This is a genomic window from Paenibacillus macerans (genome assembly GCF_050565405.1).
Taxonomy (GTDB): Bacteria; Bacillota; Bacilli; order Paenibacillales; family Paenibacillaceae; genus Fontibacillus; species Fontibacillus macerans_B.
This window is the reverse complement of the sequence record NZ_JBNYYG010000033.1, coordinates 1-57,671: the sequence shown is the minus strand read 5'-3', so window position 1 is coordinate 57,671 and position 57,671 is coordinate 1. Positions and strand designations below refer to the sequence as shown.

Genomic DNA, 57,671 nt, shown 5'->3' with positions numbered 1-57,671 from the left:
GCGCATGCTCTTCCTTCAGTTTCTGCGCCTTATCTCCCTGACGGTCGACCAAAGCGATTACCTTGCAGCGGCCTGGGAACCCGGCATACGCCGCCAGATGCACGCCCGCGATCGAACCGGTGCCGACGATAGCTACCTTTATCATGTACTCCACTCCTCAGGTTTCCGGTTTATTTAATCAAATCGGTTGGATTCAGACCGGTAATTTTCTTGAACAAGGTACTGAAATACGGCACATTTTTGTAACCGACCCGCTCTGCGACCTCATAGACGAGCATGTTGCGTTCAAGCAGCAGCTCGCGCGCTTTTTCGATGCGTACCCGGGTTAAATAGTTGTTGAACGTTTCCCCGGTAATATTTTTGAAAATGATCGACAAGTGGTTGCGGGAAATGTAAATCTTCTCCGAAAGTTCCGCCAAAGTGACCTCCTCGGCATAATGCTCATGGATGTATTGCGTCATGAAATCGACCACTTGCCGGTGTTTACTGTTCCCGCGCCATTGGCGGCTGCTGCAAATGAGGGAGATTTTGGCGGACAGCCACGCGGACAGCTGCTCCGGTCCGGTTAGGCCAACCAATTCTTTCGTCACCTGCTCGCCGGGCACGAGATCTTCCAGCAGCACGCCGGCTTCGTACAGGCAATAGGTGAATACGCCCCACAGCTCGCAGGCCAACACCTGGATATATTCCGGCGTCATCGCCTTATGCAGCTCCAGCCGGCTCATATAATCGGCGACCAGCTTATTGGCTTCTTCCTCCTGCGAAGCTTTGATCGCCGCGGCCAGCTCGACGTAGAATTTGACCGAAAACAGGCTCGCCGTCCCCCGTTTCTCGCCGTCTTCCTCCTTAAACGCATACAGAGCATAAACCGGGTCCATTCGGCCGGATCTCAAATCCATCGCGCGGAAAGCTTCTTCAGTAGAGTCCGGAATGTCGGGCCAGTCCGGCTTGATGCCCCCGATCCCCACCCGGACGACCAGCTTAAGACAGCTCTTGATCGCGTCGATTAGTTTGATGCCCAGCTCCTTCAGCTTGCTCTTCAGCCGTTCGGCGCCGTCCTCCGGTCGCGGATGGACGATCAGCACCGCCCTCGTGCTGTGCAGCTCCGTATATTCGATGTTCCCGAACATTTTGCGGGCGACTTCGCAGGCGATATTGCTGATGGCAAACCGGAACAGGTTCCAATCCGACAAGGTGAATTCGCTGGCGCGCACATCGCGCACGAGATCGATCCCGATCGTCGCATGGCTGCATTCCGCCCAATACCGGTAAGGCTCGGGCAAACGCCCCGCTTCGCGGTAGGAAGGGTCGAGCGTGCCGACCACCGCCGAACGGACCCATTCCTTCTCGATGAACGGTTCATAGAGGCTGAGCTTCCGCTCCATTTCGCCTTGCTTGTGCCGCTTCGCCTCCTCCGTGGCCAACTCGTCGATCACCTTGGTCAAGATCGTTTTCAGCGTCGGCACGCTGATCGGCTTGGACACGTAGTCGCTGACGTTATACCGCAGCGCTTGCCGGGCGTGCTCAAAGTCCGAATATCCGCTGAAAATGATTACTTTCCCGTCATATCCTTCCTTGCGCAGTTGCTCGATCATATCGATGCCGTTCATCGACGGCATGTAAATATCCGTAATGACGATATCCGGTTCGGTCTGGCGGACCACGTTCAAACCGTCCTCCCCGTTTAAGGCCTCCCCGACCCATTCCGCTCCCAGCTGATTCCAGGGAATGGCACGCCTCATGCCCTGCAGCACTTGACGTTCATCATCGATAATGGCAATTTTCCACACCCTTATCTTCCTCCTTAAACATGATCTATGGATGACTTTCCCCGCTTATTCCGCGGCGGCTTCGGGGGAAAATGGATCGCTGAGCGGTGGAACCGGCGGCTCCGGCAACCGCGGCAGCGTGATGACCACGCGGGTCCCGCCTTCCTCCCGCTCGGCAAGCATAGCGCCGTAAGCGCCTTCAAAGTACCCGGCGATCCGCTCCTTGACGTTTCGGATGCCATAGCCGCCGGTATGCCGCTTCCGCTGTAAGTCCACCGCCTGCTTCAGGCCGATCCCGTCGTCGTCGATCGTAATTTGCAATTGATCCGGTTGCTCCTCCAGCGTAATCGCGATTTTCCCGCGATTGCGGGCATTAAACCCGTGGACGATGGCATTCTCGACGAACGGCTGCAACGTCAGCTTCGGAATGAACAGCTCTTGGACCGAAAACGGCGCATCGATGTGGTAGTCCAGCTCGCCCCCGCCGCCGGCTTGCCAGCGAAGCTGCTGAATCTCCAGATAACAACGGATATGTTCCAGCTCCTCGCCAATGCTGATAAAGCTGTCGCCGTTGGATAAGCCGATGCGGAACATCCGTCCCATCAATTCCAAAATGCGGCTGAGCTCATCCTGGCCGGCTTCGATCGCCATCCAGTTCAATTGATCGAGCATATTGTACAGAAAATGCGGGTTGATGTTGGCCTGCAGCGCTTCGATTTCCGCCTTGCGCTGCTGCTCGTAGCGTTGCTGCAGCGAGCGGTACAGCTCTTCGATCTGTTCCATTTGCTTGCGGTAGCCCGCGAACAAATAGCCGAATTCATTTTCATAGTCATCCGGCAAATCCACGGGGTTGCTTCCGCGGTCGTTCACGAAGTACATCCGCATCGCCGTAACGAGCTGCTTGATCGGCTTGGTGAACTGCCGGCTGATATACAGGGTCAATACAAGCACCAGCAAAACGGCAACGACCCCGATCACCCCGATCACCAGCGCCAGCCGGAAGCTGCCGTCGGTAATTTCGTTCCAGGAGGTGATTTCGACGAGCATCCAATGGGAATCGCGCAGCTTGGAATACACCAGCAGCGAATTGCCCAGCTCGCCCTCGCCGCGAATGTGCACGTAGCCGGACTGCTCGCTTTTCACGTCGATCCATTGCGACAGCTCGGCATGCTCCGGGACCCGGCCGGTTTTAACCGTCTGCTGCCCCAAAGTGTCGAACATCATCCGATTGGCCGAGGCGGAATGCCCGGCCAGCAGCTTCTCGATTTCTTTGGCTTTCACATGGATGACCAGCACGCCGAGATATTTGTCCTCCTCGACGATTTTCCTTGCAAAGCTGAGCACCGGTACGTTCCCTTGAAAGCTGGGGACTTCGTGCTCCCGCGACCAGGCGAAATCGTTTTTGTCGAGCGCCTCGACCCACTCCTGCTTCGCCAAATCGCCAAGCCCCCGGAACTGGATGTAGCTGTTGGCATCGCCCCGCAGCGGGCGTTCCATATATAGATCGATTCCCTGAATGATCGGGATCGAATAGGTCAAGTTGGCCAGCGCGTGTTCTACGCTGACGGACCTGCGGTGGCGGTCATATTCGTCCTGACGGTCCCGCAAAAACGTGATCAGCTCATTGTCGCGGGACGTAGATAGGGAGATCTGTTCGATCGTCACCAGCCGGGTGGAGATTTCGTTGTTCAATTCGTCCAGCAGCAGTTGCTGGTAGTGCGAACTTGTTTTCGCCAGCTCGCCCGATGAAATGCTGTAGCTTGCCCAGGCGATGCAGGCCAACACGACTACGATGAGTACGGCAAAGCTGCGGAAAAAGAGACTGTCGATGCGGAATTTCTTAAACGGATTGGTCATTTCTAGGCTGCACTCCCTTCAGGTCTAAGGAGAAAAAACGGTAAAAGCGCGAAAGATCTTCACGCTTTACCGTTATATAATTGGCTGTTCGCCGTCCTTAACCCTTTATTCCGGTCGTGGCAATCCCCTCAACGAAGTATTTCTGCAGGAACATGAAGATGACGGTAGCCGGGATGATGGACACGAGCGACATCGCCAGCAGTTGCCCCCATTCCTGGGCGGACTGGGAGTCGTTGATCATCCGCAGCGCCAGGCCGACCGTGTATTTGTCCACCGAGTTGAGATACAGCAGGTGGCCCAGGAAATCGTCCCAATTCCACAGGAAGCAGAAGATCATGATGGTGACGATCGCCGGCTTCATCAGCGGCATCACGACGCGCAGGTAGATGCCGAACCATGAGCAGCCGTCGATTTTGGCCGACTCGTCCAGCTCCTTCGGAATGCCGCGCACGAACTGGATCAGCAGGAAGACGAAGAAGGTTCCTCCCGCGCCGCTAGCCAGCATGTGCGGAGCGATGAACGGCCAATACGTATTCACCCAGCCCAGCTTATGGAACAAGGCGTATTGCGGAATGATCAGCACCTGCCCCGGCATCATCAGCGTCAGCATGAACAGGGAAAACCAGAGATTTTTCAACGGGAAATTCAGTCTCCCGAACCCGAAGGCCACCAGGGTGCTGGATACCAGCGTTGCCGCCAGGACGGCCAGTTCAAGGCCGAAGGTATTAAGGTAAAAGTCGGTGAATGAATGGCCCGGCACCGAATTCCAGCCTTTGACGAAGTTGCTCCACTGCGGTACTGAAGGGAAAATATTCGGCGAGGCCAGCTCGCTGTTCGTTTTCAGCGAGGCCCCGACCCACCAGAGCACCGGATAGACCATCACCAGGCTGAACAAGATCATGAAGGCATGCCGGATCAGCGGCTTCCATTTGAAGGTCATTTGCCTTTTCTCCCTTCCGTTTCCGTTTCGTAGAACACCCAGTACTTCGAGGTACCGGCGATGATCAGCGTGGCTACGACGATCATGACCAGCATAATCCAGGCCAGCGCCGAGGAGTAACCGAGCTGATAACGGCTGAATGCCCTTTCATACAAGTACATCGCGTATACGAAGGTCGAGTTCATCGGTCCCCCGTTCGTAATGACAAACGCCGAGGTAAACATCTGGAAGGCGTTGATCACGCCCATGACCAGGTTGAAGTACAGGATCGGCGACAGCATCGGAAGGGTGATGCTGAAGAACTGGCGGAATTTGCTCGCGCCGTCTACCGCCGAAGCTTCGTACAAATCGTTCGGAACCTGCTTCAAGCCGGCCAGGAAAATAACCATCGACGAACCGAACTGCCACACCGTCAGCAGGACCAGCGTGCTTAGCGCGGTGTCCGGGCTCGTGATCCAGCCTTTGCCCTCGAAGCCGAATACGGCAATGATCTTGTTGAAGATGCCGTCCACACCGAAAATGTTGCGCCACAGCAGCGACACGGCGATGCTGCCCCCGATCAGCGACGGGAAATAAATCGCCGTCCGGTACAGGCCGATCCCGCGGATCGCTTTGTTTAGCACCATAGCGACGAGCAAAGCCGCAATCAGTTTCAGAGGCACCGAAGCCAGAACGTACAAGAACGTGACCTTGATGGAAGTGACGAATTTGGAATCCGCCGTAAAGATCAGTTCATAGTTCTTGGTACCAACCCAACTGATCGGCTCCATCAGCGTGTAGTCCGTAAACGAGTAGTACAGCGATAATAATAGCGGGTACGCGGTCAGCCCGATAAAACCGAGCAGCCACGGCGAAATAAATAAATAGCCGGCCACCGGCGCGTTCCATCTTTTCAGGAATGCCCGGCGTTTCTTTAGCCTGGGTGCCTCTTTCACGGCTAAGGCTGTGGAACTTTTCATGCTTGCTCACCTCTGCAGTTTCTGTTCATCTCATAAATTAAGTATAGAGCGAGCCTCCGGGCGGTTGTAGAAGAGGAATCCTCGATTTCTTTTAAAATATCACGGAAAAGCGCGGGCCTCCTTCATGGGCACTTCAGCCGCCGGGTCGGTAGGCATAGCAGCGGGACTTGCCCAACCGCCACGAAAGTTCGCGTTAGCGGCGGTATAAGCTGTGCTCCTCAACATCAGCGGAACGCATAATGCTCTAACGGACCCAGATGACGCTATCGGCTATTTCCCGCGCTAACGGACCGAGAAGACCTTATTCTGCGAAAAACGTTGCTTTGAAGGTCGTTTGCGCATCAATAACGTCTCTGGAGTCCGTTAAAATGCAGGTCAACTACATTATGCGGCCAATAAGGGCACTAGAGTCCGCTAGCCTTGCTCTGGGTAGGTTACCGGCCCTAATAAAAGAGGAGAAGGACCTTCTTGGCTCCCGCTCCTCCGCTAATGAAAAAGAATTTAATAAATCCGTCTCCCCTGCTTGTCGGGAATGCCGCTTTTCCGATAAAAATACGTGTTAATCTGATCGCGCCATTCCTTGGCGTGTTCCGCTTGCTCCGCCAGCCGCTCGGCTACCTGGCGATGGAGCACTTCCTCCATCGTCCCGGTTAGGCTGTCCCAGCGCTCTCGCAGTCTGGCAGCCAGCTCCGCCCCCTCGAAATGCGTGTCATAAATATGCTGGATGACCGTTTTGCCGGAGTGCAGCACATGGGTGTATGGAACATGATGGAAGAACAGCAGCAGCTCGTCCGGGCAGGTCTCCGGCGATTCGTACAAACGGAAATTCGGCTCCGCGTATTGCGCCGTATAGCCCGTCCCCGTCGCTTTCGTCCGATCCACGCCGATGCCATGGCGGTCCGCGAAATGGTAAGTCCCCCACATCGAATACTCGTAGCCGTCGACGTTCGGACCGTAATGGTGATTCGGATTGACCATGAAGCCGATGCCCAGTGGCGCCGTATAGCTTTCATATATGCTCCAGGAATCGAGCAGCAACCCGCGAATCGGCCGGACCAGCCGGTCGTCCCCGCCAAAGACAAGGCGGATCCATTCATCGGCGATGGTCTCGGCGTTGAGCTCCGGATTCCAGGCAAGCCGTCCGTAGCCGTACAGGTTGGCCTGCGCCAGTAAATGCCCGGTCCAATTGGCGTCGTTCCCGATGTTCGAAACGGCGGCAAAGCCGCTATACCGGCTGCCGTGCAGCGATCCGTCGACGATCCGTTTCACCGGCGCTTCCTTCCCTTCGAGATGGGTGTCAAACTCCAGAACTTCCTTCCACTGCGGTACGAGATAGCAAACATGGCGCTGCTGGCCGGTATATTCCTGCGTCACCTGGAACTCGATCATCTGATTCGTGCCCGGCATGGCTCCAAGCAGCGGAGATACAGGCTCACGCACCTGGAAATCGATCGGGCCGTTTTTTACCTGCAAAATCACGTTGTCCTTAAAGCGGCCGTCGAGCGGAACGAAGTGATCGTAAGCGGCCCGCGCCCGGTCCGTCTTGCGGTCACGCCAATCCTGCTTGCAATTGTAGACGAAGCAGCGCCAAATCACGAGCCCGCCGTAAGGCTCCAGGGCGTCGGCCAGCATGTTGGCCCCGTCCGCATGGTCGCGCCCGTAAGTAAACGGGCCGGGGCGGTTCTCCGAATCCGCCTTGACCAGGAAACCGCCAAAATCCGGGATCGCCCGGTAAATGTCGGCCGTGCGTCTCCGCCACCAGTCGGCCACATCCTGATCCAGCGGATCAGCTGTGGTCAGGCCGTCAAGCTCCATCGGCGCAGCGAAATTGATGCTCAGGAACAGCTTGATCCCGTATGCCCGGAAGATATCGGCCACCTTGGCCACCTCCGGGAGGAACTCCTCCGTGACCAGCTTCGTTTCGATCCGGTGCACGTTTACGTTATTGACGGAAATCGCGTTGATCCCCGTGGACGCCAGCAGCCGCGCATAATCGCGAATGCGCTCCAAATCCCAGACAAAGCCGTCATTCTCGTAAAAAATCGAGTTCCCGGCGTATCCGCGTTCGATGCTCCCGTCGATATTGTCCCATTGGTTGAGCATCCGCAGCTGGTTAACCGGACGCTCCGCCACGTCCAAATCCTGCAAGGAGGCGCCGGTGCCGATCCGCCGCAGCAAATCGAAAACGCCGTACAAGACGCCTGCCGGTTCTTCCGCACCGATGGCAATCTGTCCCGCTCCCGGTGCGGATTTCAGCGCGTAACCCTCGGAGCCTAAGGCCATACCGGCCCCGTCCGGAAAGATTCCGTCGATCACGCGGCTGCTTCCGAACAAGCCAAGCGCGATTTGCGGTCCTTCTCCAGGCTGATCCGTGACGGAAACGGGTTGCCCCAGCATCCCCTCCAATCCCCGGGCAAGCTCGGCCGCCGCCGAATCCAGGATTTCATCCGCCCCTTCGACGAAGATGCGGCCGTACGCGGCGATCTCCTCCTTCTGCTTTCCCGATGCGATCTCGCGATAACGAAGCCAAGCCTCATATCCGCTGTCTGCGGCAAATACGGGTGTGTTGTTCACGATAACTCCTCCTGTCAAATCAATTGAAATAGCGGTTCGTCCGCGATGAAAAACACCGGAATGCCCGGGTAATCGGCTTGGAGCCTGTATGCCAGACGCTTCATTCCGGGAATTTCGCTCGGGCCGTGCCCCAGGACGATCAACGCTTGGTTTCGTCCTTGGTACGCGGCGTCCCGCACGTATTCCGGCGTCTCCCACTCCGGACCTTCGCCGGCGATGATCAAATCCGCGCCTTCATCTCCCAGCAGCGGGATCGCCAATTCTCCCCCGCCACGGTAACCCGCCAACACCCCGGCCTTGCGGCAAAGCATGGCGGGATCGCCGACGACGCGAACAAACGGCAGATCCAGTTTGCGCTTCCACAACGCGGCAATGTCCCCAAGCGTCATTGGCGGAATTTCCAGCAAAGCGGTTGCCGAACGATGATCAAGCACATAGGATTCCCAGCCCACGGCCTCGATCAAGCCGGCCGTAATTCCGTCGGGCCGCTCCCGATGAATGCCGTCGTGGCAGCGGTAAACCGCCAGGCCTAATTCCTCCAGCCGCCGCTTCTTCTGCAGCACGACCGGATCCCGGCCGATCGGATCCCCTTGATGATGGCGATGGCTATAGAACAACCCTTCATGCGCGATCAACAGATTGGCCCCTAGCGCCGCTGCCCGATCTATGACTTGATGCGAGGCCATGAAGGACACGGCGATGCCTTTCACTTCCGCCGAAAGATCGCCCGCCTCCAGCCGATCAACGGTATTGCAATCCGGCGCGGCTGCCTGCGGCGCCAACCGCTTGGTTACCTCTTCTATCAGCACAGCTATGAGTTCACCTCTTGTTTTGGGTAAAAACCAGCCCGGAACGCCTTGCTTGTTCCGGGCTGGCTGCACCGCCTTATTCGTATGCCATGGCAGCTTCTTTCAGCTGCTTGTAGGCTTCTTCCGGCGTAATTTTGTTAAAGCTCAGCTGATCATGCACCAGAGGAAAATCCTTGTCGATGTAGTTCGTCCAGCCTCCCGCGCCGGCCGTCCAGGTTTGGCCATCCGTTTCGGTGGCACGAAGCAGTTCCATCCCGATCTTGTCGACATCGCTCATGCCCGCTTCGAGCGCCGTTGCATTGTCTTTGTTGACCGGCAGGCCCCGCGACGTTTTCAAGATGGCCGCCGCTTCCGGATCGTTCACGAACCAGTTGATGAACGCTTCGGCTTCCGCCTTATGCTCGGAATTGTCGGATACGGACAAGTACATCGATGGCTTCAGCCAGCCGCCCGCTTCTTCCGCCCGCGGCATCGTCACGAGCGCATAAGCGCCTTTCTTGATGCTGTCCCAAGCGCTGTAGTTATTGGAGAAGCTGTAACGGAACAGGATTTTTCCGGCCACCATCAAGTCCATTTGCGGGTCGAATTCCTTGTCGGAGGAGTTCACGTCCGCCGGCGGTACCAAGCCGTCCTTTCGAAGCTCCTCGAAATGTTTCGCCCATTCCAGGAAAGAGGTTTCGTCGACGTTGAATTTGCCGTCCTCCGTAATCACCATGCCTTTCCCTTTGCTGTACTGGTATGCCGAATACATAAAGTAGTTCGCGGCATAATCCTTGGTGAAATATTGGCCGCTCGGCAGCTTGCCCTTCAGCTCTTTCGCCAAAGCGAAGAAATCGTCCCAGGTCCAGCCGTTTTCCGGGTTTTTGACGCCCAGCTTGTCTAGCGCCGCTTTGTCGTAAATCATCCCGAAGGCAACCGAACCGAGCGGTACCGCATATTGCGTTCCGTCAAGCTGGCCGCCGGCGAGCAGCTTCGGATCGATTTTCGAAACATCCACGCCATCCAGCGGCGCGAGCTGCTTGCGGCTTGCCCAGTCCGGTGCCCAGCCCGGATCGAGTTGAACGATGTCCGGCGCGTTCTTGGCCGCGGCCTGCGTGGACAATTTATCCAAATAGCCGTCCATCCCGGAATATTCCGGCTCGAACGTCACGTTCGGATGCTTTTGCGTATACAAATCAAGTGCGGCCAACGTCGCTTCATGCCGTTCCTGGGATCCCCACCACATAATCCGCAGCTTGACTTGCTCGTCTCCCGCTCCCGTCGTCGCGGCCCCTTCGGAGTTCGCTCCGGCAGGCTCCGCTCCGTTATTCGCGGCAGAATTGCCTCCTCCACCGCAGGCTGCCAGCGACCCGATCAGGGTAACTGCAACCAGCGCTGTCAGTAAACGCTTCCATTTGAACATTGATAACCCTCCCATTTGAATCGTGAGTATCTGATTTACAACTTAATAGTAGCGATTCCAAACGGAAGTGGGTATGAGAGCAATGCACGATTTGTTTTAAAATTACTCGGAAATCAATTGAACCACCTGTCACTGACTTCTCTCTTTAAGCGTCCCGTTAAACGCCTGCACCAAACCATACGGACCAGATCCGCGCAACAAACATCGATCGAGGTGAAATTTCCGCCAATTCCCGGAGCTTGCACCCGAATCCGGGAAATTGGCGGCAGCATGACCTTTTGTTTTTCCTACTCTAATTTCTTACGGGCAGAGCGGCCAACGATATTAAGGCTGATCGTTTAACCGCTGCTTGGCCAAGCGGATCATTTCCTTCACCATCGATCCGCCGATAGCCCCGCCGATTTTCCCGGCTTTCGCCGAGGTCAACTCGCCGTTGTCTCCCTCATTGAGCGGCACGCCCAACGATTTGGCGACCTCGAACTTCACGTCGTCCGGCCGCTGCGGATTGACGGCGTAGCCTTCCCGTTTCATGACTTCCGCTTTGAAACGGCTCAGGTCGGACTCGCGGCCCGGGGCTCCGGGCGATTCGCTCCCATTTGTTTTTACCATGGATATCCCTCGCTTTCAAGTGAGAATTATCCATTAAGATGCCCGGTTTCTTCCATCCCCATGCCGGCCGGGAACCATTCGTAAAGCGCATTAACGGAACAATCCAGCTGATAAGCGATCGATACGGCTACCTTCAGCGGCATGATCCGTTTGTTTTCCATATAATCGAGCAGCCGCTCCGGCTTGTACTGAAGCAGCCTGGCCAGGTCGTCGCACGTATAGCCGGCATCATTCAGGCGCTCCCGTAGCAGGCAGCGGCCGATATCCAATTTCATCAATAATCATCCATTTCTCATATTTTAGCTGATTCTGGAAATATTATGGTCATTGTTCTGCGGATTCATGTGGAGGGGGGAATCATGTTGGATGAAAAAATTAGCGCAGGCCAGCTGGCCGCGATCGTCATCCTGTTTCAAATCGGCAGCTCCTCTTTATTCCTGTTGGCCAGCGAAGCCAAACACGACGCCTGGATCTCCGTCGGCATCGCGATGCTGCTTGGCATGGCGATGCTGCTACTCGTCACGATGCCCATTCAGGCCAAAGCCCCCCATTCCGACCTGATCGAAATATTGAACCGATATTTCGGCAAGTATCTGGGCTTTGCGGTTGGCTTGGCTTTCATTGGATATTTTATTTACAAGTCGGTGCGAAACGTACGGGAGTTCGGAGACCTGGTGATCTTATATATGCTGCCCGGAACGCCTCTAGACGTCGTCATGATCGTGCTTCTGCTGGTTGGAGCCTATGCCATCTACCACGGCATCGAAGTGTTTTTTCGGGTAGGGCAATTAGTGCTTCCCTGGCTGCTGTTGATCTATATCCTGTTGTTCAGCCTTTTGTTCGTTTCCGGTTTAGTCGACTTCAAGCGGCTGCTGCCCCTATTGGAACGGGGATGGATGCCGGTATGGAACGCCGCCATCCCTGAGGTGATTTCTTTCCCGTTCGGGGAAATGGTCGTATTTCTCATGTTCTGGAAGCATGTCACCCGGTTTAGCGACTTTAAAAAGTTTACGCTGCTTCCCTATGCCTTCTCGGGCATGTTTATCGTCATTACCAACATGCTGATCCTCACCGTCCTCGGCGATTTGTCGGGAGCCTATGTCGTCCCCTTCATGTTTGGGACCAGCTTGATCCAAATCGGCGGCTTTCTGGAACGGATGGACCCGTTCGTCAGCTTGCTGCTTTTCGGCGGCGTTTTCTTCAAGCAGACCACCTATTATTTGGCGGCGGTTCTGGCGGCGGCGCAGCTGTTCAAAATAAATCGCCGATTTGTGGTCGTTCCCGTAGGGGCCGCCATATTTGTGGGAGCCAAATTGTTCAAAAGTTATATGGAGCAAATCCGGCTGGGCTTTGAACATAACCTCAAATTTCATTTTCCGGTTTTTCAAATCATTTTGCCCGTTATCCTACTGCTGGTCATGCTCGTTAACCGTTGGCTCAAGCGCAAGCGGGATCGTCGGGTTTTGGAACCCCCTCAAAACGAATGAGAAGGAGATAGCGCCATGGAACAACAGCAAGAACAACAGCATATGGAGCAGCGCAGCCAGCCTCATCCTTTATCATTCCGATTGGAAGATAATCTGGCCAGCCTTCGGGCCGCCGCCAGCAAACGTTCCGACGTCGTGATCCGATGGTTTCACGATCCGGCCACCGACCGAAAAGAATATGCGCTGGTATATATCGAAGGGCTCGTCGACCTTACGGCTATCAACGAGTCCTTGCTCCGCCCGCTCATGTCGGTCTTATCCGTTCCCGACGGGGATACGGCGGAACGTTTTTCCGCCATCCAAAACTGCGCTTGCGCTGCGGGCCCAACCGTCATCGTCGAGGATATGGAAACGCTGTGGCAGCAAATATTGCAGGGGGATACCGTCATTCTCGCGCAAGGGTTTCAGCAGGGCGTCGCGGCCGGCACCTCCGGCGGCGAACGGAGAAGCATCGCAGAGCCGACGACGCAAAATGTGATCCGCGGTCCGAAGGAAGCTTTTACGGAAAGCCTTCGAACCAATACATCCTTGATCAGCCGCAGGCTCAAATCGACCAAGCTTCGCATCGAAAACAAAACCATCGGAGAGCAGACCCAAACCAACGTATCCGTCTTGTATCTGGAAGGAATCGCGGACGCTTCCGTCGTCCGGGAAGTCCACGGGCGCCTTGACAAAATCCGAACCGACGGCATCCTGGAGGGCGGGTATATTGAGGAATTGATCGAAGATGCCGCGTTAAGCCCTTTCCCTACGATTTTTAACACGGAACGTCCCGATGCGGTGACGGCCGGCTTATTGGAAGGACAAATCGCCATCGTCGTCGACGGCTCTCCGTTTGTGCTGCTTGCTCCCGTTACCTTCTTTACCTTTTTCGATTCCAGCGAGGATTATTATCAGCGGTTTTACATCGCTTCGTTTCTGCGTCTGCTCCGTTTCGGCGCTTTTTTCGTCTCCTTGCTGCTGCCTTCGTTATATATCTCCGTGACGACGTATCACCCGGAGATGCTCCCCACGACCCTGCTGGTCAGTTTGGTCGCCCAACGGGAAGGCGTGCCTCTCCCCGCCTTGATCGAAGCTTTCTTGATGGAAATTACGTTCGAAGTACTGCGGGAGGCGGGCGTTCGCATGCCGAAAGCCATCGGTTCGGCTATATCGATCGTGGGGGCGCTGGTGCTGGGACAAGCGGCCGTGGAAGCCGGCCTGATCTCCGCCGCGATGGTCATCATCGTATCGTTTACGGCCATTTCGAACTTCGTGATCCCTTCCCCGAACCTGTCGGTCACGGTCGGGTTGTTCCGCTTCGCGTTGATGCTGCTGGGAGGAACCTTAGGGCTCTACGGCGTCATGGTCGGGTTGATGCTGATTTGCATTCACCTCGCCTCCCTACGGTCGTTTGGCGTGCCGTACCTCATGCCGGTTGCCCCCATGGTCTGGTCGAACCTGAAGGACGTCTTCGTCCGTTTTCCGTTATGGAACATGCGGACCCGTCCCGACGGCATTGCCGGAAAAAACCGGATAAGGCAAAAGAAAATCCTCAAACCACAGCCGCCTGAGCCGAATCCGGGAAAGGAGTGAAACCATGCTTTTTAAGCCCAAGATGATGAAGCTGATGTTCACGTTATTCGCCTGCCTCTCCCTTTGCGGGTGCTGGAGCCGGAAGGAACTGACGGATTTGGCGATTGTATCGGCAACCGGCGTCGATCGAAAAAATAACCAATGGGAGTTGACCTACCAGCTCGTCACCCCGGCAGCCACCGCCTCGGGCACTTCGGGCGGCAATGCTAGCCCCGGTCCGCCGATCAGCGTGCTTTCGATTCAGGGAGACACGCTGCGGAAGGCTTTCGCCAACAACGAACTGGAGAACACGCGTCAGTTGCATATCGGGAACAACCGCGTATTCGTGATCGGCGACGCGGCCGCCAAATACGGGCTGAATTCGTTGATCGACACCTACTTGCGGAATCCGCAAGCAAGGGAAACCGTTAGTATGTTTGTCACCAAACGCAACCCTCGGATCGTCGTATCCCAATTGATGTATCTCGAAAAAAACACCGGCGAAGGCATTCATAAATTGATCGAAAAAGAAACCAAAAACACCTCCATCCTACCAAAAGTCAATATGTACGATTTTGCCTCCCAAACGGCGGGATCATCCAAATGCGCCATCATCCCAGAACTGCTGATCTCCGGCAAGGGCGAGCCGGGTTCGACCAAGGCGCTCGAGACTACGACGAAGGCCTCCAAATTGAAGTTGGGCGGGCTGGCCATCCTGAAGAAAGGAAAGCTGATCGGATGGCTTAACCAAAACGAGGCGCTCGGAATCGCCTTTATCCGCGATCATGTGAACAAAGCCGTGGTTTCGTTTGAATTTGACGGGGGCAAGGAAGAGAACAAAGCGAAATCCACGTTCGAGGTATCCGACTCCTCCACCCGGCTAAAGCTGAGACGCAAGGATGGGCGGATCATCGTGACCGCAACCATCAAAGCCAAAGGCATGATCACGGATACCGAGTTCAAACTCGACGCGATCGATCCGGGCATGGTACGGGAGTTGGAACAGAATATCGGAGCCGAATTGCTGGGTATCATTGGGGAGGGATGGCATGCGGTGCACGGCATGAGGGCGGATGTCGTGGGGTTCGCCGACATGTTTCGCCGCCAAAATCCGCGGGAATGGCAGCAGAAAAAAGAGGACTGGGCCGAGGAATTTGCCAAGATCGAATTCGAACCTTCCATCGAGGTAACGATTGAACGCGTAGGGTTGATCAACCAGTCCTATCAAAAAATCGTGGAGGAATAACGGTGACCGGCTTGAGGTTGACAAATGTCATAGTCCGGCAGACCGATAAAAAAGATAATTTAAACCGATAAACAAATTTTATGAAACTTTTTCCTACTCTTAGACGAAAAGAAGGCTCTGACATGAATTTGGACCAGTATCATCCGATGATCAGCAAACCGCTCAAGGCATCCCTGAAACCGGCTCAGGAGGTGGGCGTGATCCTGCTTTCGGCCCTGCTTGTGGCCGCGGGGCTCGACCTGTTCCTGATTCCGCATAAATTGCTGTCCGGCGGCGTGACGGGCGTTGCCTCCATCATCGGTTATTTGACCGGATGGAACATTTCGATCGTTTACTTCCTGCTCAACGTCCCGCTTATTTTATGGGGGTGGAAGGCGGTTGGCCGGCGTTATATCGTGCTCAGCTGCATCTCGGTCGTCAGTACCACCTGGTTTATCTCCATCATTCCCCAGGTGCAGGTTACCAAAGATCCGATTCTTGCGGCGGTGTTCGGCGGCATCATTTCGGCCGCGGGCATCGGCTATTCGCTGCGCGTAGGCGGCTCCACCGGCGGCTTCGATATTCTCGGGTCCATCGTGACGCGGAGACGGGACGTGCCGATGGGCAATATCCTGTTTCTGATGAACGGCATCGTCATTTTGGCGCTCGGCTTCTTTCAAAGCTGGGACCTGGCCTTGTACTCCATGCTGTCCACCTTCGTCAAAGGCAAAGTCGTGGATATGATTCACGTCGGGCATATCAAGGTTACCTGCTTCATTATCACGAAGAAAAAAGACGAGATGCTCTGCCAGCTGCGCAAGCTCCATCACGGCATCACCTGCCTCCATTCGGAAGGCGGATACCGCGAAGAGCAAAACTATACGCTCATGACCGTAACGACCCGGTATGAGTTGGCGGCCGTCCGGAAAGCGGTGGCCCAGACCGACCCTCACGCCTTTATGAACGTGGTCCAGTCCACGGAGATTCACGGACGGTTCGCCAGACCGGTCAAATAATCCGTTTATTCAAGCTCATCGCGGATCTTATCGCCCGGACCGCTTTTTTGCCCCGGGACGTTCCAGCCGGTGTTTTAACGGCCGCGATCGGAGCCCCGTTTTTTATGATTCTGCTGTACCGGAACCGCAATCGATTTTAATCTTACTAAACCAACTGCTAAAGCTATTGGCATTTCGACGGGACCAGCCTAACGAACCAAAGCCGGCGCCCCCCTCAGGGGACGCCGGCTTTGGTTATTTTTCTATGAGCCTGCTCCGCGGTACCGCTTGACGCCGAAATTCCAGGCGATCAGGCCGATGGCCAGGAACACGGCGCCGACCAGCGGCGTCAGCCAGGCCATATGTCGCATCTCCTCGCGCTCCAGGAACAGCGAGGCCGGGTAGACGCCGACGAAGGCGAACGGCAATATCCAGGTGAGGAGCACCTGAATCGCCCGATTGTAAATCGTCACCGGGTAACGTCCGTACCCTTGCACGTTGTACATGAGCGGTATAATGCCGGTCGGTGCGTCGGAATAAAACGACAGCGAGGTTAACGTCGTATAGATCCCGGTATAAATCGCCACCGCGCTCATCGTGAACAACAACATCGCTGGAATCGTCCACCATTCGAAGCTTAAACCGAGCTGGCCGCCGCTGATCGCCATAATGACCATCCCGATCAATGAGCCGACGAGCGCCGGCGGATCGACGTTTTCCAGGAAGATCTGGAACAGGTTGTAAGCCGGACGCGTCATGATCCGATCCATTTCGCCTTTGACGATGTAACGTTCGCTGAAGTTCCACAGGTTCACGAAGCAACTGAACACGCCGAACGGTACCATAAAGAAGCCGTAAACAAACACCACTTCGCTTTCGCTCCAGCCGCCAAGGCTGTTGGTGTGCATGAAAATGACAAAAATAAAGATCAGGTTCGTCGCTTGAAACAGCAGGTCGGAAATGACCTCTACCCAAAAGTCGGCGCGGTAGGTCAGCCTGGTTTTCATATAATTTTTCAAATATTCGCCCATGAGGCCCAAGTAGTACATCCTCCGCTCAACCCCCTTGCACGAACAGGCGTTTCCGCGAGGCGCGGTACAGCCAAATCATTGGAATCAGTAGAATCACGAACCAGACGACCTGAATTCCCAGCACGTTCCAGATCGAAGCGCCTTGAATCCGGCCCGTAAAGACCGAACCCGGCAAATACGTGATCGCCTGAAACGGCAGGAACGTCATGACCCCGCCCAGCCAGGACGGAAACAGGCTGATCGGGATGATCAGCCCCGAGAACAAATCGACGACAACGCGTTTCATGCGCATGAAGCCTTCGTTATTTTCCACGAAAAAGGCCATCAATCCCGTGATAACGTTGAGTTGGGAATTGATCAGAAAGCTGAAGAACAGCATCACGAGAAACCCAGCCCAGGCGCTTGGCTCTGTCGGCAGTTTGACCGGAAACAGAAGCATGGCGATCGCCATGCCGGGAATCATCAGCATCAAAAACCGGAACACTCCTTCGCCTAAGCCCTGCACCATTTTGACGATCAAGTAGTTATAAGGACGGATGAATTGGATCGCGATGCTCCCGTCGCGGATGTCCGTGGAGATTTCCCGGTCCAAGTTGTTGAAATAAAACGCCCGGGCCATCCAGGAAACGGCCAGGTATGTCGTCATCTGCGAAGCGGTGAACCCGCCCAACTCCCCGCCGCCCCCGTAAATCGCCTTCCACGTAAAATAATAAACCCCGATGTTGAGCGAATAGATCAATATGCCCGAATAGTAGTTCACCCGGTAAGCCAACATCGTCAAAAAGCGGATGCGGATAAAATCCCAATATGCTCCCCATTGGCTAGACATGGATCACCGCACCTTCGCGGCTCTCCGATTCCCCGTCCGCCTGTTTATCGGCCGAACCGGATTGGTAAATGCTGCGCACGATTTCGTCCGTATTGGTTTCGACGATTTTGATATCGGTGATGTCCGCTTTGCCGACGACTTGCCCCAGCACCTCGGACACGCCGATGTCCCGCGGAATCCAAACCTTGGCGTTCAAGTCGTTTTCCGCCGTCCAGATGACCGGCATCGCCCCCGTCCAGCTCCGCAACTGGTCCAGCTTGGTTGCCGTTCCGAATTGGAACAGCACCTCTTTGCCCGTGCCCCAGCGGTCCTTGAGCTCCTCCAGCCCGCCGTCGTAAATGATGCTGCCGTCGTCAAGCATGATGACCCGCGAGCAAAGCGCTTCAATGTCCTGCAGATCGTGCGTGGTCAGCAGAATCGTCGTGCCGTGCTCGCGGTTCATGTCCTTGAGGAAATCGCGAATCTCCGACTTTACCACGATGTCCAGCCCGATCGTCGGCTCGTCGAGGAACACGATCGACGGATTGTGCAGCAGTGCCGCGACCAGTTCGCAGCGCATCCGCTGGCCGAGGCTCAGCTTGCGCACCGGCCGGTTCAGCAGCTCCTGCAGCTGCAACCGCTCCACCAGCTCGTCGAGCCGCTTCTTGTAATCGCCCTGCGGTACGCGATACACCTTGCGCAGCAGCTCGAACGACTCGATCACGCCGATGTCCCACCAGAGCTGGCTGCGCTGGCCGAACACGACACCGATATGCTGCACGAACTTCTCGCGTTCCGCATAGGGCACGAAGCCCCCGACCTTCAAATGCCCCGACGTCGGCACCAGAATGCCGGTGAGCATTTTGATCGTGGTCGATTTTCCGGCCCCGTTTTCCCCGATATATCCGCAGATCTCCCCTTCCGGTATCTGAAAAGAAATATCTTTAACGGCGGCCACTTCGTTGTACTCCCTCTTGAACAAATCGAGAAAGGCCCCCTTGAGGCCTTCGCGATTTTTCTGCACTTTAAATGTCTTGCGCAAATCACGCACTTCAATGGCAGCCATGTCGTACCTCGCTTATACAAATTTTTAGTCCGCTAAAAATTATATAGTAACTTCCATCAAAGCACCAGACCCCATAAGTGCGAGTTCAAGTTAATTCTGAATGATCTGAATAAGGTTGCCGCAAGTATCGTCAAAGACGGCTATTGTGTTGTCCCCCATTTTTGTCGGCTCCATCGTAAACTTCACACTGTTTTCCAATAAACGTTTATACTCTTTATTTATATCTGCAACGCCAAACATGGTTACTGGGATGCCATCGGCAAATAGCTTCTTTTGATATTCTTTGGCGGCAGGATGGTCATTCGGTTCGAGTAAGAGCTCGGTACCGTCTTGCTCATCGGGAGAAACAACCGTGATCCACCTATATTTTCCGGTGGGAACGTCATGTTTTTTTACAAAGCCCAGCGTTTCTGTATAAAACTCCAATGCCTTGTCTTGATCTTGAACGAATATACTGGTAACAATGATCTTCATAATGTTTTTGCCTCCTTTGATATTTGCGACGTTGGCGCTCTGCTAACAAACCGGCTCCAAATCAGAAAAGTTCATAGTTTGAATTAAAACTATTCTACCCATCCTTTCAACAAATTTTTAAGGGGTTCGTTGTTAAATACAACCACTCGATATTTCCCCTTCTTTTCTGATTTTACGAGCCCTGCATCTTCCAATGCGGAAATATGTTTAGCTATCGCCTGTCGCGTAATGGAAAGCTCGTGCTTCGTAATGAGACGCACCGTAAGTTCGTACAACGTCTGCTCGTTGCGTTCGGAAAGTTCGTCTAGTATAAGCCGCCGAGTAGCGTCGCCAAGTGCTTTGAATATAGCGTCTTTGTCCCTATTCATATATCGAGTATAAGCAACCCTGAGGTTGCTTGTCAAGCATAAGCAACTGCATGGTTGCTTGATAACGAATCCGTACCCTGCAATCTCATGATGCCATCATCCGGTTTCCAGTTTCGTCAGCATGGAGTGAGTCGCTATAAATTAAAGCGGTATCCGACGCCCCAGATCGTTTCTATATATTGCGGTTTGGACGGATCCAGCTCGATTTTCTCCCTTAATTTGCTAATGTACACGGTGACGGAAGCCAGGTCGCCCAGTGAATCCATCCCCCAAATTTTCTCAAACAGATCATCTTTCGTGAATACCCGATTCGGATGCAAGGCCAAAAATAACAGCAAATCGTATTCCTTGCCGGTTAACGACAGTTCCGTGCCGTTCACCGCTACCTTCCGCGACATCTGATCGATGTACAAGCCGCGGATCTGCAGCTCCTCTTTGTTGCCCGGCCGGCTCTGGCTGGTCAGGCGTTCATAGCGGCTCAGATGCGCTTTGATCCGGGCCATCAGTTCGCCGAGGCTGAACGGCTTGATCACGTAGTCGTCGGCTCCGAGGCCCAGTCCGCGAATTTTATCGATATCTTCTTTTTTGGCGGACACCATCAAGATCGGGATATCCTTAACCTCCCTCACCTGTCGGCAAATTTCATACCCGTCCACGCCCGGCAGCATCAAATCAAGCAGGATCAAATCGTAATCCCCCGCCAGCGCCAGCTTCAGCCCTTGATCCCCGCTCGCGGCGAGGTCCGCGGCATAACCGCTCGCCTGCAAATAATCCCGCTCCACTTCGGCAATTACGGGGTCGTCCTCGATAATTAAAATCCGCTTCATCCCGGTTCACCGCCCTTCCGTTTATCCGCTGTTCGCGGCAGCGTAAAAGATATCGCCGTGCCTTCGCCGACCTCGCTGTCCGCCCGCACGCTCCCGCCGTGCCCCTCCACGATCTGCATGACGATCGCGAGTCCCAGCCCGCTGCCTCCGCCCACGGTGCTTCGGGACGATTCCGCGCGGTAAAACCGCTCGAATACCTTGGGCAGCGCTTCGCCGCCGATGCCGGCCCCGTTGTCCCGAATGCGGACGATCGCCTCCCGGGGGCTCGCATCAAGTTCGATGCTTAGGCGTTTTTCCGCCTTATCCATATAATGCAAACTGTTGTCGGCAATATTCATGATCACGCGTTTCAGCTTATCCCGGTCGGCCGTCACCAATAGCGGTCCCTGCGGTTTCGCGTCAAATGCGATATCCACCGCGGCGAAGCGCGGGTCGGCTTTCAATTCCTCGCTGCAGTCCTGCAGGAAGCCGTAAAGATCCACCCGTTCGAAATCAAACGGCAGCCTCTTTAAGTCCAGCTTGGAGAACAGGAACAGCTCCTCGATCAGCCGGTCCATGTCGGCGGCTTTTTGCCCGACCATGGCGATGTATCTGTCGCGTTTCTCCTCCGTATCGGCGATGCCGTCGCGCAGTCCCTCTACGCAAGCTTTGATCCCGGTGATCGGCGTTTTGAGGTCGTGCGAGATGTTGGAGATCAGCTCCTTGCGGTTTTCTTCGTATTGCAGTTGCAGATGAATGGAATGCTTCAGCCGCTCGCGCATTTCCTCAAAGGCTTCCCCTACTTCGCCGAATTCGTCCTTGCGCTGCATGTGGAGCGGCTGGTCCAGCTCGCCTTCCTTGATGCGTTCCGCCGCCCGCTTTAACGTATACAAAGGACGGATGATGCTGCGGGACACGAAAAAAGTCAGCAGAAGGTTGGTAAAGGCGACGATGAGCAGCAGCGAAAGGAACAGGATCGGCATTAACCGCGACATTTTACTGAACAAAGGATTCAAATCGGACAGCAAATACAGCGTGCCCGGACTTTGGTCGGCAAACGTAAAATCGACCCGCTCGGCATTGTACCTTCCGTCTACTTCTGGCTCTCGCTCCATCATGCCCTGCCAGTGCCGGTCGGGATCCGTGCCGACCTGGGCCAACTGCGCCTCCAGCCCCGAGCGGTCCACGCCGGAGGAAGCGAACGCCACTTGCCCGTTCCTGACGATAACCAGGCCGGCTTGCAGCTTCTGCAGCGTCTCGTTGGTTTCCGATAGAAACGATTGGTCTGCCAGCAGCTCGGGATCGTGTTCGGCCACAAATTTCACGCCGTTCATCAACTGCTCCCGCTCGTTGATCGTCTCCCAAAACGCCGATAGCGTATGGCCATGAAACCGGAAACCTTCTTCCCCGCCTCCGGCAGGCTCCCCGCCCCCGAAAAAGGCGCGCATCAACACGACCCCGATCACAAAAGTCAAAATAATGGGGATGAGCACCATCGCGATATAAGAGAAAATCAACCTGAGCCGGATCGTCATATGCGGAAAATCCTTTCGTTTGCTAAAATGCCTTGCGTTCGAAGCGGGAGACGCTGCCTACATATGCCATCATACTATAAGCGAGCAAAATGAAAAACGACTGCAGCAGCTTGCCCGCCGGCGCTCCGTCTCCGGACCACAACGTATGCCAATCCGTATAGGAAAACGGCGACCATAAGGCCAGCGGCGGATAGAGGACCGGCAGCAGCTTGGCGGCAACATAAACGAGCATCATGCAGCCGAGCGCCGCCGCACTGTTCGTAAAATACAGGGCGATCCACGCGCCAATCAGCCCGACCGCCAGCATCGGCATTACGGATACCGCGAAGGCGATCGAACCGTCGGCCCAATCTTGCAAAGGATCGGCGGACGGGACGAGGAAGCCGCAAACCGAAGAAGCGATCCATGCGGCGGCCAACATGAGCGCAGCGGACGAGACCAGGGCGAGCGCTTTCGCCGCATACAGCTTCGCGCGGGTTACCGGACGCACCAGCGTCAGCTTCATCGTACGCGCGGCCGTTTCCCCGGTAAACAAGTCGACGGCCGACATAAACAAAAACAGCGGCAGCAACAACCCGGTCAACAGGTTCAGCGTAAGCACGGATACCTGGCCGCCCAACACCGCGGTGAATCCGACCGCGCGGTCGAGGATGGTGACCGCGAGCGTGATCACGATCGGGACAAGGACCGCCAGCCCGAGCATGGCCTTCGTTCTTTTCCGCAACCAGAGCTTCTCCGTTTCATTATGCCAGCTTGCCAGCAAACTGCCCATGTTCTTCAGCTCCCTTCTTCGCCTGGATGGCTTCCAGGTAGTAATCCTCGAGCGGCATTCCCGGCGGAACCAATTGGAATCGATTGCCGCAGCGCACGAGGTCGCCGTGATGGATAATTCCGATCTTCGTTACGATCGGCTCCAGATGGCTTAACATATGGCTGGAGATGAGAAAACCGATCCCCGCTTCGCGGGCCAGCCGTTCGATCGTTTGGCGCAGTTCCACCATGCCTTCAATATCCAGCCCGTTGGTCGGCTCGTCGAGAATGACCAGCTTCGGATTCGGCAGGAGGGCCGCAGCCAACGCCAGCCGCTGCTTCATCCCCAGCGAATAATGTTTGGCCCGCTCGTTTTTGTAAGGCGCAAGGCCGGTTTGCTCCAGCACTTCGTCCACTCTTGACTGCGACAGCTGCGGATAATATCTGGCCGCCTGCCGCAAGTTCTGCTTCCCGGTCATATAGTCGTAGGCGTCCGCCGCTTCGATCACGCAGCCGACCTGATGCATCGCCTGCTCGAACTGCGCAACCAAATCATACCCGAACAAGCGTATCGTCCCTTCATCGGGTCGGCACAACCCGGTGATCGTTTTCAACAGCGTCGTTTTGCCGGCTCCGTTTTGCCCGAACATCCCCATGATTTCGCCTTCGCCCACGTCCAGGCTGATTTGGTTGATTCCCCGCTGATTCCGGAAACGTTTGGTCACCCGGTCGACTTCCAAGATAGCCTCCATCGGTCTTGCTCCTTTCTGTCATAGAGAATGACGCCGGGCCGCAGCCCGGCGTTCCAACCTCTTCCTAGCGTTCTCTGCCTAGCGTTGCCAATGCGGATGATGCGCTTCCCGCTCGATCGTCTCCACTTGTTTGCCGGTCAGATCCACGGTTTCGGGCGTCGTCTGGCCAAAGCCGGACAAATCGAAATCGATGGCGATCACCAGCTCGTGCCGGTTCCCTTCGGCATCGGTTCCGCTCACCTTGATCTGCCCTTGCTGCTGTTCCACGTATTGATCCGGGCTGATCTCCGCGTCAATCCGGATGTCCTCGACCTTCACGTCATCCGTTAACGCCGGGAAGTCGAAATCCGCCAGCGACGGATGCATCTTCATCATATCCTCGTCGTTGGACATCATAGCACCGCCATGGCCCATAGGCATATTCCATCCTCCATCTGCCGCCATCCGGTCGGCCGAGGTCATATGGCCTGCCGCCATGGAACCCACGGCCTGCACGATCGCCGGAATTTGGCTGCCGGACAAATGCAGGGAAGCCTGCTTATTGCCGGAAGGCAGCTCTTCGACCGTCGCCAAATCCTTCAGGTTGCCCATCAAGGCCTCCATCAGTTGCTCCGCGTGCTGCGGCGGCTGGGAGTCGCGATCTTCGAAGCTTCGCTCCTCTTGGCTGAGCGGAAGGACACGATAGACCTCCGAGTCATCGCCGGCGAATACCATCTTGCCGTCTTGTTTGTAGATTTGGAAGGATTTCGTTTCCGACGTTCCGGTCACGGCCACCTCTCCGCTCATCGCATTCGTCTCCTTGTTCAGCTTCATCTCCAGGTCGGCGCTCAAAATCTTCTTGCCGTTGTCGGTCACTACGATACTGCCCTGGTTGGTAAAGCTCGTCGCCGCATAAGTATGCTTGATCGCGGATTTGTACGTTTCGTACCCGGAGGTTCCCGCCATGGCGGACAAACCGCTGGCCAGCAGCAAAGTTGCTCCAACGCCGAACACGGTTCCCCGCTTGATCCATTTTTTGTTCATCTTCTTCTTCCTTTCCCGCTTGTTTTTTTGTCCTACGGACATGCGGAAAGCCCGGCCAGCCGGCACGCACCGGCGCTTTCTCTATTTAAGCTTAGCTCCCAGGTCTAAAACGCTTCTAAACAAAATCTAAAAAAAGTGTAAAAAAACCAACCCCAAGTCGCTATGCTTGACTCAGGGTCGGCTAGTGGATCCATTCACTACTTCTTCTTATTCATTTCCGCAAAATATGTCGGACTGAGTTCTGCCACTTGAGCCAGCGGCTGCCGCAAATCGTTCCCAATCGTCAATCGCCGCTTCTCGCCGTTGCCGCGACCCGGTCGATCCGGTTCGTCCAGATCCAGCCGGAGAAATCCGCAGGCAGGCGCTTCAGGTCCTCCGCCGTATCGAAGCCGCTGGAGAAATCGCTGCCGTCATCGCCGACAACAATCACGCGGGTATTCGCTTGATCCATCCGGTTCAGGAACTTATCCGGCCAGCCCCAGATCCACGGCGCGATTGTCTCGGGGATGTGCAATTCGGTGTTTCGGCAAGCCTCCGGAATGTACCCCGTCCAACCGGACGCCTCGTAGGATAGCAGGCATTGCTTGAGGGTCGCTTTGGACATGACCCGCAGATCCGGGATTTGCCCCTTTAAGGCCGCGATCGGCCGGTCTCCGCCATAAACGGTCAGCAAATCGCGTTCCTCCTTCGTTAACGTCGAAAGATAGTCCGCCAGCTGTTTGCCCTCACTGGGATCGTCGCTTTTGATGTGCAGCAGGAACGTTTTGCCGGGAAAATGGCTCAGAACCTCCGGAAGAGACGGCATCAATCCGACGCCTTTGCCTCGAAACGGGTACGTTTTCCCTTGATCCGCCGTATACCCGTAGCCGATGTCCACCATTTTCAGCTCGGCCATCGTATAATCTTTCGTCATACCCACGGCATTGGTGCGGCAGTCCAGCGTCCAATCATGGAACACGGCAAACTGCCCGTCCTTGGTCGGCTTCAGGTCGAGCTCCACCATATCCGCGCCAGCCTTGAAGGCCGCCTCCATCGACGGCAGCGTATTTTCCAGAAATTCGTGTTCCGGTTCATAAATCCGCTCGGCGGTGCAGGTATCGTTTTCGATTCCCTCCATCGGAAAGGTTTGAGCCAGTCCGCGGTGAGCCAGCAGTTTGGCTCCCCCGCTGCGTGCAGTTGCAAGATGAGACGTATTGTTCAAATAGATGAATGCTATAAAGACCAGCAATATCCAAAACGATTTTCTTCTAAGCAGTTTTTTGAATAAGTTCACTCCGGTTCCCCCCGTTTACGGCACAGCTCCTATTCTTTTTCTAAAATATATCCGCTGCCCCGGATCGCATTGATCTGGAACGTGTCGCGCCCGTATTTTTTGCGAATCCGGTAGATGAGTGTCGTCAGTTCGTCGATCGTCACGTCAGGCAGCCCGTCCGGGCCGGCATTGCGGTCGTACCACACTTTTTGCTTGATATCCCGGATCGTGACCAGACGGTTCGGATGCTCGTGCAGCAGTTGCAGCAGCAAGAACTCCTTCTCGGACATCGCGATCCGGACGTCGTCCACTACGCATTCCCGTTTCTCCCAGTGGATCGTCACCGAACCCGACATCGTCTCCTCCGGCTGCGTCAAGGCGCCGAACGGCTCAAACTCCAGCGTCTGCTCCCCGGGCGAATAAGAAAAATGCAGCACGCTCGTGCCCCGCGCCAGCTTCAGGATATCGTTCGTTTCCAGCACGTAAGGCGCGTGCGGGATCATCCGCACCCCGTTCAGCTCCGTGCCGTGACGGCTGCCCAAATCATAGGCGACCGCGCGCCCCTCCTCCTTCCGGATAGCCAAATGCCTCCGGGAAATAAAAATGTTCGTAAAAGCCATATCCGGCACAGTGTCCGAAGAGGCGCGCCCGACTTCAGTCACGTTTTGCTCCAGATTCAGACAGGTACCGGGGCGGTACGGATCCCCGCGAAGAATATAAATACAGGCAAAAGTCTCCATCCTGTTTTCCCTCCATTTGCGATCACTTCATCATCTTATCTTAATGGAAGGGCGAAGAACATGGCAACCGGACTGACATTATCCTCACAACAGGCTGATGAAACGGGGGCGAGCACCCCCTCATTTTTCGATCCGGGCTTTTCTGTTATCATAGGATGAGGATCAAAACCGAACGGAAATACGAACAGAGGAAAGGAAACGAACTATGAGCTTTCAGTTAACGCAGCGCGTGATTAAATTGTTATGCGGCCGGATCGCCTACGAACGGGGAGAAGCTTACTACCGGACAGGCAAAGTGAACTTTCTGCGGATCGATCACGGCTCCCGCGTCTATGAAGCGACGGTGTCGGGAGCAGGCCATTACCATGTATCGGCCCAAATCGATCAACACGGGGACGTGCACGCGGAATGCAACTGCCCGGCTTTTTATTCCTACAACAATTACTGCAAACATATCGCCGCGGTACTGCTGGGCATCCATGACATGCTGCAAAACGGCAAGGCGCCGGTACGGCCCTACCCTTCGTTGCTCCACACGTCCCGTCTGAACGAGGAAGGGCAAGGCGCGAACGGCGATTTCTGGAGCGGCGGCCGAACCGCCGCTCCCAAGGGCAAAGCCGGCGACATCCCTTCCCGGGACATCTGGATCACCCGCGACATGATGCGCTTGTTCGAAGAGCAAGACCAGCCGCCGCTGCGGGCCGGAGTCCGCTTCGATCGCCGAACGCCGCTCGAAGCCGAATTCACGCTGCGCCCGTTTCCTTACGGTTACCGCAAATACATGTTCGGCCTCGAGCTGAAGGTCGGCCAGAAACGGCTGTATATCGTCAAGAACATCCGGGATTTTCTGGATAAAATTCACCGGCGCGAGCCCTACAGCTTCTCCAAGCATTTCAGCTACGATCCGGAACGGCACAGCTTTGCTCCGGCGGACGAAGCGATCTTGCAGAAGCTGGTAGAGATCCAGCGCAATGAGCAGATGTATCAAGAGACTCTTAGCGGATATTCGGCGCGTAAGCACCATGGCGTCGGGGATCGGCTGCTGCCAGTGCCGCCGTTTTTCTGGGACGGGCTGCTGCCTTTGCTTACGGAGGCCCCCATCGTACTGCTGGAGCAGGATGGCCGGATTTGGCCAGAGCTGACGGTGTCGAAAGAGCCGCTGCCGCTGCGGTTCGACCTGGGACAAGCCGAAGGCGACGGCTTTCAGTTCGCCGTTCACGGTCTGGATGACGTGACCGTCATGGAAGCCTACGGCGTCGTCCTGTCGGAGGGGAAGATCATCGCGCAGCCGCCGGCGCAAACCCGCCGGCTCGCGGAAATGAAGCATATGCTGAGCACGGCCCGCAAGCAGCATGTCATGATTCCGCCCGAGCAAATCGAGCCCTTCGTCGAACGGGTGCTACCGGGACTGATGAAGCTCGGGCACGTGGAAATCGAGGAAACCGTCGCCGGGCGAATGGTTCGCACCCAGCTCAAAGCCCGGCTGTACCTCGACCGGATCAAGGACCGGCTGCTTGCCGCATTGGAATTCCAATACGGGGATATCGTGTTTAATCCGCTGGAAGAGCACGGCCCGAAGCGGGGGACCGACCTCATTCTGCTGCGCGACGGCGAGCGGGAGCGTCTGATCCTCGACCTGATGGACGGCGGCTCGTTTGCGAAGACCGAAAGCGGTTATTTCCTCGACGACGAAGAGGCGGAATACGACTTTTTGTACGCGGTCGTCCCCGAGTTGGAAAAGCATCTCGAAATCTATGCCACTTCCGCCGTCAAAACGAGGCTCATCACCGACCTGAGACCCCCGAAAATATCCGTGGAGCTCGACGAGCGGACCGACTGGCTGGAATTCCGCTTCAGCATGTCCGGGATCGGCGAATCCGAAATCCGCGGGTTGCTGCAGGCGCTGGAAGAGAAACGCCGGTTTTACCGCTTGCCGAACGGATCGTTAATGCCGCTGGAAAGCGCTGAATTCCAGGAGATCGTCAGCTTCATGAACGAATTCGGCATTCGCCAAAGCGAAGTCCAAGGACCGGAATTCAGGCTGCCGGTGATCCGCGGGCTGCATATCAAGGATGACCGTGAGCCAAACGGAGCCGTGAGACTCGGCAAATCGTTCCGCCAACTGCTGAATAATTTGCAAAATCCCGATAACCTAGACTTTCCCGTTCCGCCGCTGCTCGCCTCCGTGCTCCGGGATTATCAGGCGCACGGCTACCAATGGCTGAGAACGCTGGCCCATTACCGCTTTGGCGGGATTCTGGCGGATGACATGGGACTCGGCAAAACGCTGCAAAGCATTGCCTTCATCGTGTCGGTGCTGCCGGAGATCACTGACACCGGTCAACCGGCTTTGATCGTCGCCCCCGCCTCCCTGATGTACAACTGGAGAAACGAACTGACGAAATTCGCGCCTGACATCAAAGCGGTCATCGTCGACGGCGGCAAAGCCGAGCGGGTTCGTACGCTGCGCGAGGCGTCGGACGCCGAAGTGATCATCACCTCGTATCCCCTGCTGCGCCGCGATATCGAACAGTTTGCGGAGCTGTCGTTCCATACGCTGATTCTCGATGAGGCCCAAAGCTTCAAGAATCATGCCACCCAAACGGCGCAAGCGGTCAAAAGCCTGCAAGCCAGACATCGATTCGCGCTGACCGGGACGCCGGTGGAAAACTCGCTGGAGGAGCTATGGTCGATCTTCAGTGCGGTATTTCCGGAATTGTTTCCAAGCCGCCAGGCGTTTAACGATTTATCCCGGGAGACGGTGGCCAAGCGCATCCGCCCGTTTCTGCTTCGCCGCTTAAAGCGCGACGTGCTTAAGGAGCTCCCGGACAAAATCGAATCCTTGCAGCCCTGCGAGCTGCTGCCGGAGCAGAAGAAGCTGTATCTCGCTTATTTGGCGAAACTGCAGCAGGAGACATTAAAGCATTTGGACGCGGATACCTTTGGCCAAAACCGTATCCGCATTTTGGCCGGCTTGACCCGGCTGCGCCAGCTCTGCTGCCACCCTGCCCTTTTCGTGGACGGCTATGAAGGGGGCTCCGCCAAATTCGATCAACTGATGGAGATGATCGAGGAATGCCAAAGCGCGGGCAAACGCGTGCTGATCTTCTCCCAGTTCACGGAGATGCTCGGATTGATCGGCCGCGAGCTCGGGTACCGGGGGATGCCGTTCTTCTATCTGGACGGAAGCACCCCCTCGGCCGACCGGGTTGAGCTGTGCGACCGGTTCAACGAAGGCGAGCGGGATCTGTTCCTCATTTCCCTGAAAGCCGGCGGCACCGGCCTGAACCTGACCGGCGCGGACACCGTTATCTTGTACGATTTGTGGTGGAATCCCGCCGTCGAGCAGCAAGCGGCCGACCGGGCCCACCGGATCGGGCAAAAAAACATCGTCCAGGTGATTCGTCTCGTCGCGCAAGGCACCGTTGAGGACAAAATGTACGAGCTTCAGCAGAAGAAAAAGAACCTCGTCGAAGAAGTGCTGAAGCCGGGCCAGGAAACGTTGTCGGCGTTGACCGAGCAGGAAATCCGCGAAATTCTGATGATCCAGGACCTATGACAAGAGGACTTCCTCCGCTGCGATCTGCGGAGAAAGTCCTCTTCTTTACTTTCCGTTCGTTTGTTGGCGGCTATTGGCCGGTTACCTCGAATTCGTACAGCGAGTAACCGTAAGGCGTTCCCCGCTCCAGGCCCAGCATCCTGACGTACCTGGCGGGCTGCGGCGTCAGCGGAATTTCATCGAAGCCCCCGTTCCCGTTTGCGGTGGAATAGACCTCCGTCCAATGCTCCGGGGAACCGCTATCGGTAGAAATTTCGATCTTGTACCGCGTGGCGTAGGCGTCCTCCCAGCGAAGCTTGACGCCGGTAATCGGCTGAACCGAACCGAGGTCGACGTAAATCCATTCCGGATCGGTGCCTTCATGGCCCGCCCATCGGGTCATGTTGTTGCCGTCCACCGCTTTTTCCGGCTCAAAGCCGACGCCTTCGATCGTACTGGATGCGGCCGGCTTGTTCAAAGCCAAATTCGGTGCCGTCGGCACCGTCTCCCTGCTTGGCTTCCACCAGTTGCCGGAGATGAACAGCAGGTTCAGCAAATTATAGCTGTCGCTGAAATAATCCTCTTTCTTATTCTTCATCCAATCCCAACCGGCATTGACCCACGCCTGGTTGTTGCTGTCGGCGGTTCCCGCAGCGATGAACGGCGAGACGAATACCGCCGTCGCGTATCCTCCGACGGCCGTTCCGTCCAGCTTGTAGCCGTTTTTGACGTTGGCCGGCGAACCGCCGGTCTTGCCCTTAATCCAAGCGGTTAGTTTATCGGCGATCGCTTTCCCCCTCGAATCGCCGTATAAAGCGTAGTCCATCACGATGCGCAGCGGAACCCGGCTGGCGTTGTAGTAATAAAGGTTCGTTTCCTTGAATTCGTCCAGATACCACTCCGGAGCCGGTTTCGGCGGACTGCCGACGACAAAATCGGAAATCAGCCCGGTGTTTGGCGAATAGGAAGCGCTAAACTGCTGGTATATTTGATATAGATTATCGATGGCATGAATCCACGTTTCGTCGCCGGTGACCTCGTAGAAGGCGCGCAGATGGCTGAGCATCCAGTCCGAAGGGCGGGTATTGAGCGCATCCTTCGCATCCCAATCTCCCAGGTTCAGCCGGTATCCGGTTGTCACGTAGCTGGCTTTGATGCCGTCCGTAATCATCTTCTTGGCTTCCTGCAAATAGTTGACGGCTCCGCCGGATCCCCATTGGTTATGGGCCAAAATCAAGGAATAAGCAATGTCTAGGTCGCCGTCGGTGGCCGACCCGAAATGGCCCTGCGCCGCTTTGCTGTCGGCTACGACCCAGCCCATCAGGTTGGGATTGCCCGAGCTTTTGTAAGCGCGAGCCGTTTTGAACAATCCGTCGTAAATCGCCCGGGCGTTCGGATCGTGGCCGGCCATCAGGACGGTAATGATCATCCCGTAACCCTGGCCCTCGGAGGACCCCAGTGCGACGAAGCCGTCGGGATCGCCCGTAATATTTCCTTTGACATAATACCCGCCGGGCAAAGAATTCAGGTTGTTCTTGAGGTAGGTCACTTTCCAGTAATCGTAGTAGGAAGCTACGGCCTGGTTCATCGCCGCTTGGGTGACGTGACTGGGCTTAATAACGCCCGGATAACTTACCTGTTGCGGGAAAGGCTTCAGTTCTCCGGCAGCGGAGGCCGGTACCGCCGGACCCAGTGCCCCGAGCGGGGTTAACAGGATCAGGCACAGCAAATACAGGCAAACCCTTTGAAGCTTACCGGCTGCGTTTGCAGCCTTTGTCCTTGTTCGTTGCATCATCATTCCTCCTCGAATCGAAAGTGCAAATCGGGCTTTCGTCTTACGTCGGAACTACGGGAAGTGAAGCGGCAAGGATGTCCTTAATTGTATTTTATTACAAACCAGTATCAATATAAACCGAATCGGCCCTCAGTGAAACATGATGTTTGTAATCGCTCCGATCGGGACACGATAAATAAGGTAAAATGACCACAAAAGCACAGACCTAAGGAGGATCAACATGGAACATCAGAATGGGCAAGCATCCCGCGACGAATCCAAGCTGCGCAATAAAATGGATCATCAAGGCGACTCGCTCGCAGAGAAAAAGAAGATGGAAAACGGCGTAGACATCGAACCGGAAGCCGATGAATGGGTAGCCAAACCGGTGCCGTTTACCGATTCCGGTTCCGCAAATTAACGCACCTTCCATTAATGCATCCGCAGGGCCGATCAGGCTGCTGCGGATTTTTATTCGCCGGGGTCTTGGCAAAGCAACAGGATAATTGCGGATGATCGCGAATACTCTTGTAGCAGAATGGGGTTATTGCCAAAACTGATCAGGGAGCGTGAATCTATGGAAGCGTTTGCGAAAGACCTGTTGAAAGGAAAAGTGGTTCTGATTACCGGCGGAGGCACGGGGCTTGGGCGGTCGATGGGCGAACGTTTTCTGCGGTTGGGCGCGCGCATTGCCATCTGCGGTCGGCGCGAAGACGTATTGCGTGCAGCTGCCGAAGAGATGGCCGAAAGCGGCGGCGAGGTGTTTTGCCGCAGCTGCGATGTTCGCGATCCCGAGCAGGTACGGGAATGCGTCGAGGCGGTTTGGCGGCACTACGGTTCTTTGCACATACTCGTCAATAACGCCGCCGGCAACTTCATCAGTCCGACCGAGCGTTTATCGCCAAGGGCCGTCGACGCGGTGCTTGGCATCGTCCTGCACGGGACATTTTACATGACACTGGAGGTAGGCAAACGCTGGATCGATCACGGGGAGCCGGGGACGATACTGAACATCGTCACTACCTACGCCTCGACCGGCTCGGGTTACGTCACTCCGTCCGCGGCCGCCAAGGCCGGCGTACTGGCCTTGACCCGTTCGCTGGCCGTCGAGTGGGCGCCGTACGGCATCCGTCAGGTCGCCATCGCCCCCGGCCCTTTTCCGACGGAAGGCGCTTGGTCCAGGCTCTCCCCTACGCCGGAGCTCGAGGCGAAAATGCTGGGACGCGTCCCGCTCGGCCGCACCGGTCGCCCGGAAGAGCTGGCGGACTTGGCCGCCTTCCTCGTCTCAGACGCCGCCGGATACATCAACGGCGACGTCGTCACGATCGACGGCGGCGAATGGCTGCGGGGCGCCGGTCAATTCAACGATCTCGCCGAAGTTACGGGCGAGCAGTGGGACCGGCTGTCCGAGCTGACGCGCAAAGGCAAATGAATTGGTTGGACGGGGTGGCTGGCATCGGGGAGATTCAGGCGATCCTCCGATCTTCCTCCTCCTTCCGCTTGTTTTTGCGGATCAGCATCAGGATGAATAACAGCGCCGGCAACCCGATTTGAAAGATCGGGAACCATTTCAGGACCACGTCGATGCCTACCCACAAATGATGTGCGAAATTGGGGGAAGCAAAGGATGCGCCGTAAATGGCCATTCCAACCGGAGCAACCCACCTTTTGTAAGGGGTGCCGGAGATTCTGGACCCTCCCACGACTGCCCCGATGTAAAACAGGAGCAGCTTGGTGCCCAGTCCGATGAAGAGGACGATTACGAATAAAATGTCCATTCTTTCGAACACTTCGACCAGTTCGATCAGTTGAACGACCTGCAATAGCGGGAACGTCACCGTATCGGCGAGCGTCGGCCCCAGCACCAGTACGTTTATTTGGTTGACGGCCATCAGGAAAAGGGCCGTCAACCAATAAGTGAGCACTAGCGACCTTCGCATTTTTGTCCCATTGCGGATTAACGGAAAAAAAACCAGGAACAGCACCGTCTGCCCGAACGGGAAGGAAATGACGTCGGGAATGTTTTTCAAAATCGGACGGAATCCGTTCTCCAGGACGGGAAGCATGTTCTCGAAACGAACCAAGCCTACGCCGGCAATCATCGAAACTAGCAGCAAATAGCTCACCACAATGAACGGGACCAAGGCCAGACAGCAAAGAAACACGACATGCGGCCCGTACCTGACGCTGTTGGCGATCACGAGAATGGCGATCAGCATGATCACCCCCAGCGGCGTTCGATTCAACAGCATATAGGCGGCCAATTCGCCTAAATCCCTAAGGTTGCGGGAAGCCTCGTAGGCGAAGTAAACCGCAAACGAACCGCCGATGGCCGTGCCCGCTGCCTTGCCGAAATAGACCCGGCACAGCTCGAACAAATCCCGCTCCGGATCGCGGCGATGAATGGCCAAATGCAGCAGCAGATACAGCAAGCCCGCAATCGCGGCGATGAGCATAACGAGCCAGGCATCCTGCTTCGCTTCGGTGCCGATTTGGAACAACGTGGTGCTGCCGATTTCAAACAGCGCGAAGCCGGCAAGAAACTCGGCAAGCCGGCTTTTCTCGTATTTCATGACCTTCCCCTCTTTCTTATGGACCGTCCCCCGCCCCGGTCCGATCCAGCACGGAATCGAACGATTTCTTGGTCAAACCGGGCCGCTGCATTCTTACCTTCACCCGAATTTCCAAATCGATCCGGGTCAGTTCCTCGTCCCAGTTTTTTTGCAGCTCCTTCCAAGCCTTAGGATCGTTGCGATGAATTTTATCGGCAAATCCGGGCAAATCGACCCGAAGCTTCCGGCTTGCTTCCCACCCCGTCTCGATCGCTTCCACGATTTCCGCCGCCACCGCTTTTTCGATACTCCGAATGCTATGGGGCTTGGACAGATCTTCCCGGCACACATATTCCATCAGCAAATCGCCTTTTGCTTCCGTTTCGACGCGCATGTTGAAATGCGCACCTGCCTTGACCGGGGTCACCCGGGTCTTTGTGCTCGTGATCCGAACGGTCCCATCCGTCTCCTTGGCCTCGCCGCCGGAGCAGGAAAACGAAATGGTGCTCCCCTTCACCTGATCCGTTAGCCAGGCGATACCGAAGCTTTCATTACGATTAAGGTATCCCACCAACCGGTCGCCATGGAACACGCCTAAACGGTTAAGCTTCATTTTGACGGGCGGGGAGGTCGTTTTGTTAATGTCCAAAGACTCCAGCGCTTTCGCATTCCCTTCCGTGACGATAACCTCGGGTACGCCGGCCGTTTTTGCATCCGAGACCAGTTTTTGCGCCAATTGGTATACCTTGACGACGGGGAAATACGAGGAAAAACTGTTTTGTTTCCGCAAAATATCGGCCAAGGCCGTCCCCGGGATTTTCTCGGGAGGCACCATTTTGCGTAAAATATCGCCTGCTTTCCCGTCCGTAAGGGTGACGAGCACGGTTTCGCGGGCGTCGATGTTGCGGAAATACAAATCGAGGATCTGACTGATTCCCGACTCGGCCGCTTCTTTTCCGATCACCAGAATGTCCGTATGAGCGAAATACAACCGCCGCGGGTTCTCCACGTAACCGCGGTCGGCCGCTTCGCGGATCGTCTTCCCTTTCGTGGAGAACACGTAAACGCTAGGCTGTGAGCCTCCGCCGGTGCTTCCTCCGCCTTGGCTCGCGCCGGTCGCCGAAGGGACGATGACCTGGTAGGACAATTCCCATTCGTCTCCGGTGCGGTCGAAGCCCGTAGCGACGGTGATGCCCAATTCGTTCAGCTCCATGCGGTTCCAACAGCCGGACACGGCAAAACATATGATCACGAAGGCGCAGCACAACAATAAACGGCGCATTGGCATTCTCCTACGGTTCAATCTTGCCCTCGTCCGGGCCGGGGCCTTGTCTCACTTTGTTTTCGAGATTGATATACGATGGGCGTTTGTTCATTTTCGGCCAAGGCACGCGGATAAACACGTCCTTCATGTTGGATAGGCTGAGCGGCGCGATCGGGAGGAAATAGGGAACCCCGAACGAGTTCAACGAAACGAGATGAACCATTAGCGGTATCACGCCTGCAAGAATGCCGTAAAGCCCGAAACTACCAGCCAGAAGCATCAGGCCGAATCGGATCAAGCGCACCGCCGCCGACATGCCGAACGTCGGGATGACGAAATTGGCGATCGCCGTAAACGATACGATAATGACCATGGCTGCGGATACAAGCCCGGCTTGAACGGCGGCTTGGCCAAGGACCAAGGCGCCAACGATCGAGATAGCCGGCCCGACCACTCGCGGCATGCGCACCCCGGCCTCCCGAATCACCTCGAACGTGATTTCCATCAACATCGCTTCCAGCAGCGCCGGAAGCGGCGTACCTTCGCGCTGGGCCGCCAAACTGATCAGCATCGTCGTAGGCAGCATTTCCGGGTGAAATGTCGTTACCGCGATATAGAATGACGGAAGCAGCATGGCGACCAAAAAGGCAAATAAGCGGATATTCCGCAAAAACGAGGAGATGTCATACCTTTGATAATAGTCCTCGCTGGACAGAAAGAACTTAAAGAACGTCACCGGACAAATGAGAACAAAGGGACTGCCGTCGACCAGGATGGTGACCTGTCCTTCCAGCAAGCTTCCCGCGGCGGCATCAGGCCGTTCCGTGTTCAGGATCGTCGGGAACGGCGTAAACGAGCGGTCCTGGATAAATTCCTCGATATAGCCGCTTTCCAGAATGCTGTCGGTATCGATGGCATCAAGGCGCTTCAACACTTCCTCCAGTACAGGGGGATGGACGATTCCCTGGATATAGGCAACTACCACCCGCGTTTGCGTGTACGAGCCGATGATCCGGTTTTCGAACCGCAAATCCGGCGTTCTCAGCTTTCTGCGGAGCAGCGCCATATTCGTGGACAACTCTTCCGTGAAACCTTCTTTTGGACCGCGGATCACCGTCTGGGAGGACGGTTCTTCGACGGACCGCCGGGAGCCCCCGGGAATGGAAGCAATCAGCGCCCCTTGCACGCCATCGATGAGAACGGCCGCCGCTCCCGCTAAAATCCCGGCGATCATCTCTCCCTGGGAGCTCGCCTGCTGCACATTGCCCGTAGTAATCGAGTTGGCTAGCTCCCCGGCCGGATGTTCCGTGCATTCCTCCGGGATGCCGCCTTCGATATCGCCGATCAGTTCACTTAACAGCTTTTGATCCACCAAGCCGTCGATATAGCAAACGAGGAGATCCGCTCTCCCCGATTCCCGGCCGACGAGCTTACGGACGACGACGTCCGGGCTGTTCCCCAAGGCTTCCCTGATCAAAGCGACCTTCTCGTCAAGAGACGGCTCAAGCGGCCGATCCGAAGCCTCGCCTTTGCTTCCCGACTTGGCGGAATCAGGTGACAACTTGTGTCGGGTATGGTGTGGTCGATTTCGTTTCGCTCTTCTCATCACGCGCCTCCGACTCCTAAACTATTTGTAATATGTTCCATATCCAAATTTTGTATGCGCCTGTGAAACGTACACGGATCAAAACGAAAAAAAAGCCCAAGCCGATAGCTTGAGCTTTCCGGATCGGGCACTGCCGCTTATTCGTCGCAGGCGGTTCCTTGCACCATCCCACGGGTACGGCTTGTCGCTTGGATCGCGAGATAGACCAACAGGAACCCACCCATAAATCCGGCGGAATATCTGTACATCATCGCATAGTCGGTCATCGAGGCGATGGCGCCCAGAATGACGGCGCCTACGGCTACGCCCAAATCCGTCGAATTATAAAACATGCTGTTAGCTGATCCATATTGCTCGGGCGTGCAGGTACGCAGCATCCAGGCCTGAATGGTCGGCTGAATCGCCCCGAAGCCCAAACCGTACAGCAAAGCCGAACTTATCAGCATCGGCATCGATCTTGCAAAGGATAATACCAGCATGCTCGCAACGACGATCAATGCCGCCGGGATCAGCACGGCAGCATGGCCGCGCGAGTCAAAGATCCGGCCGGAAATCGGGCGAACGATAACGACGGTGACGGCGTTGAACAGGAAAAACAACCCGACCTGCTCCAAATGGACAGATTCGCCGTACAACGCGATAAAACTCAACAGCCCGCTGTACGTTATCGATAATAATACGTTTAGAGAGGCCGGAAACAGCAGCAGCCGATTAAACGGAGGGCGTGTTGGCGCTTTGGCTTTGGGGGTATCGGCGTCAGACCTCGGCTTTCCAGCCGTCACCTTGGCCGGACGTCTAACGCGAGGTAGCGCCCGGCTCAACAGCAGCAGCGGGATCAGCAGCAGCACGGCCGCCGCGCCTGCAATCGTCAGCGTACCGAAGCCCAACTGCCGCATCACGTTCAAGCCGATCATCGGCCCGACCGACATGGCCAGGCTGCTCGACAAACCGAAATACCCGATCCCTTCCCCCATGCGCGGCAGCGGAATGATTCGCGATACCAGCGTCGGCAAAATCGTGCTGCCGATACCGAAACCGATCCCGTACCCGGCCCGGACCGCCAGCAAACCGGCCACAGAACCAGCCTCGCCATTAAGCGCGGTCATGGCCCCGGCTATGACCAGGCCGGCGAATAGCAGCGAATTCGGGGACACTCTTCGCAGCAGCGCAGCGGCGAGAAATCGGGTAAGGATCGCCGATGCGGCGAATACGCTGGTGACCAGGCTCACCTCCAGGTCACTGGCGGAAAATTCATTTTTAACGTAGGACGAAAACGACGACAGCAGCATATGCAAATTCAAAAACAACAAAAAAGCAGAGATCGTCAAAGAAATAAACGATCTCGTCCAAAGCCGGTTCGATTCATGTTGTCGTGTCATCTTACCTCTCCTGTTTCCGATATTATCCATTATGAAGGGTCAAGGTCCGTTTGATCGCTAAGGTGCTTATTGATCCGTTGAAGCAGTTCCAACAGCTTCCCGTATTCGTCCGGGCTCATGATCCGCTTCACTTCCTCGGTAACCCCTTGCTCGATTGGCTCCGTTTCCCGGATTAACGCTTGGCCCCGCTCCGTGCTGTAGACGAGAAAAGACCTTCGATCCTGCTTCCCCGTTTGCTTGCGCACCAGTCCCTTGTTCTCCAAGAGATCGATAATGCGGGTCGTCGTCGGCTTGTCTTTCCCCGTTCGGTCGGCAATATCCTTCTGGATCAATCCATCCGCTTGATCGATTTGATTCAGAACCGACCACTGCTCAGGCGTGATATCGAAGCTCTTCAGCCGATGCTGCAGCAAGGAAGCGATTTTCCGGTAAGCCACGCCCATGATAAAACCAACGGCCAAGTCGGATTGCGGTTCAGCCGCCATGACATTCGCCATCCCCTCTACAATTAGTTGTCTTTGCAATTATATGATAGTCAACTAGTAATGTCAAACCAACCGATGACTATTTTGTCACCCGGTTGGGTAATCATCTTTTCCCATCCGCGCCGGCGAGAATACACTACCTTAAAACGACTTGAAGGGGAACTGCATCTATGAAAACAGCCCGGCACCCGCGCCACATCGGCAGTAAATGGAGAAAAAACGAAGCTTTGGTGCAAAACAGAGAGCTGCGGGCCCACCTCCCGGAATCACGCAGGTTCAGCCGCGAAAATCTCCTGCATATGCTGATGAAATTCAAGATGGTTTACGTTAAGCCGGTCAACGGCACGTGGGGAAACGGCGTGATGCGGGTCGAACTTAAACCGAGCGTGCGCGGAGGAATGTACCAATATCAGCTCGACAAAACCATTCGTACCTTCTATAACTTCGATGAGCTCCACGCCTCCATCCGGAAGCACAAGCTGAAGGGGCGATATCTGGTTCAACAAGGCATTGATTTGCTTAAGTACAATAACAGCCGGTTTGATTTGCGGGTCATGGTACAGCGCTCCCCGCAAAAAACGTGGAAAACGACCGGGATCATCGGCAGGCTGGCCCACCCTAAAAAAATCGTGACCAACTATCACAGCGACGGAAAGCTGGTGCCTGCGGATAAGCTGTTATCTCCCCATCTGAAGGAGCAGCGGATCAAGCCGTATCTGGGCATGCTACAGGAATTCGGCGAGGACATCGCCAACCACCTGAAGAAGAGTTTCCCCGGCATCCGGGAAATCGGCGTGGATGTCGCGATCGACCAAAAGCTGCGCCCTTGGATTCTGGAGGTCAATACCTCGCCGGACCCGTATATCTTCCGCAAACTCAAGGACAAGAGCGTCTTCCGCACCGTCATGCAATACGCCCGGGCCAGCGGGAAATTCAAGCGGAAATAATCCCGGGATCCAAAAAACGGACGGTTCCCCTGCCACTTAGGCATGGGCTTCCGTCCGTTTTGCAGGTTTGCGATTCGTTAGGACACATACTGCTTGTAGATTCCCGCCAGCTTGTTGGCCGTTTGCTTCCAGCCGAAACGTTCCACGGCATCCTGTCTCGCCCGGCGGGACATCTTCGCAGCCAGCTCGCGGTTTCGGGCCAGTTGCAGAATCCACTTGGCGTGTTCCTCAGGCCTGTGATATCCGTCCACCAGATACCCGTTCGAGCCATGCTTGACGATTTCCCCGATCCCGCCAATATTGGAAGCAATGACGGGAAGGCCCGAGGCCATCGCCTCCACGTTCACGAGTCCGAACGCTTCATGTTCTTGAGATGGACAAGCAAAACAGTCCGCCTCTCGGAACCGGCGATGGATGGAACGGTGTGGGACTTTGCCGGTAAAGCGGACCGGCACCCGCTTCGAGCGCGCCAATCTTCTCAGTTGCCGCATATAGCCGGGCTGGCCGCCGCCGACGACGGTAAGGCTGGCCGCACCGTATTCCTGGCGCACGAGGCTCATCGCCCGGATCAATACCGGCACGCCTTTGCGGGGAATGACCCGACCGGCGAACAGCACCCGAAATGGCCCTGAGCGCGAAAGCCTCCCGGCTGCCGGCATAAACCGCCCGGTATCGACGCCGAGATGCACTTTGTGGATTTTTCCCGCCTGACGGGGAAACCGCTGGGACAAGCTGGCTTTCAACGCTTCGCTGTTGGCGATGATCAGATCGGCCATGCCGAGGCTGTCGGTTACCCGGGCCGTCGGTTTGACGAAGGTCAAGGAATGCAGGAACAGCGATACCGGGGTGTGAGGAAAAGCTGCCTTGATTTTCGCCATATAATACGGACGGTTATCAACCTGGATCAGATCGTAGTGCCGCCCTTTGATATAACGCAACACGGATGATATATACCTGCTTGAACTGCCGGTAGCCACACGGACGATCTTCAAATTGCCCATCCGGCTTACGCGCGGCAGGCGTCGGGCCATGCGGCTGACCAACGTCACCGTATGATGGCTGGCGGCCAACTGTCTGGCGACAGCCAGCATGCAGATCTCCACCGAGCCGTTGCCGGGAACCGGAATTTGCTCGGGCGCAACCATTAAGATGTTCATATGCCCCTCCTTACGCAAATAGCTATGTCTATTCACCATATGCGCAAAAGGAGCCGCTCGCATCCGGGTATACGCCCTATGTCGTCAAGTGACGCGAAACGTCCCTGTACCGAAGGCGCATATTTCGCCTTGGTCCAGACGGGCATAGGCGATCGTCGTCACCGATTTGCGCGAAACGTGGACCAGCTCGGCGGTGACGCAAATCCTTCCCCGCTCGGCTTTGGCTACGTAATTCATGTTCAGATTGGTCGTTACGACGCTGGCCTCGGGTTTGGCGATCATGGCCAGTAGCCCCATCGCCGAATCGATGAGCGTCGCATGCACGCCCCCATGGACGATGCCGATCAAATTGAGATGATGCGGCTTGATGTCGAGGGTCATCTCCACCCGGCGCCCGTTCGCCTCCTCCACACAGCAGCCCAAATGATCGACGAACGAACCGACCGCAGCTTGATTCCATCGCTCCAGCCGCTGCTGCAGCTTCTCTGAATCCGCTTTCACTTTTCTCGTCCTCCTTATCCTCGTTTCGCCGCCCTGATCCCTCTGAACATCAATTAGCTCAGCCTTTATTTCTCGTCCGCCCGATCGCAGCGCTCCGCTTCCTCTTCAATCAGCTTGCGGCGGAGTACTTTACCGGCCAACGTTTTGGGCAGGCTGTCGCGAAATTCATAGATTTTCGGCACTTTATAGGCTGCCAGCTTCTCCTTGCACCAGCGTTTGATATCCTCGGCGTCAGGGGCTGCCCCTTCCTTCGGTACGATATAGGCCTTGACGGTCTCGCCCCGATAGGGATCGTAAATGCCGGCCACGATCGCCTCCTCGACGTCCGGATGCTCGAATAACACTTCCTCGACCTCCCGGGGGTAAATATTATAGCCTCCGGCGATGATCAGATCCTTGCGCCGGTCCAAAATATAAAAGAAGCCGTCTGCGTCCATCCTTCCCAAATCGCCGGTCAGCAGCCAACCGTCGCGCAGCGTTTTATACGTCTCCTCCGGCCGGTTCCAATAACCCCGCATCACCTGGGGGCCGCGCACGGCGAGTTCGCCGAGTTCGCCGACCGGCACTTCATCCAGCGTGTCCGGCTGCACGATCATGGCTTCCGTATCCGGGAACGGAATGCCGATCGAGCCGGTTTTCCGCTTCTCCCAGATGTTGTTGGCGTGGGTCACCGGCGATGCTTCGGTCAGGCCGTAGCCTTCGATCAGCTTGCCGCCTGTCATCTCCTCGAACCGGGTCTGCACCTCCAGCGGCAGCGGCGCGGCTCCGCTGACGCAGACGTTGATCGATGACAAATCGTATCCCGCGATGTCCTTATGGTTGATAATCGCCACGTACATCGTCGGCGCCCCGGGAAACACACTTGGTTTCTGGCGATGAATCTTCTGCAGCACTTGATCGATGTCGAACCGAGGCAGCAGCAACAAGGTGCCGCCTAAGGCAACCGCTTGATTCAGCAGCACCGTCATGCCGAACACATGAAAGAAAGGCAGGGCCGCCAAATACTTCTCCCGGCCCAACCGCGAGCGACAGAACCAAAGCTGGTTTTGGATCGTGTTGGCCACCAGGTTCATGTGCGTCAGCATAACGCCTTTTGCAAAGCCCGTCGTCCCGCCGGTATACTGCAGCAGCGCCAAATCCTGCTCGGGATCGATCTCGGCCCTGTAGGGCCCGGGACTTGCGTCGGCGAGAAAATCCGGGAAAGAGAACAACCGGTCATTATATTTCAAATGAGCAAGCATGCCGTCCTTTTTCGCTTTAATTGGATACAACACGTTTTTCGGAAAAGGCAAATAATCCTGGATTGAAGTGGCCACGATGTAATCCAACGGACGCTGCTTCGTCGCCGTTCTTACTCGCTCGACCAACGGATCGATCGTGACCATGAGGCGCGCGCCGGCATCGCTGAGCTGATGCTCCAGCTCCCGCGGCATATACAGCGGATTGGTCATGACCGCAATGCCGCCCATGAGCAGCGTACCGTAATAGGCGATTACCGCCTGCGGGCAGTTCGGCAGCATAATCGCCACCCGGTCGCCCTTGCGAATGCCCAGCTTCAGCAGGGCATTCGCAAACCGGTTCGTTTGTTCCAGCAGGGACCGATACGTGATTTTCTTTCCCATGAACTCCAGAGCCGTGACAGCGGGATATTTTTCGGCGGAGATTTCCAGAAAATGCGCAAGATTATGCTTTGGATAATCATAGGTTGGCGGTACTTCAGCGGGATATGACTTGAGCCAGGGTTTGTTCGCCATTCGCCTTGCCTCCCAACCTCGCAATTTACAAAACGTACTTCTCCGCCTCGATCGCCTTGGCGGCGATTTGCCGTTTTAATGACAGCGTATTCACGGCCGTTCGCTTTGTCAATTTCTTTAATACGGACAAATGGGTGCGCAGCGTATCTCCCGACTCCATGTAACTAAGCGCTTCCTTCGCCCAGGCTTCGATTCTGCCGAACTCCTCGTGAATAAAGGCCGTGGCCATGGCGATATAAAGCGAGGCTTTGCTTTCGCCGGCGCGGGCGATGTGCTTCTGCGTCCGCAGCAGCGCGCTTTCCATCGCAAAGATGGCGATCATCATATCGGCCAGATGGCTGAGCACTTCCTGCTCCTGCTCCAGCTTCAACTGATAGTTCTGTACGGCTCCGGCTCCGGCCATGAGGAAGATTTTCTTGGACATGGCCAGCAAATGAGCTTCCTCCTCCAGCGTCCCCTCGAACGTCCGGCTCGGCATCGGCTCCATGAGCTCGGTTTGCAGCGCCTTGGCGGCGGGCAGCAAAGCCAGTTCCCCTTTCATCGCCCGTTTGACGAGACTTCCCGGGATGAGCAGGCGATTGATTTCGTTCGTGCCTTCAAAGATCCGGTTGATCCGTGAATCGCGATAGATACGCTCGATCCGGTACTCCTGCGTAAAGCCGTAGCCGCCGTGGATTTGTACGCCTTCGTCCGCGACGAAATCCAGCGCCTCCGAGCCGAACACCTTATTGATCGAGCACTCCAGCTGATATTCGGCGATGGCCTTGGCCGACCGGTAGCCGACGTCGCCGCCGCCGTGATCCACGTCGGCCAATCCGACGTCGAACAGCCCGGCCGTGCGGTACACCATGCTTTCCAGCACGAAGGTGCGCGTGTTCATTTCGGCCAGCTTCTTGCCGATCAACGGGAAAGCGGATATTTTCTGACCGAACTGGGTGCGCTCGTTCGCGTATTTGGCCGCATATTCGATGGCGTCCTTGGAGGAGCCAAGGCAACCCGCAGCCAGTTTGAAACGGCCGATGTTCAGGATGTTGAAGGCGATCAAATGACCTTTTCCAACCTCCCACAGCAGGTTTTCCGCGGGAACCTTCACGTCCTCAAGAATGAGCGGGCAGGTCGACGAGCCCTTGATGCCCATCTTCTTCTCCTCCGGTCCGATACTGACGCCCGGCATGGTACGCTCGACGATAAACGTGCTGAAATCGGTTCCGTTGACCTTGGCGTAGACGATAAACACGTCGGCAAAACCGGCGTTCGTAATGAATTGCTTGGTTCCGTTCAAAATATAGTGTTCCCCGTCGTCCGACAGCACCGCCGTCGTCTTCGCTCCCAGCGCGTCGGAGCCGGAGGAAGGCTCGGTGAGGCAGTAGGCCGCCAACAGCTCGCCCGCTGCCAGCTTCGGCAAATACTTGCGTTTCTGCGCCTCGGTCCCGAAATACACGATCGGCAGCGTCCCGATTCCGACATGGGCCCCGGCGGACAAGGCGAACGAGGACGCCTTGGTCAGCTTCTCGCTGATCAACGTCGTGCTGACCTTATCCAGCCCCATGCCGCCGTAGGCTTCGGGAACGTCGGCCCCCAACAGGCCGACCTCGCCGGATTTGCGCAGCAGTTCGGCGGTCAACTCATAGTTCAAGTGTTCGATCTCCTCGTCCCGGGGGAGGATCTCCGTTCTGACGAATTCCTCCGTCATTTCGGCGATCATGCGCTGCTCTTCGCTGAAATCCTCCGGCGTGACAACCCGGCGGAAATCCACGTCCTGGATGACGAAGCTGCCGCCTGTGATTTTGTCCATCGTTTCTTTGCTCATGCGATTCTCTCCTTCTTCAAATTAATTCATGGGATGAACTTCAAACACGCCGGCTGCGCCCATCCCGCCGCCGATGCACATCGAGACGACTCCGTAGCCCCCGCCGCGGCGGCGCAGCTCGTGGATCAGCGTGGCCGACAGCTTCGTGCCCGTGCAGCCGAGCGGATGCCCGAGCGCGATCGCGCCGCCGTTGACATTGACCTTCTCTTCGTCGATATCGAGCTCACGGACAATGTACAGGCACTGGGAAGCAAACGCCTCGTTGATTTCGAACAGATCGACGTCGGCCAACGTAATGCCGGCCGCGGACAGCGCCTTCGGAATCGCCTTGACCGGTCCGACGCCCATCAGCTCCGGTTCCACGCCGGCAACCGCAAACGAGCGGAACGTCGCCAGCGGCGCGAGGCCAAGCGCATCGGCCTTCTCCCGGCTCATGACGACGACCGCGGCCGCCCCGTCGCTCATCTGCGAGGCGTTGCCCGCCGTGACGGTACCGCCCCGCTTGAAGCCCGGCGCAAGCTTCGCCAGCGCTTCCAGCGTCGTGTCGCCGCGCACGCCTTCGTCGGTATCGAAAACGAACCGTTGCACGTTCGGCTTTCCGCGCTCATCCAAGCTGCGCAGTTCTGCCTCGAACGGCACGATCTCCTCTTTGAACTTGCCTTCGGCTATCGCTTGGGCCGCCTTTCGGTGCGAGTTCAGGGCAAAGCGGTCCTGATCCTCGCGGGAGATGGCGAAGCGCTCGGCGACGCGTTCCGCCGTATGGCCCATGGCCATGTACACCTCCGGCATCTCGGCCACGATCCGCGGATTCGGCGACACCTTGAAGCCGGTCATCGGTACATGGCTCATGCTCTCCACGCCTCCGGCGATCAGCACGTCGGCCTGCCCGAGCATGATTCGTTCCGCCGCGAAGGCGATCGCCTGCAGTCCGGAGGAGCAAAAGCGGTTGATCGTCAGCGCCGGTACGGTCACCGGAAACCCGGCGTAAAGCGCCATGATTCGGGCGAAATTTAACCCCTGCTCGCCCTCCGGCATCGCGCAGCCGATCATGATGTCCCCGACGTCCGCTTTCGTTAAGCCGGGAGCCCGTTCGATCGCCGCCTCCAGCACGATTTTGCCCAAATCATCGGCGCGCGTCTGCGTCAGGCTGCCCTTTTTGGCTTTGCCTACCGCCGTGCGAGCCGTGGATACAATCACAGCTTCATTCATGTGAACCCATCCTCCTCCGTTTCTTAATTGCGCAGCGGTTTGCCTTTGCTCAGCATGTGCTGCATGCGCTGCCGGGTTTTCGGCTCCCCGCACAAGCTAAGGAACGCTTCGCGCTCCAGATCGAGCATGTATGGCTCGGTTACGTACGTTCCCGCAGGCACGTCGCCGCCGGCCAGCACATGCGCAAGCTTATTTGCGATCAGCAGATCATGGTCGCTGATGTATCCGCCCTCGCGCATACCTAGCGCGCCGAGTTGCAGCACGGCTTTGCCTTCGGAACCGACGACGCGGAGCTTCGTTTCGGGAATCGGCTCATAGCCGCTGCCCGCCATGCGCAGAACGGCCTGCTTCGCTTCGTAAATCGTATGGTCCGGGTGCAAGACGATCCGGTCGGCCGGTTTAAGCAGCCCTAGCCGTTTGGCGTCGTGGCCGCTGCTCGAAACCTTGGCCGTGCCGACGGTTTCGAAGATCTTGTTGATGTACGGCTGCAGGTCGGCTTCGGCCGGCATTGCCTGCCGGCTGGCCCGCAGCGCCAGTTCCTTGCAGCCGCCGCCCGCCGGGATCAGGCCGACGCCTACCTCGACGAGACCGTAGTACGTCTCGGCGGAAGCGATCACTTGGTCGGCCGGCATGCAGGCCTCCACGCCGCCCCCGAGCGTCATGCGGTGCGGCGCGGCGATCACCGGCTTCTCGAACCGCTTCAGCCGGTACATCGTGTTCTGGAACAGGCGGATGATGTCGTCGATTTCATCCCATTCCTCGTCCTGCGCTTCCATCAGCAGCAGCATGAGATTAGCTCCGACGCAGAAGTTGCGTCCCTGATTGGCGATCACCAGACCGGCGAAATTGCTGCGCACCTCCTCCATGCTCTGCGAAATCATCTGCAAAATATCGGCCCCGATCGCGTTGTTCGGCGAATGGAATTCGAGGCACGCCACCCCGTCGCCGAGATCGATCAGGCTCGCGCCGCTGTTGCTCCGCACGACCTTGTTCTGCGCCTTCAGATCGCGGAGCGAGATCACTTCCGGCGGTTGCTCAACGGGTGCATATCCGCCAGAGGCGGCCTGGAACAGAGAACCGTCGTCTTTTTTGTAGAAGGAAGCGTTGCCATGCGCGACCCATTCTTTAACCCAGGCCGGAACCTCCAGCCCTTCGGCTTCCATCTTCTCCACCGAACGAACCAGCCCGATGGCGTCCCACGTTTCGAACGGCCCCAGCTCCCAGTTGAAGCCCCATTTCATCGCCTCGTCGATCTCCCGGATGCTGTCCGCGATTTCCCCCAGCTTGGCGGCCGAATAGATCAGCACCTGCTTGAGCACATCCCAGGCCAGCTGCGAATACCGGTCCTGTGCGCCAAGCAGCGCCTTCGTTTTGGCGGCGGCGCCTTTGGCCAGCTTGGCGGCTTCCAGCGAGGCGGAGGCAACTTTGCGTTGGGGCCCGTATTCCATGGTTGGCAGGTTCAGAGACAGGATTTCGCTGCCCTGCTCTCCTTTGATTTTCCGGTAAAAGCCCTGGCCGCTTTTCTCGCCCAACCACCCCCGGGTTACCATGTCCTTGAGCGACGCCGGCGCCGCAAACACTTGTTTCTCCGCCTCATCCGCCACATTGGCGAACACGTTGTCGGCCACGTGCAGGAACGTGTCGAGGCCAACCAGATCCAGCGTCCGGAACGTGGCGCTTTTCGGCCGGCCCATCGCCGGACCGGTGACCGCATCCACCTCTTCGACCCCGTAGCCCTTCTCCGCCATCTCGCGCAGCGTGACCAACAGCCCAAAGGTGCCGATGCGGTTGGCGATGAAGTTCGGCGTGTCTTTGGCGAGCACCACCGTCTTCCCAAGCGTCCGTTCGCAGAACCGGCTTAACCCTGTGATCAGTTCCCCATCCGTCGTTTCCCCAGGGATGATCTCCAGCAGCTTCATGTACCGGGGCGGATTGAAAAAGTGCGTGCCGAGAAAATGCTTGCGGAATGCGTCGGACCGGCCTTCCGCCATCGCATTGATCGAAATGCCGGAGGTGTTGGAGCTGACGATCGTCCCCGGCTTCCAATGCTGCTCCACCCGGGCCAGCAGCTGCCGCTTGACCTCCAGGTTTTCGACGACGACCTCGATCACCCAATCGACGTCCGCGATGAGCGCCAGGTGATCCTCCAGGTTCCCCGGCGTGATTCGCTCGGCAAAAGCGTTGTCGTAAAGCGGCGCGGGTTTCGTTTTGGCCAGCCCGGCGATCGCCGCCGTCGCCAGCCGGTTGCGCACGGCCGGATGGTCCGGACCGTAGCCTTTGGCCGCCTCCGCGTCCGTCGGTTGGTTCGGGACGATATCGAGCAGCAGGCAGGATATCCCCGCGTTGGCGAGCTGAGCGGCTATGCCGGACCCCATGATCCCGGAGCCGATGACGGCCGCTTTCCGGATCGGTTTGTTCATCTTGTTCTACCTCCCATCAATTCGTTGGCATTATGAGATTAATGCGGGACTCGGCTGAGCCGCTTGTTCCCCAAAGATCGACAGCTCCAGGATCTCGGCGATATCCCTCGCTTTGACCCGGCCGTCCGCTTCCTTCATTTTCGTGCCATCCTCCAGCATCGTCAGGCAGTAAGGGCAAGCGCTGCTGATCACGCTGGGACGGACTTCGAGCGCTTGCTCGGTGCGGGCCAGATTGACCCGCTTGCCGGCCGATTCCTCCATCCACATCATGCCGCCGCCGGCGCCGCAGCACATGCCGTTTTCCCGCGACCGGGCCATTTCGACGAGCTCCACGCCGGGTACGGCCCGCAGCACGTTGCGCGGCGCGTCGTAAACGTCGTTATACCTGCCCAAATAGCAGGAATCGTGGTACGTGATCCGCTCGTCGATCCGATGCCGCGGGCGAAGCCGGCCTTCGCGGATCAACTCGTCAAGCAACTGCGAATGATGAAGCACCTCCACCCCCTCAAGACCGAATTCGGGATATTCGTTTTTCAACGTATTAAACGTGTGCGGACAGGCAGTGACGATTTTCTTCACGCCGTACCGCTGAAACGCGGCGATGTTCTCCCGGCACAACTGCTGGAACAACAGCTCGTTGCCCATGCGTCGCGGGGTATCACCGGAGTTTTTCTCCTCGTTGCCCAGGATCGCGTAATCGACGCCCGCTTCGCCGAGCAACCGAACGAACGCCCGCGTGATTTTGCGGCTGCGCAGGTCGTAGGAGCCCATCGAACCGACGAAGAACAAATATTCGAAGGCCGGATTGTCTTTGACCGTCGGTACCCGGAGCCCATCAAGCTCGCCGGTCCAGGCCGCCCGGTCGCTGCGGCTGATGCCCCATGGATTACCCTGGCGTTCGATGTTTTGCATCGCCCGCTGGCCTTCCGCCGGCACGCTGCCCTGCATCAACACGAGGTGTCGGCGCAAATCGATGATTTTGTCGACGTGCTCGTTGCCGACCGGGCATTGATCCTCGCAGTTGCAGCAGGTGGTGCAAGCCCAGATTTCCTCCTCCGTCATGACGTCGCCGATCAGCTCGAGTTCGGCCGCGTTCTTGCCGGACGCCGCCTGCCAGGACGTCTTCTGCCAATTCAGCGTGGGGCGGATGTCGGTGATCCCGGCCGATCCGGCCCAGTCGGGTCCGGCGGTTGCAACGCCGGCCGCCACTGCGTGCACGCCAGGGGCCTGGAATAGATAGGACGGCACCCACGGCGATTTGCCGGTGACCGCAATGCCTTTGTCGGTCAAATGATCGCGCAGCTTCGTGATCAAATGCATCGGCGACAGCGCTTTGCCGGTGCTCGCCGCCGGACAGACGCTGGTGCAACGGCCGCATTCCACGCAGGCATAGAAATCAAGCATCTGCTTCTGCGTGAAATCCTCGATTTGGCCGGTGCCGAAGCTTTCCGCTTCTTCGTCCTCCAGATCGAGGCTTTGCAAACGGCCTTTCGGAGCCCGGCGGCGCAGCCAGATATTGATCGGCGCGGTGATGAGATGGAAATGCTTCGACTGAGGTACGTATACGAGGAAGGAGAGCAGGATCAGCAGGTGCAGCCACCAGAATACGTAAAAGAAGGCCTCCGCCCACGCGGCGGACAATCCTTGGCCGGCAACGGCAATCGCCGACGAAATCGGGGCATACCAGGAGAATTCGAGCCCCATCCAGCTTCGTTCAAAGCCCAGCGACAGCAAAACCGAAAACATCAGCGAGTAAATGAAGATCACGACGATGCCGGGCTTCCAGCCTTTTTTCAGCCGGGGCAGCTTCTCGACGTAACGGCGATAGGCGGCATAGCCCATGGCGAGCAAAATCGCCGCCGCGGTGAACTCCTGGAACCACCCGAACAGCTCGTAAGCCGGCAGCGGCAGATGGCCGCCGCGCGACAGCCCCTTGACGATCAGATCGATCGCGCCGAATTGCAGCACGATGAACCCGTAAAACACGACGATGTGCATCAGGCCGCTTTTGCGATCCTTGAACAGCTTCTTCTGCCCAAACACCTGGGACCAGAATTCCCCTTGGCTCCCCCGGCTTCCCTTACGGAAGTCGACCGGCCTGCCCAGCCGCAAATAGAGGTAACGCCGGAAAACGGCTTGATAGAACAAATAGACGGCATATCCCGTGACCGCTGCGAACAACAAGGCATTAAGCGTGAGCCAAAGCCAGACCATGTTTTGTTTTCACCTGTCCTTTCTATAACTGGCGATTTCGATAAATACACTCGATAATGGAGCAAGTTCGGCTGTCCGTGGACAACCTTTGGTAAGCGTTTACATTCTGCGTTTTAATTAAAATCTTAAGGAATTCCATATTGACAACCGGTGCGGTTTCCCCTAAGATTAAGAAAAATGAATGACGATTCATTCAGTTGTTTTAAATTTTAGCATTGAGGTGGCCCGATGACAAGTAGGAAACAGGAAAAATTTGAAATGATTTTGGATGCGGCGGAAAAAGTCATTGCGGAGAACGGATTTCACGGTTCCCAGGTGTCTAAAATCGCCAAGGAGGCAGGTGTCGCGGACGGTACGATATATCTATATTTCAAAAATAAGGAAGATATCCTTATCTCCCTTTTTCAGGACCGGCTGGGCAAGCTCGTCGAGCTGTTCCATCAAAGCATCCGCGAAACGAGCACGGCCGAAGAAGCGCTCCGCAAAGTGTGCGAAATCCATTTCACCCAGCTGGAGCAAAACGTCCATCTGGCTTACGTGACGCAAATCGAGCTGCGGCAAAGCTCCCTTGAGCTGCGCAAAGCCATCGGTTTGTCGGTAAAGCCCTATATTACGCTGATCGAGCATATTCTAAAGCGAGGAATCGAGGAAGGCTCGTTCCGTGCCGACCTGGATACGAAGCTGACCCGTCAGCTGATTTTCGGGGCGCTGGACGAGGTCGTGACCTCCTGGCTGATCTCCGGGATGAAGTATTCCATGTCCGGGCAGGTGGAGAATACGGTCGATTTTTTCCTGCGCGCATTAAAGAAATAATTAACTTTGAAAGGAGCTGGCCAGCATGAACGTGTTTGTGATCCTGAAGCAAACCTTCGATACGGAGGAAAAAATCGTCATTCAGGACGGTAAAATCAGCGAGGACGGCGTAAAGTTCGTGATCAATCCTTATGACGAGTACGCCGTCGAGGAGGCTTTGCGCGTCAAAGAAGAGCACGGAGGTACGGTGACGGCGGTGTCCGTCGGTCCGGGGAGGTCCGCGGAGGCGCTGCGGTCGGCGCTGGCGATGGGGGCGGACGAAGCCGTCCTGATCGCTTCGGAGGGCATTGACGCCGATGAATACGGGGTCTCGCGCTTGCTCGCCGCCTTCCTGCAAGAACAGAGCTATGACCTGATCCTGGGCGGCAACTTCTCGGTGGATAGCGGAGGCGGCCAAGTCGCGATCCGGCTTGCCAAACTGCTCTCCCTTCCCCATGTCTCGGCGATTACCAAGCTGAGCATAAACGGTTCTCAGGCCACGGCAGTCCGCGATGCCGAAGGGGACGGCGAAACGCTGGAGGTGCAGCTTCCGGCCGTCTTCACCGCGCAGCAGGGGCTGAACGATCCGCGATATCCTTCCTTGCCCGGCATCATGAAAGCGAAGAAGAAACCGTTCCGCGAGCTGGCTCCCGCCGATTTGGGGCTCGGCGAAGACGACGTCACCGCCAAAACGCGGCAAACCGGCCTTTCGCTGCCTCCGGCCCGCCAAGCCGGGAAGCTGCTGTCGGGTACGCCGGCGGAACAGGCGGCCGAGTTAGTCAGGCTGCTCCGTACCGAAGCGAAAGCGATCTAATAGAGGGATTGAAACGTTAATTCAAAAGATCATCTAAATTCAAGGAGGGATTATTCATGGGCAAAACTTACGTTGTCGTAGCCGAGACGAAAGACGGAAAACTGCGGCAGGTTACTTTGGAAGCGCTTCAAGCGGCAGTCGCGATACGGACGGACGGCGATGCGCTTGCGGCGGTGCTGATCGGCCATTCCACGGCAGACGCCTCCGCGGAGCTGGCTCGTTATGTGGACGGCGGTCAGGTGTTGGTTCTGGATCATCCCGATTTGAGCTCGTACCAGCCGGAGCTTTATTTTGCGGCGGTGACGCAAGCCTTGGCGGTGCTGCCGCCGGAACCGCAGCTGGTCCTGCTCGGGCATACGGGAATCGGACGGGATCTTGCGCCGCAAATCGCCGCCCACCTCGGCTGCGGGCAAATCTCCGACGTGACCGCCATCGTCCAAGATGGCGACGACGTGCTGTTCACGCGGCCGCTTTATGCCGGCAAAGCCTTCGAGCAAAAGCGGCTCGCGGATGCAACCGGCGTCGTGACGGTCCGGCCGAACAACCTTCCTCCGGCCTCGCCGGCCGCCGCGCCGGGCCTGGTCGTGCCGCTGGAGTTCGCCCCGCCGCAGTCGCTGCGCACAGTGCTGAAGGACGTGGTTCGCAAGGTGTCCGGCAAAGTCGATTTGACCGAAGCGAAAATCGTCGTGTCGGGCGGCCGCGGCGTGAAAAGCGCCGAAGGCTTCAAGGTGCTGGAGGAGTTGGCCGACTGCCTCCAGGGCGCCGTCGGCGCCTCGCGCGGCGCCTGCGATGCCGGCTATTGCGACTATGCGCTGCAAATCGGCCAAACCGGCAAAGTGGTCACGCCGGAAATCTACATCGCTTGCGGCATCAGCGGCGCGATTCAGCACCTGGCCGGCATGAGCCAATCGCGCATCATCGTCGCGATCAACAAAGATCCGGAGGCGCCGATCTTCAAGGTCGCCGATTACGGCATCGTCGGCGATCTGTTCGAAGTCGTTCCCTTGCTGACGGAGCAATTTAAAGAGGTGCTGGCTTAGCCGTGAAGATATCCCGCTTCAGGGGATCGTCCTGCGGCGGACGAACCAACCTTAATCAGAACGGCGGTGCAAGGGTACGCCTGCATCGCCGTTTCCTGTTTTATCCGATTTGCCGGTTTGAAACTTGAGCTTGGGGTATTGGGCGGGAAATGCGACCGATGCGTGATTATGGGGGAAGTTCCTGTTACTTCAGCATATTGAAAAAGGAACGGAGGACTTTCGCAAATACGCCCGTTGATTTCGAGCATTGGCGGTAGCGGAAGCTTGGGGTCGGATCTGCCACGTACCACGCTTCGTTGAGCCGTTTTCGCGGTTGATGGAATTGGCTCAATTCTCGTTCCCTGCGGTAAAATTCTTCGGCACTCATCGTAGCAACCTCCTATCGGTAAAGGCTCTATGGCCTTTTTGTTTGTTGTCTCCATTATCTGCTTCAAAAACAGGAAGAAAAAGTGTACACTATTCCAAAGGATCTTCCCCTTTTGACTCATCGGGAATGAGATTGGATACCTGGGAGGTGGAAAGCGATGTTGACCGCAGAACGCTATATGGCGCTGATGAATCATTACTCCGGCCCCGATATGGCGGAGCCGCGCGAGGTGGAGGTGGCATTGGAGGATTTGGCTCGTCTGTTTCACTGTACTGAACGGAACGTCAAGCTGATCATCCGCAAATTGCAGGAGGAGGGCTTGATCGAATGGTCCCCCGGCCGCGGCCGGGGGCATCGTTCGCGGCTGATCTTCCGGGCGGGACGGGAAACCTTCTTGACGGAGCTGGCGCAGCGGCTGGCGGAAAAAGGGGAATACCGGGCGGCATTCGAGTTCCTGCACCAGCACGAGGAGGATAAAGGCGCGCTCGAGCGGTTTATCCAATGGCTGAACAATCAGTTCGGCGCGGAGCAGCTGGCCGCGGGACAAAGCTGCAGGGACATTTTCCGCCTGCCCGTCTACAAGGCGCCGCTTACGCTGGATCCGGCGGATCTCTTCTACGGTTTCGATTCTCATCTGGTCCGGCAAATCTTTGACCGTCTCGTTCAATACGATCAGGCGCAAGGCCAGGTGACCGGCATGATCGCCCATTGCTGGGAGCCTAACGACGCGGGAACCGAGTGGACGTTTCATTTGCGCAAAGGCATCCGCTTTCATCACGGCAAAGAGCTCACCGCCGAGGACGTCGTTTTCACCTATTCCCGGCTGCGGGAGCAATCGACGAACAGCTGGCTGATGGCATCCGTGCTGCGGATCGAAGCGCTTGACCCGAGAACGGTCGTCTTCTCGCTGCGCCAGCCGAATTGGCTGCTGCCCCGCCTGCTCTGCTCTTCCTGCGCTTCGATCCTTCCCGCCGACCTGCTCGGCAAGGATGGATCGGCGTTTTGGCGGCTTCCGAGCGGCACCGGCCCCTTCCGGCTGACGCATTGGAGCGCCAATCGGATGGAGTTGGAGGTGCATGCCGGTTATTTTCTCGGCAGGCCGTATTTGGACGGCGTGACGCTTGTCTTTTTGCCGGACGAAATTCCGAATTCCTCGAAGCTGAAATGGGAGCAGTTGATCGTAAACGATTCGCGCGTCCCGGCCCGGGCCGGGGACGACTGGAAGCGGATCGAAACGCTGAGCCGGGGCTGCACCCTAATCTCGTGGAACCGTAACCGGCCCGGGCCGCACCAATCGCTGGCCTTCCGGCAAGCGATCAACCTGGTGATCGACCGCCCCGGCATGATCCGGTATTCGGGCAAATCCGGATATCCGGCGCGCTGCTTCCAGCCGACCGAAGATACGGCGCTGGGGATCCACCGCCACGATCCGGCGGCCGCCAAGCAACTGCTCGAGGAATCGGGTTATTCGGGCGCGCCGATCCGCCTGGCGGCCCATCACTACGATCGCGAGGATGCCGAATGGATTCGAAAGCAATGCGGCTCGATCGGCATTCCGGTGGATATCGTCTATCAGAATAAAACCGACATGGCGAAAAAAACAGCCGCGCGGGAAACGGATGCGGTCTTAATGTGTCTCGTGTTCGCCGAGGACGAGGTCTGTGAGCTGGAAAGCTACATGCAGGAAGACAGCATTATCCGGCTGCACATGCCTCCCGAGCTGACAAGATGGGTGTTCCGCACCGTGGACGAGGTCTATGCATCAGCCATGCCAGAAAGGCGCAGAGCCCTGCTGCAGCAGATCGAGTTCCGGCTGCAGGAGGAAGCGCAGGTGACGTTCCTCATGCACTGCATGCTAAACACTTACGTCCACCCGTCGATTCGGGGGCTGGCGATCAACAATCTCGGCTGGATGGACTTCAAGGACATTTGGCTGACCTCCGCCCCGACGGCGGGTTAACAGCGCAAAAAAAGAGGGCCCCAAAAAGAGAGCCCTGCAAAAGCCTCGTTATTTAAGGTATCGGGGCTCGGAACTGGAAAATAAATTCGATAAAACGGAAAAAGCAGCTTCATCCTCACCCGAGGATGGGCTGCTTTTGCTCTTTTAACTTCACCATCCGTTTTACGTTTACCACAAACGCGGTGAGGTAGGCTTGTATTCGCATGCGGAAGAGACCCCGGTACCTGGCTGTATCCATACCGTGGAATCTCTTCATTTCCGCGTTCTTGTGTTAAATGATCGGTCTGCGCTTGATTCGTTCCTTGAACGTATCACTGAGTTCGAACTCGATCTGTTTCTTATAGTGTTCGGCGATGATTCGAATCGAGTAAGTCTTGCTCTTGGCGCCCGGCTTGTAGCATCCTTCGCGCAGCGGACAGGTTTTGCATTTCTCGACGTCAAAGTAAAAGACGAGTGATCGGCTCTCTCCGCTGGTCTTGCTGCCTTGAATCGCCTTGCGTCTGCTTCGCTCACCGGCCGGACAAACAACGAAATCGGCATCCTTGTTATATTCGAACCCTTCCTGACGCTCGCCCCCTTCGTGGACAATCGGGTTTAAGGGCACGACAGGCGATATGGTTTCCTTTTTCATTCTCGCCAGATTATCCTTGCCGGAATAAGCGGTATCCGCTATGATTTCGTTTACGGTTACGCCGTTTGCTGTGGTTTGTTCGAGCAATGCCGGTAATTGTTTGCCGTCGTCGGTGCTTCCCGGTGTTACCTCCAGCGCGGTAATGATCTCTTCTTCCGTCATGGCGATATGTTCTTTGTAGCCAAAGAACGATTTCGAACTACTCTTCCAGCCGAAACGTTTATCCGGATTGATGGCGGAGAGAATCCCCTTGTGAGAGAGTAATCGCTCATCCTCGATGATTTGTTTGGCGATGCCCAGTTTCTCGCTCACCGCTCCTTCATGGTCCGGAAGCAGTTCCTCCACGGTCTCTCCCAACTGTGCCAAGTAGCTCAGCATGGTTTTCTCCGCTTCCGCATCTTCACTTTTAACGGAGGGCAGCTTAGGTAGTTTCTTCTCCAACTTGGGGTGGCGTTTGACTACGACGCGAAACAGACGCTTGGCCGCGTCACGCAGCACTTCGAACGGCTTTTGTTTTTGGCTGCCGGCCAGTGTATGCGTGGCATCCATGATGATGGTTTTGCTTTTGACTAAGCCTTGCTTGATGCATTGACTAACCACATGCTTCAGTACGTCTTCGACCTGACTTGCTCCTAGCCGGTGATTACGGAACCGCGACAGCTGGGAGGCGTC

48 protein-coding genes and 3 pseudogenes (1 of these 51 running past the window's edge) are annotated in these 57,671 nt (G+C 56.6%); 13 read left to right on the top strand and 38 right to left on the bottom strand.

What is annotated here, in order from left to right; genetic code table 11:
- The 10 genes from ACQ4N8_RS18280 to ACQ4N8_RS18235 all read right to left on the bottom strand — a co-directional run.
- Nucleotides 1-145: the beginning of a Gfo/Idh/MocA family protein gene (locus ACQ4N8_RS18280; RefSeq protein WP_430705788.1), read on the bottom strand. It extends 959 nt beyond the left edge of the window; 145 of the gene's 1,104 nt are visible here — the first part of the coding sequence; it begins with the start codon at nt 143-145; its stop codon lies beyond the left edge, outside the window.
- A 25-nt stretch (nt 146-170) separates the two neighbouring features.
- Nucleotides 171-1,790 (bottom strand): response regulator, encoded by a 1,620-nt coding sequence (locus tag ACQ4N8_RS18275; RefSeq protein WP_430705787.1) that lies wholly within the window; start codon nt 1,788-1,790, stop codon nt 171-173.
- A 45-nt stretch (nt 1,791-1,835) separates the two neighbouring features.
- Nucleotides 1,836-3,626 carry a cache domain-containing sensor histidine kinase gene (locus ACQ4N8_RS18270; protein ID WP_430705786.1) on the bottom strand — a complete coding sequence of 597 codons (1,791 nt, stop codon included), beginning with the start codon at nt 3,624-3,626 and terminating at the stop codon, nt 1,836-1,838.
- A 97-nt stretch (nt 3,627-3,723) separates the two neighbouring features.
- Complete coding sequence (locus ACQ4N8_RS18265; RefSeq protein WP_430705785.1) at nt 3,724-4,566, bottom strand: carbohydrate ABC transporter permease; 843 nt, start codon at nt 4,564-4,566, stop codon at nt 3,724-3,726.
- Nucleotides 4,563-5,525: a carbohydrate ABC transporter permease gene (locus tag ACQ4N8_RS18260; RefSeq protein WP_430705784.1), complete on the bottom strand. Its 963-nt coding sequence runs from the start codon at nt 5,523-5,525 to the stop codon at nt 4,563-4,565. The genes ACQ4N8_RS18265 and ACQ4N8_RS18260 overlap by 4 nt, the downstream gene beginning before the upstream one ends.
- A 501-nt stretch (nt 5,526-6,026) precedes the next feature.
- Entirely contained in the window at nt 6,027-8,099 is a 2,073-nt protein-coding gene (locus ACQ4N8_RS18255) for an alpha-glucuronidase family glycosyl hydrolase (RefSeq protein ID WP_430705783.1), read from the bottom strand.
- Between the two features lie 14 nt (nt 8,100-8,113).
- Nucleotides 8,114-8,908: a Nif3-like dinuclear metal center hexameric protein gene (locus tag ACQ4N8_RS18250; RefSeq protein ID WP_430705782.1), complete on the bottom strand. Its 795-nt coding sequence runs from the start codon at nt 8,906-8,908 to the stop codon at nt 8,114-8,116.
- Nucleotides 8,909-8,984: 76 nt separating this feature from the next.
- Complete coding sequence (locus ACQ4N8_RS18245; protein ID WP_430705781.1) at nt 8,985-10,310, bottom strand: ABC transporter substrate-binding protein; 1,326 nt, start codon at nt 10,308-10,310, stop codon at nt 8,985-8,987.
- Nucleotides 10,311-10,634: 324 nt separating this feature from the next.
- Entirely contained in the window at nt 10,635-10,919 is a 285-nt protein-coding gene (locus ACQ4N8_RS18240) for a small, acid-soluble spore protein, alpha/beta type (protein ID WP_430705780.1), read from the bottom strand.
- 26 nt (nt 10,920-10,945) lie between these two features.
- Complete coding sequence (locus ACQ4N8_RS18235; protein ID WP_430705779.1) at nt 10,946-11,194, bottom strand: helix-turn-helix domain-containing protein; 249 nt, start codon at nt 11,192-11,194, stop codon at nt 10,946-10,948.
- A gap of 84 nt (nt 11,195-11,278) precedes the next feature.
- On the opposite strand from ACQ4N8_RS18235, the gene ACQ4N8_RS18230 reads away from it, so the two are divergent.
- From ACQ4N8_RS18230 to ACQ4N8_RS18210, 5 genes and pseudogenes are all read left to right on the top strand, one after another.
- On the top strand, nt 11,279-12,406 hold the full coding sequence (locus ACQ4N8_RS18230) for a GerAB/ArcD/ProY family transporter (protein WP_430705778.1): 1,128 nt from the start codon (nt 11,279-11,281) through the stop codon (nt 12,404-12,406).
- Between the two features lie 15 nt (nt 12,407-12,421).
- A complete protein-coding gene (locus ACQ4N8_RS18225; RefSeq protein WP_430705777.1) occupies nt 12,422-13,981 on the top strand; it encodes a spore germination protein in 1,560 nt (519 codons plus the stop codon).
- 4 nt (nt 13,982-13,985) lie between these two features.
- Complete coding sequence (locus tag ACQ4N8_RS18220; protein WP_430705776.1) at nt 13,986-15,206, top strand: Ger(x)C family spore germination protein; 1,221 nt, start codon at nt 13,986-13,988, stop codon at nt 15,204-15,206.
- A 122-nt stretch (nt 15,207-15,328) separates the two neighbouring features.
- Nucleotides 15,329-16,201, top strand: coding sequence for a YitT family protein (locus tag ACQ4N8_RS18215; protein ID WP_430705775.1), 873 nt, complete (start codon nt 15,329-15,331; stop codon nt 16,199-16,201).
- Between the two features lie 14 nt (nt 16,202-16,215).
- Nucleotides 16,216-16,341: pseudogene (locus ACQ4N8_RS18210) on the top strand (iron chelate uptake ABC transporter family permease subunit); the annotation flags it as partial.
- A gap of 102 nt (nt 16,342-16,443) precedes the next feature.
- On the opposite strand, the gene ACQ4N8_RS18205 reads toward ACQ4N8_RS18210, so the two are convergent.
- The 12 genes from ACQ4N8_RS18205 to ACQ4N8_RS18150 form a co-directional block, all read right to left on the bottom strand.
- Nucleotides 16,444-17,229 (bottom strand): ABC transporter permease, encoded by a 786-nt coding sequence (locus tag ACQ4N8_RS18205; protein WP_430705774.1) that lies wholly within the window; start codon nt 17,227-17,229, stop codon nt 16,444-16,446.
- Nucleotides 17,230-17,236: 7 nt separating this feature from the next.
- Nucleotides 17,237-18,040 carry an ABC transporter permease gene (locus ACQ4N8_RS18200; protein WP_430705773.1) on the bottom strand — a complete coding sequence of 268 codons (804 nt, stop codon included), beginning with the start codon at nt 18,038-18,040 and terminating at the stop codon, nt 17,237-17,239.
- On the bottom strand, nt 18,033-19,085 hold the full coding sequence (locus tag ACQ4N8_RS18195) for an ABC transporter ATP-binding protein (protein WP_430705772.1): 1,053 nt from the start codon (nt 19,083-19,085) through the stop codon (nt 18,033-18,035). Before ACQ4N8_RS18195 ends, ACQ4N8_RS18200 begins: the two co-directional genes overlap by 8 nt.
- A 90-nt stretch (nt 19,086-19,175) precedes the next feature.
- Nucleotides 19,176-19,559 carry a VOC family protein gene (locus ACQ4N8_RS18190; protein ID WP_430705771.1) on the bottom strand — a complete coding sequence of 128 codons (384 nt, stop codon included), beginning with the start codon at nt 19,557-19,559 and terminating at the stop codon, nt 19,176-19,178.
- Between the two features lie 89 nt (nt 19,560-19,648).
- Nucleotides 19,649-19,927 (bottom strand): ArsR/SmtB family transcription factor, encoded by a 279-nt coding sequence (locus tag ACQ4N8_RS18185; protein ID WP_430705770.1) that lies wholly within the window; start codon nt 19,925-19,927, stop codon nt 19,649-19,651.
- Nucleotides 19,928-20,061: 134 nt separating this feature from the next.
- Nucleotides 20,062-20,754: a response regulator transcription factor gene (locus tag ACQ4N8_RS18180; RefSeq protein WP_430705769.1), complete on the bottom strand. Its 693-nt coding sequence runs from the start codon at nt 20,752-20,754 to the stop codon at nt 20,062-20,064.
- Nucleotides 20,751-22,268, bottom strand: coding sequence for an ATP-binding protein (locus ACQ4N8_RS18175; protein WP_430705768.1), 1,518 nt, complete (start codon nt 22,266-22,268; stop codon nt 20,751-20,753). Before ACQ4N8_RS18175 ends, ACQ4N8_RS18180 begins: the two co-directional genes overlap by 4 nt.
- Nucleotides 22,269-22,290: 22 nt before the next feature.
- Nucleotides 22,291-23,040: an ABC transporter permease gene (locus ACQ4N8_RS18170; RefSeq protein WP_430705767.1), complete on the bottom strand. Its 750-nt coding sequence runs from the start codon at nt 23,038-23,040 to the stop codon at nt 22,291-22,293.
- Entirely contained in the window at nt 23,012-23,770 is a 759-nt protein-coding gene (locus ACQ4N8_RS18165; RefSeq protein ID WP_430705766.1) for an ABC transporter ATP-binding protein, read from the bottom strand. Before ACQ4N8_RS18165 ends, ACQ4N8_RS18170 begins: the two co-directional genes overlap by 29 nt.
- A gap of 78 nt (nt 23,771-23,848) precedes the next feature.
- Entirely contained in the window at nt 23,849-24,793 is a 945-nt protein-coding gene (locus tag ACQ4N8_RS18160) for a hypothetical protein (RefSeq protein ID WP_430705765.1), read from the bottom strand.
- Nucleotides 24,794-25,076: 283 nt separating this feature from the next.
- Nucleotides 25,077-26,066: a glycerophosphodiester phosphodiesterase family protein gene (locus tag ACQ4N8_RS18155; protein WP_430705764.1), complete on the bottom strand. Its 990-nt coding sequence runs from the start codon at nt 26,064-26,066 to the stop codon at nt 25,077-25,079.
- Nucleotides 26,067-26,095: 29 nt separating this feature from the next.
- Nucleotides 26,096-26,785: an FHA domain-containing protein gene (locus tag ACQ4N8_RS18150; RefSeq protein WP_430705763.1), complete on the bottom strand. Its 690-nt coding sequence runs from the start codon at nt 26,783-26,785 to the stop codon at nt 26,096-26,098.
- A gap of 205 nt (nt 26,786-26,990) precedes the next feature.
- Here ACQ4N8_RS18150 and ACQ4N8_RS18145 point away from each other — a divergent pair, with 205 nt between their 5' ends.
- Nucleotides 26,991-30,344, top strand: coding sequence for an SNF2 helicase associated domain-containing protein (locus ACQ4N8_RS18145; RefSeq protein WP_430705762.1), 3,354 nt, complete (start codon nt 26,991-26,993; stop codon nt 30,342-30,344).
- Nucleotides 30,345-30,414: 70 nt separating this feature from the next.
- Here ACQ4N8_RS18145 and ACQ4N8_RS18140 read toward each other — a convergent pair whose 3' ends face one another.
- Together ACQ4N8_RS18140 and ACQ4N8_RS18135 are read right to left on the bottom strand one after the other, a co-directional pair.
- Complete coding sequence (locus tag ACQ4N8_RS18140; RefSeq protein ID WP_430705791.1) at nt 30,415-30,825, bottom strand: discoidin domain-containing protein; 411 nt, start codon at nt 30,823-30,825, stop codon at nt 30,415-30,417.
- Between the two features lie 12 nt (nt 30,826-30,837).
- Nucleotides 30,838-31,995, bottom strand: a pseudogene (locus ACQ4N8_RS18135) (glycosyl hydrolase family 8); the annotation flags it as partial.
- Between the two features lie 343 nt (nt 31,996-32,338).
- Between ACQ4N8_RS18135 and ACQ4N8_RS18130 the strand changes: the two are divergent.
- Together ACQ4N8_RS18130 and ACQ4N8_RS18125 are read left to right on the top strand one after the other, a co-directional pair.
- Complete coding sequence (locus tag ACQ4N8_RS18130) at nt 32,339-32,518, top strand: hypothetical protein (protein WP_430705761.1); 180 nt, start codon at nt 32,339-32,341, stop codon at nt 32,516-32,518.
- Between the two features lie 156 nt (nt 32,519-32,674).
- A complete protein-coding gene (locus tag ACQ4N8_RS18125; RefSeq protein WP_430705760.1) occupies nt 32,675-33,529 on the top strand; it encodes an SDR family oxidoreductase in 855 nt (284 codons plus the stop codon).
- Nucleotides 33,530-33,563: 34 nt separating this feature from the next.
- Here ACQ4N8_RS18125 and ACQ4N8_RS18120 read toward each other — a convergent pair whose 3' ends face one another.
- The 5 genes from ACQ4N8_RS18120 to ACQ4N8_RS18100 form a co-directional block, all read right to left on the bottom strand.
- Nucleotides 33,564-34,670, bottom strand: a complete 1,107-nt coding sequence (locus ACQ4N8_RS18120; RefSeq protein ID WP_430705759.1) for a GerAB/ArcD/ProY family transporter — start codon at nt 34,668-34,670, stop codon at nt 33,564-33,566.
- 16 nt (nt 34,671-34,686) lie between these two features.
- A complete protein-coding gene (locus ACQ4N8_RS18115) occupies nt 34,687-35,931 on the bottom strand; it encodes a Ger(x)C family spore germination protein (RefSeq protein WP_430705758.1) in 1,245 nt (414 codons plus the stop codon).
- 10 nt (nt 35,932-35,941) lie between these two features.
- Complete coding sequence (locus tag ACQ4N8_RS18110) at nt 35,942-37,519, bottom strand: spore germination protein (RefSeq protein WP_430705757.1); 1,578 nt, start codon at nt 37,517-37,519, stop codon at nt 35,942-35,944.
- A 137-nt stretch (nt 37,520-37,656) separates the two neighbouring features.
- Nucleotides 37,657-38,898 carry an MFS transporter gene (locus ACQ4N8_RS18105; protein ID WP_430705756.1) on the bottom strand — a complete coding sequence of 414 codons (1,242 nt, stop codon included), beginning with the start codon at nt 38,896-38,898 and terminating at the stop codon, nt 37,657-37,659.
- 29 nt (nt 38,899-38,927) lie between these two features.
- Nucleotides 38,928-39,383 carry a MarR family winged helix-turn-helix transcriptional regulator gene (locus tag ACQ4N8_RS18100; RefSeq protein ID WP_430705755.1) on the bottom strand — a complete coding sequence of 152 codons (456 nt, stop codon included), beginning with the start codon at nt 39,381-39,383 and terminating at the stop codon, nt 38,928-38,930.
- Nucleotides 39,384-39,553: 170 nt separating this feature from the next.
- Between ACQ4N8_RS18100 and ACQ4N8_RS18095 the strand changes: the two genes are divergently transcribed.
- Entirely contained in the window at nt 39,554-40,330 is a 777-nt protein-coding gene (locus tag ACQ4N8_RS18095; RefSeq protein WP_430705754.1) for a YheC/YheD family protein, read from the top strand.
- A gap of 77 nt (nt 40,331-40,407) precedes the next feature.
- Here the strand turns inward: ACQ4N8_RS18095 and ACQ4N8_RS18090 are convergent, their stop codons facing one another.
- The 7 genes from ACQ4N8_RS18090 to ACQ4N8_RS18060 form a co-directional block, all read right to left on the bottom strand.
- Entirely contained in the window at nt 40,408-41,487 is a 1,080-nt protein-coding gene (locus tag ACQ4N8_RS18090) for a glycosyltransferase family 4 protein (RefSeq protein ID WP_430705753.1), read from the bottom strand.
- Nucleotides 41,488-41,571: 84 nt separating this feature from the next.
- Nucleotides 41,572-41,988 (bottom strand): PaaI family thioesterase, encoded by a 417-nt coding sequence (locus ACQ4N8_RS18085; protein ID WP_430705752.1) that lies wholly within the window; start codon nt 41,986-41,988, stop codon nt 41,572-41,574.
- Nucleotides 41,989-42,053: 65 nt separating this feature from the next.
- Nucleotides 42,054-43,742 carry a long-chain-fatty-acid--CoA ligase gene (locus ACQ4N8_RS18080; RefSeq protein WP_430705751.1) on the bottom strand — a complete coding sequence of 563 codons (1,689 nt, stop codon included), beginning with the start codon at nt 43,740-43,742 and terminating at the stop codon, nt 42,054-42,056.
- A 25-nt stretch (nt 43,743-43,767) separates the two neighbouring features.
- Nucleotides 43,768-45,552 (bottom strand): acyl-CoA dehydrogenase family protein, encoded by a 1,785-nt coding sequence (locus ACQ4N8_RS18075; RefSeq protein ID WP_430705750.1) that lies wholly within the window; start codon nt 45,550-45,552, stop codon nt 43,768-43,770.
- Nucleotides 45,553-45,573: 21 nt separating this feature from the next.
- On the bottom strand, nt 45,574-46,761 hold the full coding sequence (locus ACQ4N8_RS18070) for an acetyl-CoA C-acyltransferase (protein WP_430705749.1): 1,188 nt from the start codon (nt 46,759-46,761) through the stop codon (nt 45,574-45,576).
- 23 nt (nt 46,762-46,784) lie between these two features.
- Nucleotides 46,785-49,181, bottom strand: coding sequence for a 3-hydroxyacyl-CoA dehydrogenase NAD-binding domain-containing protein (locus ACQ4N8_RS18065; protein WP_430705748.1), 2,397 nt, complete (start codon nt 49,179-49,181; stop codon nt 46,785-46,787).
- Nucleotides 49,182-49,211: 30 nt separating this feature from the next.
- Nucleotides 49,212-51,395 (bottom strand): (Fe-S)-binding protein, encoded by a 2,184-nt coding sequence (locus ACQ4N8_RS18060; protein ID WP_430705747.1) that lies wholly within the window; start codon nt 51,393-51,395, stop codon nt 49,212-49,214.
- Between the two features lie 228 nt (nt 51,396-51,623).
- On the opposite strand from ACQ4N8_RS18060, the gene ACQ4N8_RS18055 reads away from it, so the two are divergent.
- The 3 genes from ACQ4N8_RS18055 to ACQ4N8_RS18045 are packed head-to-tail and all read left to right on the top strand — an operon-like array spanning nt 51,624 to nt 54,041.
- Nucleotides 51,624-52,208: a TetR/AcrR family transcriptional regulator gene (locus ACQ4N8_RS18055; protein WP_430705746.1), complete on the top strand. Its 585-nt coding sequence runs from the start codon at nt 51,624-51,626 to the stop codon at nt 52,206-52,208.
- Between the two features lie 25 nt (nt 52,209-52,233).
- Nucleotides 52,234-53,001 carry an electron transfer flavoprotein subunit beta/FixA family protein gene (locus ACQ4N8_RS18050; RefSeq protein ID WP_430705745.1) on the top strand — a complete coding sequence of 256 codons (768 nt, stop codon included), beginning with the start codon at nt 52,234-52,236 and terminating at the stop codon, nt 52,999-53,001.
- 56 nt (nt 53,002-53,057) lie between these two features.
- Nucleotides 53,058-54,041, top strand: a complete 984-nt coding sequence (locus ACQ4N8_RS18045) for an electron transfer flavoprotein subunit alpha/FixB family protein (protein ID WP_430705744.1) — start codon at nt 53,058-53,060, stop codon at nt 54,039-54,041.
- Between the two features lie 184 nt (nt 54,042-54,225).
- Here ACQ4N8_RS18045 and ACQ4N8_RS18040 read toward each other — a convergent pair whose 3' ends face one another.
- Nucleotides 54,226-54,408: a hypothetical protein gene (locus tag ACQ4N8_RS18040; protein WP_430705743.1), complete on the bottom strand. Its 183-nt coding sequence runs from the start codon at nt 54,406-54,408 to the stop codon at nt 54,226-54,228.
- Nucleotides 54,409-54,565: 157 nt separating this feature from the next.
- Here ACQ4N8_RS18040 and ACQ4N8_RS18035 point away from each other — a divergent pair, with 157 nt between their 5' ends.
- Nucleotides 54,566-56,368: an ABC transporter substrate-binding protein gene (locus ACQ4N8_RS18035; protein ID WP_430705742.1), complete on the top strand. Its 1,803-nt coding sequence runs from the start codon at nt 54,566-54,568 to the stop codon at nt 56,366-56,368.
- Between the two features lie 115 nt (nt 56,369-56,483).
- On the opposite strand, the pseudogene ACQ4N8_RS18030 reads toward ACQ4N8_RS18035, so the two are convergent.
- Nucleotides 56,484-57,671 (bottom strand): annotated as a pseudogene (locus tag ACQ4N8_RS18030) (transposase); the annotation flags it as partial.

Coding starts and splice junctions, on each gene's coding strand:
- ACQ4N8_RS18130 (WP_430705761.1), top strand. CDS start 32,339: ATGGAACATCAGAATGGGCAAGCATCCCGCGACGAATCCAAGCTGCGC.
- ACQ4N8_RS18160 (WP_430705765.1), bottom strand. CDS start 24,793: ATGAACAAAAAATGGATCAAGCGGGGAACCGTGTTCGGCGTTGGAGCA.
- ACQ4N8_RS18265 (WP_430705785.1), bottom strand. CDS start 4,566: ATGACCTTCAAATGGAAGCCGCTGATCCGGCATGCCTTCATGATCTTG.
- ACQ4N8_RS18080 (WP_430705751.1), bottom strand. CDS start 43,742: ATGGCGAACAAACCCTGGCTCAAGTCATATCCCGCTGAAGTACCGCCA.
- ACQ4N8_RS18060 (WP_430705747.1), bottom strand. CDS start 51,395: ATGGTCTGGCTTTGGCTCACGCTTAATGCCTTGTTGTTCGCAGCGGTC.
- ACQ4N8_RS18195 (WP_430705772.1), bottom strand. CDS start 19,085: ATGGCTGCCATTGAAGTGCGTGATTTGCGCAAGACATTTAAAGTGCAG.
- ACQ4N8_RS18040 (WP_430705743.1), bottom strand. CDS start 54,408: ATGAGTGCCGAAGAATTTTACCGCAGGGAACGAGAATTGAGCCAATTC.
- ACQ4N8_RS18190 (WP_430705771.1), bottom strand. CDS start 19,559: ATGAAGATCATTGTTACCAGTATATTCGTTCAAGATCAAGACAAGGCA.
- ACQ4N8_RS18050 (WP_430705745.1), top strand. CDS start 52,234: ATGAACGTGTTTGTGATCCTGAAGCAAACCTTCGATACGGAGGAAAAA.
- ACQ4N8_RS18260 (WP_430705784.1), bottom strand. CDS start 5,525: ATGAAAAGTTCCACAGCCTTAGCCGTGAAAGAGGCACCCAGGCTAAAG.
- ACQ4N8_RS18225 (WP_430705777.1), top strand. CDS start 12,422: ATGGAACAACAGCAAGAACAACAGCATATGGAGCAGCGCAGCCAGCCT.
- ACQ4N8_RS18070 (WP_430705749.1), bottom strand. CDS start 46,761: ATGAATGAAGCTGTGATTGTATCCACGGCTCGCACGGCGGTAGGCAAA.
- ACQ4N8_RS18035 (WP_430705742.1), top strand. CDS start 54,566: ATGTTGACCGCAGAACGCTATATGGCGCTGATGAATCATTACTCCGGC.
- ACQ4N8_RS18175 (WP_430705768.1), bottom strand. CDS start 22,268: ATGACGATCCGGCTCAGGTTGATTTTCTCTTATATCGCGATGGTGCTC.
- ACQ4N8_RS18235 (WP_430705779.1), bottom strand. CDS start 11,194: ATGAAATTGGATATCGGCCGCTGCCTGCTACGGGAGCGCCTGAATGAT.
- ACQ4N8_RS18220 (WP_430705776.1), top strand. CDS start 13,986: ATGCTTTTTAAGCCCAAGATGATGAAGCTGATGTTCACGTTATTCGCC.
- ACQ4N8_RS18240 (WP_430705780.1), bottom strand. CDS start 10,919: ATGGTAAAAACAAATGGGAGCGAATCGCCCGGAGCCCCGGGCCGCGAG.
- ACQ4N8_RS18110 (WP_430705757.1), bottom strand. CDS start 37,519: ATGAGAAGAGCGAAACGAAATCGACCACACCATACCCGACACAAGTTG.
- ACQ4N8_RS18090 (WP_430705753.1), bottom strand. CDS start 41,487: ATGAACATCTTAATGGTTGCGCCCGAGCAAATTCCGGTTCCCGGCAAC.
- ACQ4N8_RS18145 (WP_430705762.1), top strand. CDS start 26,991: ATGAGCTTTCAGTTAACGCAGCGCGTGATTAAATTGTTATGCGGCCGG.
- ACQ4N8_RS18205 (WP_430705774.1), bottom strand. CDS start 17,229: ATGTACTACTTGGGCCTCATGGGCGAATATTTGAAAAATTATATGAAA.
- ACQ4N8_RS18075 (WP_430705750.1), bottom strand. CDS start 45,552: ATGAGCAAAGAAACGATGGACAAAATCACAGGCGGCAGCTTCGTCATC.
- ACQ4N8_RS18215 (WP_430705775.1), top strand. CDS start 15,329: ATGAATTTGGACCAGTATCATCCGATGATCAGCAAACCGCTCAAGGCA.
- ACQ4N8_RS18055 (WP_430705746.1), top strand. CDS start 51,624: ATGACAAGTAGGAAACAGGAAAAATTTGAAATGATTTTGGATGCGGCG.
- ACQ4N8_RS18065 (WP_430705748.1), bottom strand. CDS start 49,181: ATGAACAAACCGATCCGGAAAGCGGCCGTCATCGGCTCCGGGATCATG.
- ACQ4N8_RS18200 (WP_430705773.1), bottom strand. CDS start 18,040: ATGTCTAGCCAATGGGGAGCATATTGGGATTTTATCCGCATCCGCTTT.
- ACQ4N8_RS18115 (WP_430705758.1), bottom strand. CDS start 35,931: ATGCGCCGTTTATTGTTGTGCTGCGCCTTCGTGATCATATGTTTTGCC.
- ACQ4N8_RS18270 (WP_430705786.1), bottom strand. CDS start 3,626: ATGACCAATCCGTTTAAGAAATTCCGCATCGACAGTCTCTTTTTCCGC.
- ACQ4N8_RS18165 (WP_430705766.1), bottom strand. CDS start 23,770: ATGGAGGCTATCTTGGAAGTCGACCGGGTGACCAAACGTTTCCGGAAT.
- ACQ4N8_RS18170 (WP_430705767.1), bottom strand. CDS start 23,040: ATGGGCAGTTTGCTGGCAAGCTGGCATAATGAAACGGAGAAGCTCTGG.
- ACQ4N8_RS18180 (WP_430705769.1), bottom strand. CDS start 20,754: ATGAAGCGGATTTTAATTATCGAGGACGACCCCGTAATTGCCGAAGTG.
- ACQ4N8_RS18120 (WP_430705759.1), bottom strand. CDS start 34,670: ATGAAATACGAGAAAAGCCGGCTTGCCGAGTTTCTTGCCGGCTTCGCG.
- ACQ4N8_RS18105 (WP_430705756.1), bottom strand. CDS start 38,898: ATGACACGACAACATGAATCGAACCGGCTTTGGACGAGATCGTTTATT.
- ACQ4N8_RS18230 (WP_430705778.1), top strand. CDS start 11,279: ATGTTGGATGAAAAAATTAGCGCAGGCCAGCTGGCCGCGATCGTCATC.
- ACQ4N8_RS18045 (WP_430705744.1), top strand. CDS start 53,058: ATGGGCAAAACTTACGTTGTCGTAGCCGAGACGAAAGACGGAAAACTG.
- ACQ4N8_RS18245 (WP_430705781.1), bottom strand. CDS start 10,310: ATGTTCAAATGGAAGCGTTTACTGACAGCGCTGGTTGCAGTTACCCTG.
- ACQ4N8_RS18185 (WP_430705770.1), bottom strand. CDS start 19,927: ATGAATAGGGACAAAGACGCTATATTCAAAGCACTTGGCGACGCTACT.
- ACQ4N8_RS18125 (WP_430705760.1), top strand. CDS start 32,675: ATGGAAGCGTTTGCGAAAGACCTGTTGAAAGGAAAAGTGGTTCTGATT.
- ACQ4N8_RS18100 (WP_430705755.1), bottom strand. CDS start 39,383: ATGGCGGCTGAACCGCAATCCGACTTGGCCGTTGGTTTTATCATGGGC.
- ACQ4N8_RS18150 (WP_430705763.1), bottom strand. CDS start 26,785: ATGGAGACTTTTGCCTGTATTTATATTCTTCGCGGGGATCCGTACCGC.
- ACQ4N8_RS18095 (WP_430705754.1), top strand. CDS start 39,554: ATGAAAACAGCCCGGCACCCGCGCCACATCGGCAGTAAATGGAGAAAA.